This is a genomic window from Psychromonas algarum (assembly GCF_004376845.1).
In the GTDB taxonomy this organism is placed as follows: Bacteria; Pseudomonadota; Gammaproteobacteria; order Enterobacterales; family Psychromonadaceae; genus Psychromonas.
Map to the genome: position 1 here is coordinate 1 of NZ_SNUW01000015.1, position 43,307 is coordinate 43,307.

At 35.8% G+C, this 43,307-nt stretch carries 48 protein-coding genes, 4 tRNA genes and 1 rRNA gene; 14 read left to right on the top strand and 39 right to left on the bottom strand.

Translation table 11 applies throughout. The annotated features are described in order from the left end of the window. Positions 1-129: 129 nt before the first annotated feature. The 9 genes from nqrM to E2R68_RS12505 all read right to left on the bottom strand — a co-directional run bounded on the left by nqrM (position 130) and on the right by E2R68_RS12505 (position 7,848). Entirely contained in the window at positions 130-354 is a 225-nt protein-coding gene (gene nqrM, locus E2R68_RS12465; protein WP_166738855.1) for a (Na+)-NQR maturation NqrM, read from the bottom strand. Then, positions 354-1,385 carry an FAD:protein FMN transferase gene (locus tag E2R68_RS12470; protein ID WP_134278017.1) on the bottom strand — a complete coding sequence of 344 codons (1,032 nt, stop codon included), beginning with the start codon at positions 1,383-1,385 and terminating at the stop codon, positions 354-356. Before E2R68_RS12470 ends, nqrM begins: the two co-directional genes overlap by 1 nt. 5 nt (positions 1,386-1,390) lie before the next feature. After that, positions 1,391-2,626 carry an NADH:ubiquinone reductase (Na(+)-transporting) subunit F gene (gene nqrF / locus E2R68_RS12475; RefSeq protein ID WP_134278018.1) on the bottom strand — a complete coding sequence of 412 codons (1,236 nt, stop codon included), beginning with the start codon at positions 2,624-2,626 and terminating at the stop codon, positions 1,391-1,393. A 69-nt stretch (positions 2,627-2,695) separates the two neighbouring features. Further along, a complete protein-coding gene (gene nqrE, locus E2R68_RS12480) occupies positions 2,696-3,304 on the bottom strand; it encodes an NADH:ubiquinone reductase (Na(+)-transporting) subunit E (RefSeq protein ID WP_134278019.1) in 609 nt (202 codons plus the stop codon). A 5-nt stretch (positions 3,305-3,309) separates the two neighbouring features. Next, complete coding sequence (locus tag E2R68_RS12485; protein ID WP_134278020.1) at positions 3,310-3,942, bottom strand: NADH:ubiquinone reductase (Na(+)-transporting) subunit D; 633 nt, start codon at positions 3,940-3,942, stop codon at positions 3,310-3,312. Then, complete coding sequence (locus tag E2R68_RS12490; protein ID WP_134278021.1) at positions 3,935-4,714, bottom strand: Na(+)-translocating NADH-quinone reductase subunit C; 780 nt, start codon at positions 4,712-4,714, stop codon at positions 3,935-3,937. Before E2R68_RS12490 ends, E2R68_RS12485 begins: the two co-directional genes overlap by 8 nt. Then, positions 4,707-5,912, bottom strand: coding sequence for an NADH:ubiquinone reductase (Na(+)-transporting) subunit B (locus tag E2R68_RS12495; protein ID WP_134278022.1), 1,206 nt, complete (start codon positions 5,910-5,912; stop codon positions 4,707-4,709). The genes E2R68_RS12490 and E2R68_RS12495 overlap by 8 nt, the downstream gene beginning before the upstream one ends. A 2-nt stretch (positions 5,913-5,914) precedes the next feature. Further along, entirely contained in the window at positions 5,915-7,255 is a 1,341-nt protein-coding gene (locus E2R68_RS12500; RefSeq protein ID WP_134278023.1) for a Na(+)-translocating NADH-quinone reductase subunit A, read from the bottom strand. Positions 7,256-7,536: 281 nt separating this feature from the next. Next, the gene (locus E2R68_RS12505) at positions 7,537-7,848 is read right to left on the bottom strand and encodes a BolA family protein (protein ID WP_134278024.1); all 312 of its coding nucleotides are present in this window, start codon (positions 7,846-7,848) and stop codon (positions 7,537-7,539) included. Between the two features lie 131 nt (positions 7,849-7,979). Here E2R68_RS12505 and E2R68_RS12510 point away from each other — a divergent pair, with 131 nt between their 5' ends. Together E2R68_RS12510 and infA are read left to right on the top strand one after the other, a co-directional pair. Continuing rightward, positions 7,980-8,696, top strand: coding sequence for an arginyltransferase (locus tag E2R68_RS12510; protein ID WP_134278025.1), 717 nt, complete (start codon positions 7,980-7,982; stop codon positions 8,694-8,696). Positions 8,697-8,804: 108 nt separating this feature from the next. Beyond that, complete coding sequence (gene infA, locus E2R68_RS12515) at positions 8,805-9,023, top strand: translation initiation factor IF-1 (RefSeq protein WP_007419779.1); 219 nt, start codon at positions 8,805-8,807, stop codon at positions 9,021-9,023. 115 nt (positions 9,024-9,138) lie between these two features. Here infA and clpA read toward each other — a convergent pair whose 3' ends face one another. From clpA to nrdD, 5 genes are all read right to left on the bottom strand, one after another. Then, entirely contained in the window at positions 9,139-11,421 is a 2,283-nt protein-coding gene (gene clpA, locus E2R68_RS12520) for an ATP-dependent Clp protease ATP-binding subunit ClpA (protein ID WP_134278026.1), read from the bottom strand. A gap of 46 nt (positions 11,422-11,467) precedes the next feature. Beyond that, positions 11,468-11,794: an ATP-dependent Clp protease adapter ClpS gene (clpS, locus tag E2R68_RS12525; protein WP_134278027.1), complete on the bottom strand. Its 327-nt coding sequence runs from the start codon at positions 11,792-11,794 to the stop codon at positions 11,468-11,470. A gap of 285 nt (positions 11,795-12,079) precedes the next feature. Continuing rightward, the gene (locus E2R68_RS12530; RefSeq protein ID WP_134278028.1) at positions 12,080-12,667 is read right to left on the bottom strand and encodes a DUF6942 family protein; all 588 of its coding nucleotides are present in this window, start codon (positions 12,665-12,667) and stop codon (positions 12,080-12,082) included. Between the two features lie 114 nt (positions 12,668-12,781). Continuing rightward, on the bottom strand, positions 12,782-13,246 hold the full coding sequence (gene nrdG / locus E2R68_RS12535) for an anaerobic ribonucleoside-triphosphate reductase-activating protein (protein ID WP_134278029.1): 465 nt from the start codon (positions 13,244-13,246) through the stop codon (positions 12,782-12,784). 174 nt (positions 13,247-13,420) lie between these two features. After that, the gene (nrdD, locus tag E2R68_RS12540; protein ID WP_134278030.1) at positions 13,421-15,538 is read right to left on the bottom strand and encodes an anaerobic ribonucleoside-triphosphate reductase; all 2,118 of its coding nucleotides are present in this window, start codon (positions 15,536-15,538) and stop codon (positions 13,421-13,423) included. 387 nt (positions 15,539-15,925) lie between these two features. On the opposite strand from nrdD, the gene rsxA reads away from it, so the two are divergent. Genes rsxA through nth form a run of 7 tightly spaced genes read left to right on the top strand, consistent with a single transcriptional unit; the run spans position 15,926 to position 22,566 of the window. Continuing rightward, positions 15,926-16,504: an electron transport complex subunit RsxA gene (gene rsxA, locus E2R68_RS12545; RefSeq protein WP_134278031.1), complete on the top strand. Its 579-nt coding sequence runs from the start codon at positions 15,926-15,928 to the stop codon at positions 16,502-16,504. Beyond that, the gene (gene rsxB / locus E2R68_RS12550) at positions 16,501-17,055 is read left to right on the top strand and encodes an electron transport complex subunit RsxB (protein WP_134278032.1); all 555 of its coding nucleotides are present in this window, start codon (positions 16,501-16,503) and stop codon (positions 17,053-17,055) included. Before rsxA ends, rsxB begins: the two co-directional genes overlap by 4 nt. 4 nt (positions 17,056-17,059) lie before the next feature. After that, the gene (rsxC, locus tag E2R68_RS12555) at positions 17,060-19,519 is read left to right on the top strand and encodes an electron transport complex subunit RsxC (protein ID WP_134278033.1); all 2,460 of its coding nucleotides are present in this window, start codon (positions 17,060-17,062) and stop codon (positions 19,517-19,519) included. A gap of 2 nt (positions 19,520-19,521) precedes the next feature. Next, the gene (rsxD, locus tag E2R68_RS12560) at positions 19,522-20,577 is read left to right on the top strand and encodes an electron transport complex subunit RsxD (protein WP_134278034.1); all 1,056 of its coding nucleotides are present in this window, start codon (positions 19,522-19,524) and stop codon (positions 20,575-20,577) included. Next, positions 20,574-21,212: an electron transport complex subunit RsxG gene (gene rsxG, locus E2R68_RS12565; RefSeq protein ID WP_243834682.1), complete on the top strand. Its 639-nt coding sequence runs from the start codon at positions 20,574-20,576 to the stop codon at positions 21,210-21,212. The genes rsxD and rsxG overlap by 4 nt, the downstream gene beginning before the upstream one ends. Further along, a complete protein-coding gene (locus tag E2R68_RS12570) occupies positions 21,212-21,928 on the top strand; it encodes an electron transport complex subunit E (RefSeq protein ID WP_134278035.1) in 717 nt (238 codons plus the stop codon). Before rsxG ends, E2R68_RS12570 begins: the two co-directional genes overlap by 1 nt. Then, positions 21,925-22,566, top strand: coding sequence for an endonuclease III (gene nth / locus E2R68_RS12575; protein WP_134278036.1), 642 nt, complete (start codon positions 21,925-21,927; stop codon positions 22,564-22,566). The genes E2R68_RS12570 and nth overlap by 4 nt, the downstream gene beginning before the upstream one ends. Before the next feature lie 74 nt (positions 22,567-22,640). On the opposite strand, the gene E2R68_RS12580 is transcribed toward nth, so the two are convergent. From E2R68_RS12580 to E2R68_RS12675, 20 genes are all read right to left on the bottom strand, one after another. Then, positions 22,641-23,138, bottom strand: a complete 498-nt coding sequence (locus tag E2R68_RS12580) for a YehS family protein (protein ID WP_134278037.1) — start codon at positions 23,136-23,138, stop codon at positions 22,641-22,643. A gap of 62 nt (positions 23,139-23,200) precedes the next feature. Beyond that, positions 23,201-24,259: a quinolinate synthase NadA gene (gene nadA, locus E2R68_RS12585; RefSeq protein ID WP_134278038.1), complete on the bottom strand. Its 1,059-nt coding sequence runs from the start codon at positions 24,257-24,259 to the stop codon at positions 23,201-23,203. Between the two features lie 103 nt (positions 24,260-24,362). Beyond that, positions 24,363-24,438, bottom strand: a tRNA-Lys gene (locus tag E2R68_RS12590). Between the two features lie 52 nt (positions 24,439-24,490). Beyond that, positions 24,491-24,566, bottom strand: a tRNA-Lys gene (locus E2R68_RS12595). Between the two features lie 52 nt (positions 24,567-24,618). Further along, positions 24,619-24,694: transfer RNA gene (locus E2R68_RS12600), tRNA-Lys, on the bottom strand. Positions 24,695-24,932: 238 nt separating this feature from the next. Then, positions 24,933-25,643 (bottom strand): tol-pal system protein YbgF, encoded by a 711-nt coding sequence (gene ybgF, locus E2R68_RS12605; RefSeq protein WP_243834683.1) that lies wholly within the window; start codon positions 25,641-25,643, stop codon positions 24,933-24,935. A 40-nt stretch (positions 25,644-25,683) separates the two neighbouring features. Then, positions 25,684-26,235, bottom strand: coding sequence for a peptidoglycan-associated lipoprotein Pal (gene pal, locus E2R68_RS12610; RefSeq protein ID WP_134278040.1), 552 nt, complete (start codon positions 26,233-26,235; stop codon positions 25,684-25,686). Between the two features lie 36 nt (positions 26,236-26,271). After that, a complete protein-coding gene (tolB, locus tag E2R68_RS12615; protein WP_134278041.1) occupies positions 26,272-27,585 on the bottom strand; it encodes a Tol-Pal system beta propeller repeat protein TolB in 1,314 nt (437 codons plus the stop codon). 9 nt (positions 27,586-27,594) lie between these two features. Further along, positions 27,595-28,548, bottom strand: a complete 954-nt coding sequence (gene tolA / locus E2R68_RS12620; RefSeq protein ID WP_134278042.1) for a cell envelope integrity protein TolA — start codon at positions 28,546-28,548, stop codon at positions 27,595-27,597. After that, positions 28,549-28,980 (bottom strand): protein TolR, encoded by a 432-nt coding sequence (gene tolR, locus E2R68_RS12625; RefSeq protein ID WP_134278043.1) that lies wholly within the window; start codon positions 28,978-28,980, stop codon positions 28,549-28,551. It lies immediately after the preceding gene. A gap of 1 nt (position 28,981) precedes the next feature. Beyond that, a complete protein-coding gene (gene tolQ, locus E2R68_RS12630; protein ID WP_134278044.1) occupies positions 28,982-29,665 on the bottom strand; it encodes a protein TolQ in 684 nt (227 codons plus the stop codon). Further along, positions 29,655-30,059, bottom strand: a complete 405-nt coding sequence (gene ybgC, locus E2R68_RS12635) for a tol-pal system-associated acyl-CoA thioesterase (RefSeq protein WP_134278045.1) — start codon at positions 30,057-30,059, stop codon at positions 29,655-29,657. The genes tolQ and ybgC overlap by 11 nt, the downstream gene beginning before the upstream one ends. Before the next feature lie 258 nt (positions 30,060-30,317). Beyond that, positions 30,318-30,449 (bottom strand): cytochrome bd-I oxidase subunit CydX, encoded by a 132-nt coding sequence (gene cydX / locus E2R68_RS12640; RefSeq protein ID WP_134278046.1) that lies wholly within the window; start codon positions 30,447-30,449, stop codon positions 30,318-30,320. A 14-nt stretch (positions 30,450-30,463) separates the two neighbouring features. Then, on the bottom strand, positions 30,464-31,603 hold the full coding sequence (gene cydB / locus E2R68_RS12645) for a cytochrome d ubiquinol oxidase subunit II (protein WP_134278047.1): 1,140 nt from the start codon (positions 31,601-31,603) through the stop codon (positions 30,464-30,466). Positions 31,604-31,612: 9 nt separating this feature from the next. Beyond that, entirely contained in the window at positions 31,613-33,172 is a 1,560-nt protein-coding gene (locus E2R68_RS12650) for a cytochrome ubiquinol oxidase subunit I (protein ID WP_134278048.1), read from the bottom strand. Between the two features lie 509 nt (positions 33,173-33,681). Then, positions 33,682-34,689, bottom strand: coding sequence for a Holliday junction branch migration DNA helicase RuvB (ruvB, locus tag E2R68_RS12655; RefSeq protein WP_134278049.1), 1,008 nt, complete (start codon positions 34,687-34,689; stop codon positions 33,682-33,684). A gap of 44 nt (positions 34,690-34,733) precedes the next feature. Further along, complete coding sequence (gene ruvA, locus E2R68_RS12660; RefSeq protein ID WP_134278050.1) at positions 34,734-35,357, bottom strand: Holliday junction branch migration protein RuvA; 624 nt, start codon at positions 35,355-35,357, stop codon at positions 34,734-34,736. Between the two features lie 118 nt (positions 35,358-35,475). Further along, positions 35,476-36,378: an EamA family transporter RarD gene (gene rarD / locus E2R68_RS12665; protein WP_134278051.1), complete on the bottom strand. Its 903-nt coding sequence runs from the start codon at positions 36,376-36,378 to the stop codon at positions 35,476-35,478. A gap of 83 nt (positions 36,379-36,461) precedes the next feature. Continuing rightward, positions 36,462-36,983, bottom strand: coding sequence for a crossover junction endodeoxyribonuclease RuvC (gene ruvC, locus E2R68_RS12670; protein ID WP_134278052.1), 522 nt, complete (start codon positions 36,981-36,983; stop codon positions 36,462-36,464). A gap of 81 nt (positions 36,984-37,064) precedes the next feature. Continuing rightward, entirely contained in the window at positions 37,065-38,015 is a 951-nt protein-coding gene (locus E2R68_RS12675) for a LysR family transcriptional regulator (protein WP_134278053.1), read from the bottom strand. 106 nt (positions 38,016-38,121) lie between these two features. Between E2R68_RS12675 and E2R68_RS12680 the strand changes: the two genes are divergently transcribed. After that, positions 38,122-38,760: a carbonic anhydrase gene (locus E2R68_RS12680; RefSeq protein ID WP_134278054.1), complete on the top strand. Its 639-nt coding sequence runs from the start codon at positions 38,122-38,124 to the stop codon at positions 38,758-38,760. 81 nt (positions 38,761-38,841) lie between these two features. Here the strand turns inward: E2R68_RS12680 and E2R68_RS12685 are convergent, their stop codons facing one another. From E2R68_RS12685 to E2R68_RS12695, 3 genes are all read right to left on the bottom strand, one after another. Then, entirely contained in the window at positions 38,842-39,141 is a 300-nt protein-coding gene (locus E2R68_RS12685) for a hypothetical protein (RefSeq protein ID WP_134278055.1), read from the bottom strand. Positions 39,142-39,272: 131 nt separating this feature from the next. Continuing rightward, positions 39,273-39,689 (bottom strand): alternative ribosome rescue aminoacyl-tRNA hydrolase ArfB, encoded by a 417-nt coding sequence (arfB, locus tag E2R68_RS12690; RefSeq protein WP_134278056.1) that lies wholly within the window; start codon positions 39,687-39,689, stop codon positions 39,273-39,275. Further along, on the bottom strand, positions 39,689-40,309 hold the full coding sequence (locus tag E2R68_RS12695; RefSeq protein ID WP_243834684.1) for a tRNA-uridine aminocarboxypropyltransferase: 621 nt from the start codon (positions 40,307-40,309) through the stop codon (positions 39,689-39,691). Before E2R68_RS12695 ends, arfB begins: the two co-directional genes overlap by 1 nt. Positions 40,310-40,335: 26 nt before the next feature. On the opposite strand from E2R68_RS12695, the gene rrtA reads away from it, so the two are divergent. From rrtA to E2R68_RS12710, 3 genes are all read left to right on the top strand, one after another. Then, positions 40,336-40,914 carry a rhombosortase gene (gene rrtA, locus E2R68_RS12700; protein WP_134278057.1) on the top strand — a complete coding sequence of 193 codons (579 nt, stop codon included), beginning with the start codon at positions 40,336-40,338 and terminating at the stop codon, positions 40,912-40,914. 56 nt (positions 40,915-40,970) lie between these two features. Then, positions 40,971-41,663 (top strand): flagella basal body P-ring formation protein FlgA, encoded by a 693-nt coding sequence (locus tag E2R68_RS12705; RefSeq protein ID WP_134278058.1) that lies wholly within the window; start codon positions 40,971-40,973, stop codon positions 41,661-41,663. A 32-nt stretch (positions 41,664-41,695) separates the two neighbouring features. Next, positions 41,696-41,771, top strand: a tRNA-Arg gene (locus tag E2R68_RS12710). A 5-nt stretch (positions 41,772-41,776) separates the two neighbouring features. Here E2R68_RS12710 and E2R68_RS12715 read toward each other — a convergent pair. Continuing rightward, complete coding sequence (locus tag E2R68_RS12715; protein ID WP_134278059.1) at positions 41,777-41,974, bottom strand: DUF4250 domain-containing protein; 198 nt, start codon at positions 41,972-41,974, stop codon at positions 41,777-41,779. Between the two features lie 189 nt (positions 41,975-42,163). On the opposite strand from E2R68_RS12715, the gene E2R68_RS13925 reads away from it, so the two are divergent. Continuing rightward, complete coding sequence (locus E2R68_RS13925; protein WP_166738857.1) at positions 42,164-42,613, top strand: helix-turn-helix domain-containing protein; 450 nt, start codon at positions 42,164-42,166, stop codon at positions 42,611-42,613. A gap of 365 nt (positions 42,614-42,978) precedes the next feature. On the opposite strand, the gene rrf is transcribed toward E2R68_RS13925, so the two are convergent. Continuing rightward, positions 42,979-43,094 (bottom strand): 5S ribosomal RNA (rrf, locus tag E2R68_RS12725). Positions 43,095-43,307 lie beyond the last annotated feature (213 nt).

Genomic DNA, 43,307 nt, shown 5'->3' on the forward strand with positions numbered 1-43,307 from the left:
TCAAAGAAATGGACGATGCCAATAAGAAATTGGAAAACGGCCTTGAATCGTTTTATGATAACGTTCGAAGACCGTCTTAAAGACTACGTTTAAAAACCGCAGTTACACAGAATTATTTACAGGGTCAAACTATAAAATACGAGCTTCTGCTTGAAGCTTCTTAGTTCTTTCTTCTGCTGCTTCTCTTTTTTTACGATTATCACAAGGATCTGGGCAATCACATTCTTTATCAATACCTACAGAAGCTAATCCGCCACAGCTACCACCAATAGTTTTTTGGTTAATAATATAGCCAATCGACATTGCAACGATAACCAATAAAAACACAACAAACGTAGCAATAAAATAGATCATCATTTTTCCTCTACAAGAAATTCTTCAAACTCAGGAGTAAACGATTCTATAAATCCATCTCCCTGCTTAGTTAGCAAAAATACAGGCTGCTTTAGCATATTAGCAAATTTTAACCCTTTTTCAGGACCTAATACAGTAATTGCTGTCGCTAATGCGTCTGCAACCATACTACTTTTATCAATTACCGTGACTGAAACTAACTTGTGGTTAATAGGCCTACCTGTACTTGGGTCTATTGTATGAGAATAACGGATCCCATCAAACTCAAAATAATTACGATAATCTCCCGACGTTGCAATCGCATTATTCCCAATATGTAATAAACGTTGAACATTTAGTCCTGCTCCAGGCCGCTCTATTGCTAAAGTCCATGGAACATGCTGAAGTTTTGTCCCACTGGCGCGTAACTCACCACCAATATCAACTAAGTAATTTGAAATGCCTTTTGAAGCTAGCAGTTCAGCCGTTGCATCAACACCATAACCTTTAGCAATAGACGATAAATCTACATATAAATCAGGTTTCGCTTTAATTAACTTATTACCTTCAATAGATAAATACTGGCTACCTATTTTCTGTTTCATTTCTTCAATTAATTGAGCGTCAGGCACTTTATTAGGTCTTTTATCTGGTCCAAATCCCCATAAATTAACTAATGGTCCAACAGTCACATCAAAAGCACCACCACTTTGTTGATAAACTTTAAGGGCCGTTTTAACTACTTTAATAGTTGCATCAGATACTTCTGTAGAATGAGAGCTTTGATTAAATAACGATAATTCGGAATGTGGACGATAAGTCGACATTTGATCATTAACGAGTTCTAATTCCTGATCAATTAAAATTTGTAGTTGTTCTTTTGCAAGCTCTTTGTTTTGTGATAATTCACTTGGCAATACATAAGTAACATTATAATAAGTGCCCATAGTTTGCCCCTGAAGATGTATTAATTTCGATTCAGGTTTTGAGCACGAAGATATAAAAAAGGCTAGCCCTATTAAGGCTAGCCATTTGATTGATGAGTTAATCATCAGGATTAACCGCCAAAGTCATCTAGCAGGATATTTTCATCTTCTACACCTAAATCTTTAAGCATAGCGATGACCGCCGCATTCATAACTGGTGGACCACACATATAGAACTCGCAATCTTCTGGAGCATCATGATCTTTCAGGTAGTTTTCATATAATACGTTATGGATGAAACCAGTGTACCCATCCCAATTATCTTCAGGTTGTGGATCACTTAGTGCTACATGCCATTCAAAGTTTTCATTTTCAGCTGCAATGGCATCAAAATCTTCAACGTAAAACATTTCACGCTTCGAACGAGCACCATACCAGAAACTAGCTTTACGCTTGGTTTTTAGACGACGGAACTGATCAAAGATGTGTGAACGCATTGGGGCCATACCAGCACCACCACCGATAAATACCATTTCATTTTCAGTTTCTTTCGCGAAGAACTCACCAAATGGACCTGAAATAGTCACTTTATCGCCTTCTTTCAAGCTAAAGATAAATGATGACATTTTACCACATGGTAATGACAGATCACGTGGAGGAGGCGTAGCAATACGCACGTTCAACATGATAATACCTTCTTCACCTGGATAGTTCGCCATTGAATAAGCACGAATGGTTTCTTCATCAACTTTTGATTCTAAATCAAAGAATTTGAAATGTTCCCAGTCTCCACGATACTGCTCTTCAATATCAAAATCTTTATATTTAACATGATGAGCAGGTGCTTCAATTTGGATATATCCACCCGCTTTAAACGGTACAGTTTCCCCATCAGGGATCTGTAATTTAAGCTCTTTAATGAAAGTGGCTTCGTTACCGTTAGAGATAACGGTACATTCCCATTTTTTAACACCAAAGATCTCTTCAGGCAGTTCAATGTTCATGTCTTCTTTAACATTAACTTGACATGATAAACGTTCACCATCTTTTGCTTCACGTTTAGTAATATGATCAAGTTCTGTTGGTAGAATATCACCACCACCCGACTTAATTTTCACTTTACATTGTCCACATGTACCACCACCGCCACATGCAGAAGAAACAAATACGCCGGCATTGGCTAATGCACCTAATAACTTACCACCCGCTTGGGTTTTAATGCTTTTATCTGCATCATCGTTAATAGAAATTGTAATATCACCTGTGCTTACAAGTTTTGCTTTAGCCGATAAAATAATAACGACTAAGGCTAAAACGATAATTGTAAACATGGCAACGCCGAGAAAGATTTCAATATTATTGTCCATCTTCGACTTTTTCCTTGTTTTGAGGGGGAGTCAACTCCCCCGAATTCATCTAAGCTAAAACAGCAACGGTTACAGCTGGATACCAGAAAACGACATAAAACCTAATGCCATTAGGCCCGCTGTTACAAATGTAATACCTAATCCACGTAAACCATCTGGTACGTCTGAGTATTTCATTTTTTCACGGATACCCGCTAGTGCAACAATTGCTAACGTCCAACCAACACCACTACCGATACCGTAAACAGCTGACTCAAGTAAGTTATACTCACGTTGAACCATAAACGATACGCCACCAAAGATGGCACAGTTCACCGTGATAAGCGGTAAAAAGATACCAAGTGCTTGATACAGCGCGGGGAAGTATTTATCCAATACCATTTCCAAAATCTGTACTAATGCAGCAATAACACCGATGAATGTAATAAAGCCCAAAAAGCTTAAATCAGCATCAGGGAAACCTGCCCAACCAAGTGCACCAGGAGCTAATAGATTAAAGTAAATTATTTGGTTAACAGGTACAGAAATACCTAATACCACAATTACCGCAACCCCAAGACCCATTGATGTTTTAACTTTCTTAGATACAGCAAGGAAAGTACACATGCCTAAGAAGAAAGCGAGTGCCATATTTTCAATGAAAATAGAACGCACAAATAAACTAAGATAATGTTCCATTCAAATTACTCCTTTGGCTCAACTTGTTCTGGTTTAATCGTACGAATTGCCCAGATAATGCCACCAATAATAAAGAAAGCACTAGGAGGAAGTAACAACAAACCATTACTTTGATACCAACCGCCATTAGAGATCAACGGTAAAATTTCAAATCCAAATAACGCACCAGATCCAAACAGTTCACGGAAACCGCCAACTAAGACAAGGATAAGACCGTAACCTAATCCATTACCAATACCATCCATAAAACTAGCTAATGGTTTGTTTTTCATCGCAAATGCTTCTGCACGCCCCATTACAATACAGTTAGTAATAATAAGGCCAACATACACTGATAATTGCGTTGATAATCCATACGCATAAGCTCTCAATACTTGGTCAACAACAATTACTAATGATGCAATAATCGCCATTTGTACGATGATACGTACACTATTCGGGATATAGTTACGGATCATTGATATGAACAAGTTAGAAAACGCAGTTACAAATAATACTGCCAATGTCATTACCACAGCAGTTTGTAATGTTGCAGTTACCGCTAAAGCAGAACATACACCAAGAATTTGTAATGCAATTGGGTTATTACTAACAACTGGAGAAGTAAGTACTTCTTTTAATTCACTTGATTTAGCCATTGTTTAGCGCTCCTTCACGAACTTTGCTAAGAAATGGACCAAACCCTTGCTCACCTAACCAGAAAGTAAAGGTATGTTCAACACCAACACTTGTTAGTGTTGCGCCAGATAGACCATCAATTTCATGTTTAGAACCAGCAGCAGCTTGTCCTTTAACTATTTTAATAGCAGGGTTACCATTAGCATCAAATAACTCTTTGCCAACAAATAATCCTCTCCAATGAGGGTTTTGAACTTCACCACCTAACCCAGGTGTTTCACCTTGTTCATAGTAAGTAATCGCCTCAACAGTATTACCATCAGGTTTAACAGCTACAAATGCATACATGGTTGACCATAAACCAGCACCATGTACAGGTAAGATGATTCGTTGTAAAACACCGTTATCATTAGAAACCAAATAAACGGTTGCTAAGTTGGCACGACGACCAATTTTTGCAATGTTTTGTTCAGGCGTTAATCTAACGCTTGTTTTTGGATCTTTAGCTGCTTTACGCTGATCATAAGTGTTTGCATCAGGTGTTGAAACAAACTCACCTGTTGCTAAGTCAACTAACTTTGTTTCAATATTAGAAGCAAAAATTTCTGGTATTGTTTTATCAGTCGTTAAACCTGCAACATCAAGAATTTTATTTTGCTTATCAATTGCTTTATTAGCGATTTGCAGAGGACGTAGTCCAACTGCGGCACCTGCTACGATAATTGAACATACTAGACAAACTGCCAGTACAATAATCATCGTTTTGCCGAATGTTTCCTTTTGACTAGACATTGCGTGCTAACCTCCGTTTGATATTCCCTTGCACTACGAAGTAATCGAATAACGGTGCAAATAAATTAGCAAATAGAATTGCCAACATCATACCTTCAGGGAAGGCTGGATTTACAACACGAATCAATACCACCATCAAACCGATTAAAATACCGTAATACCACTTACCTTTATTAGTAAATGAAGCAGATACAGGATCAGTTGCCATAAATATCATACCAAAAGCAAAACCACCCATCACTAAATGCCAGTACCAAGGTAGTTGGAACATATGGTTTGTATCACTGCCAATCACATTAAATAATAATGATGTTGCAATCATACCGATCATGACACCTGCTATTATTCGCCATGAAGCAATACCAGTGATAACAATAAATGCACCACCAATCAAAATAGCTAACGTAGAAACTTCACCGATACTACCTTGCATATTTCCTAAGAAAGCATCCATCCAAGATAATTTAGCTTGTACCGCTTCTAAACCACCTTGTGACATTGTACTTAATGACGTTGCACCCGAGAAACCATCTACAGCAGTCCAAACAGAATCGCCAGAAATATCAGTAGGATAGGCAAAGAATAAGAAAGCACGACCAGCAAGAGCAGGGTTTAGGAAGTTACGTCCTGTGCCACCAAAAATTTCTTTAGCAACAACAACACCAAACGTAATACCTAAAGCCACTTGCCATAAAGGAATAGTCGCAGGAACAATCAATGCAAATAGTACAGATGAAACGAAGAAACCTTCATTTACTTCATGCTTACGTACACTTGCAAATAATACTTCCCAGAAACCACCCACAACAAATGTCACGGCATAGATAGGTAAGAAATATGCAGCACCAAATAGGAAGTTATCGAGTAAACCTGCACCGGCACCAGTGGTGACACCTAACACATCTAGCAAGACTATACGCCAATCATTTAACGTAGAATAACCAGCTACAATTGCATCATTAGCTTGTATACCAGTGTTATACATACCGTAAAACATAGCTGGAAATGTTGCTAACCAAACAAAGATCATCATGCGTTTAAGGTCAATACCATCACGAACGTGGGTAATACCTTTGGTTACATAACCAGGAGTATAAAAAAATGTCGCAGCAGCTTCATACAGAGCGTACCATTTTTCATAACGGCCCCCTGATTCAAAATGCGGTTCCATTTTTTCAATTATGTTCTTAAGACCCATTGTTAGCCTTCCTTCTCAATTTTACTTAGACAATTACGTAAGATTGAACCGTATTCATATTTGCCTGGGCAAGCATAAGTACATAATGCTAAATCTTCTTCATCCAACTCTAAGCAACCTAACGTCTGTGCACCATCAGTATCACCAACGATCAAGTCACGTAATAACATAGTTGGTAGAATATCTAATGGCATAACACGTTCATATTGACCAATTGGCACCATTGCACGCTTACTACCGCCTGTAGTGGTAGTGAATGCAAATTTTTTCGCTCGATTTAATGCCGATAAGAACACACGTGAAACAGAATGTTTATTTGAACCAGGAGCCCCCCAGCCAAACAACTCTTTTTCATAGCCTTCAATAAGAGCAGATACTTGATTATGGTAGCGACCTAAATAGGCATGAGGACCTACAGCAGTTACACCACATAATACAGAGCCAGAAATCGCACGAACTTGACCTGAAATCAATTCACCTGCAGTTAGTTCTTCAACAGAAGCACCTAACACAGTGCGTACTAAACGTGGTTTTGAAACTGCAGGACCAGCGAGAGAAATAACTTTTTCGCTATAAATTTCACCTGTAGTAAATAACTGACCAAATGCAATCACATCTTGGTAATTAATTGACCAAACTTGTTTAGTTGCTGAAACGGGATCAATGAAGTGGATATGTGTACCAGCTAAGCCTGCAGGATGAACGCCAGTGAATATTTTTTCTTCAACGTTTACAATACCTGAAGTAGGTAATGCCGCTTGTCCTTTACAAACATAAACTTTACCTGCTGTTAGTTTAGATAACACAGCTAAACCATCAGTAAATGCTTGTGGGTTATCATTAATAATAACCGTTGCATCAGCCGCTAATGGATTAGTATCCATCGCAGTGACAAAAATTGAAGCAGGTTGTGTATCAATTGCAGGCACTTTACTAAATGGGCGAGTACGTAACGCAGTCCATGCACCAGAGTTAACTAAGTTATCTACAACTTGGTTACGCTCGAGGTTAGCTAATTGTGCACTTTCATACTTAGCAAACTGAACTGAATCATTGCCTTGTACTGAAATAACAACGGATTGTAGTACACGTTTAGCACCACGATTAATTTCTTTAACTACACCAGACGCTGGAGCGGTAAAATGTACACCTTCATTTTTCTTATCAGAAAATAGAATTTGTCCTTTTTTTACATTGTCGCCGGCTTTAACAGCCATTGACGGACGCATACCAACGTATTCTTCACCCAGTATAGCAACTTCAGAAATAGCGGGGCCTTTCTGAATGACTTGCTCTGGCGCTCCTGAGATTGGGAGGTCCAGTCCTTTTTTTATAGTAATCATATTCTCTTGCACTATGTTACGGGAAGAAAGTTAGATGCCTTTCGGCAATAAACACTACATATAATCAGTCGCACTTAACAAACGATTAACATGCACACTAAAAAATTCCCGCAAATATTACCATTAGAGAGGGGTTGATTGCTATATTAAATAAGGTTTTGAGTTGTAGTGACTTCAAATTTCATAAAAATAATGCAACAAAAAGTAAGCCTATTATTAACAATTAAACCTTTCATGTTTTCATCACTAAAAAAAGATAAAAATCCGCTTTCAGATTGATATTATTTACCTCCACCTAAACAATTAGGCGAGTTTGGTGAAACTTGATTTTTTTCTGCCCATTGACTTGGTGTGAAAGTATGAATAGCTAATGCATGTACTGGCCCAGCTAGTTCCTCAGCCAATAATTCATTTATTAAACGATGACGCATAATTAAACGTATATCCGTAAACTCATCAGAAACAACCGTGACTTTAAAATGCGTTTCTGAATTAACCGGGACTGAATGGTTATGACTTTCATTTTCAACATTAATATAATCAGCTTGAAAGTGAGCCTTTAATTTATTTTCAATGGTTTGTTGTACGCTCATAATGTCCCTCATAATAATAAATTGATGAATAATAATTCGGCTTACAATAACAAAGCAATGCATAATACGATACACTCTTTTATTTCTAGTTATTGCAAACATAACTCCCTATTTAAAATCAAAGGTTATTAGTGTCTAAAACATCTAGCCTTCGCGCAACCTTATCAACTCCTTTCCCTTGTTCTTATTTAACGGATAAAGAAGAGCAACTAATTATGTTGTTCGAACCTGAACATAATGCACAACAATATTATCCCGCATTAATTACGATGGGTTTTAGACGGAGTGGAGATCAAGTTTACCGCCCTCAATGCCCCGACTGTGAACAATGTCAGTCATTACGAATACAAACTAATGAATTTATTTTATCTAAAAGCCAAAAGCGGCTATTAAATAAAAATAAGCATTTCACCGTGATTGAATGTACAAAACCTAAAGCAGATTATTTTTCACTTTACCAACACTACATCAATACTATTCATAAAAATGGGGTTATGTATCCTGCGAGCATAGAACAATTTGAGTCTTTTATTGCCTGCAGTTGGGGAGCTCCAATCTTCATTGAAATTTATGATGGAGAAAAATTAATCTCGGTTAGTGTTACCGATCAATTAACAACTAATAATTCAACTTCTTGGAGTGCTTTCTATTGTTTTTATGATCCAAACTATACAGCGCACTCCTTAGGCAAATTTGCAGTTTTACAACAGCTTCAATTAGCTAAAACACAAAATATTGATTTTTTATACCTAGGTTACTACATCCATAATTGCCAAAAAATGAATTATAAAAATCAATTTAACCCACATCAACGCTTCATAAACCAGAAATGGGAGGCATTTGATTAGCTTTTTAGTTTGATTAATGAGCAACAATCCTTTACCACTTACAATAATTCTGGCATTATGCGCCGATTGAAATTAGCACTACTTACCTATACAAAGGATCCATCGCCAATGGCAAAAGAAGACAGTATTGAAATGCAAGGCACTATCTTAGATACACTGCCTAATACAATGTTCCGTGTGGAATTAGAAAACGGTCACGTTGTTACTGCACATATCTCAGGAAAAATGCGTAAAAACTACATCCGTATTCTAACTGGCGATAAAGTAACAGTTCAGCTTACACCTTACGATCTATCAAAAGGTCGTATTGTTTTCCGTGCTCGTTAATTAGCCGGTAACAATAAATTAGACTTGTTAAAAGTCATAAAAAAACCAGCTTATAGCTGGTTTTTTTATGACTAGTGAAAAATATTTTTTTAATTAAACGTATTAAAAACACCAGTTAACTACTTACCGCTAACTTCTTCTCTGCTTTTTTATTGTTATCATCTGAACCATAATCAAATTGAATGCCCTCTCCTTGTGCATTCAACTTCACTCGGACACTACCACCATTTTGTAAACGGCCAAATAATATTTCTGTTGCTAACGGTTTTTTCAACTCTTCTTGAATGAGTCTTCCCATTGGTCGAGCACCCATTGCTTTATCATAGCCATGTTCAGCTAACCAAACACGAGCTTTAGACTCAACTTCCAAGGACACTTGTTTTTTATCTAATTGCACTTGTAACTGTACAATGAACTTATCAACAACTTGGCTAATCACTTTAAGATCTAAATGATTAAACCATATAATATTATCAAGACGATTTCTAAATTCAGGAGAAAATATTTTATTAATTTCATCCATCGCTTTAACGCCTTGTTTCTGTTCTTTAAAACCAATACTTTGTTTAACCGTTTCTTGAACACCGGCATTTGTTGTCATCACTAAGATAACGTTTCTAAAGTCAACTTTACGGCCATTACTATCAGTTAATGTTGCATGATCCATCACTTGTAACAGAATATTATAAACGTCTGCATGCGCTTTCTCTATTTCATCTAACAACACAACAGAATATGGGTGTTTGACTACTGCATCAGTTAATAAACCGGCTTGCTCATACCCAACATAACCAGGAGGAGCGCCTATTAAACGCGATACAGTATGCTTTTCCATATACTCAGACATATCAAAGCGTAAAAGCTCAATACCTAATGCTTTGGCTAATTGTTGAGTCACTTCCGTTTTACCAACACCTGTAGGCCCAGCAAATAGAAAAGAGCCAACAGGTTTAAGTTCATCTGATAAACCAGAACGATTTAAATGAATCGCATCAGTTAATGCATCAATGGCATTATCTTGCCCAAATACAGTCATTTTTAAACGTTGATGTAACTTTCCTAACGCATCTTTATCTGAGCTTGAAACTGATTTTTCTGGGATACGTGCAATTTTAGCAATAATGCTCTCAATTTCGGCAACACCAATTGTTTTTTTGCGCTTGCTAACCGGTAATAAACGCATTTTCGAGCCTGCTTCATCGATAACATCAATGGCTTTATCAGGTAATTGACGATCATTAATGTACTTCGCACTCAGCTCAGCTGCAGCAATTAATGCTTTATTTGTATAACGAATATTATGATGCTCTTCATAGCGAGAGCGTAAGCCCAAAAGGATCTGACCAGTTTCTTGTATTGAAGGTTCAAGTACATCAATTTTTTGAAAACGACGAGCCAAAGCATGTTCTTTTTCAAAAATTTGCCCAAACTCTTTATATGTAGTTGAGCCGATACAGCGTAATTGACCACCTGTTAATAATGGCTTTAATAGATTTGCAGCATCTAACTGCCCACCCGTTGCAGCACCTGCACCAATAATGGTATGAATTTCATCAATAAAAAGGATGGCATTATCTTGTTCTTGCAGTTTATTTAATACCGTTTTAAAACGTTGCTCAAATTCACCTCGATATTTTGTCCCTGCTAATAAAGCTCCCATATCTAATGAATAAATAATATGATCTTCAATAACATCTGGAACACTGTTATTAACAATACGATAAGCTAACCCTTCTGCTATCGCTGTTTTACCAACACCAGACTCTCCAACTAACAATGGGTTATTTTTACGGCGACGGCATAGTATTTGTACACAACGTTCTAGTTCTTTTTCTCGACCAATTAACGGATCAATAAAACCTTCTACAACACGCTCATTAAGATTAATAGTAAAAGGCATTTCATCGCTTTCTTCCGTTACTTTATTTACCTCTTCAGTTTCATGAAAAACAACACTATCAGGGTGTTTTTCCACACCATGAGAAAGATAATTGACAACATCTAAGCGTGATAGGCTTGATTTTTTTAAAAAGTAAACGGCTTGAGACTCTTCTTCACTAAATATAGCCACCAGCACACTAGAAGCTGTAACTTCGGTATTACCTGAAGATTGAACATGGAAAATAGCGCGTTGCAATACTCGTTCAAAAGCGATGGTTGGTTGAATATCTAATTTTTGGGTTTGAATTTCTGGCAAGCTAGGATTTGTTTCTAAAAACTCACTTAAATCAATATGTAAAGAAACAACATCAACAGAACAAGCTGAGAATATTTTTTTTATTTCATCGTTTTCTAACAGAGCCAATAGTAAATGCTCTAATGTCATAAATTCATGTGACTTTTCATAGGCGATACGGAAAGCTAAATCGAGACTATGTTCTAAAGGTTTATCTAGCATAGAAGCTCCTTAGGAGAATAAAAATAAAAATTCAGTGATGCTATTGTTAACTTTCTTTTTCCATTGTACATTTTAATGGATGTTCATTTTCTTTAGCATAATCATTAACTTGCATAACTTTAGTTTCAGCTATTTCAGCAGTAAAAACACCGCAAACACCAACCCCTTTATAATGCACATTTAACATGACTTCCGTCGCGGCTTCATGATCTAATCTAAAAAAACGCTGTAATACATCGATAACAAAGTCCATAGGTGAATAGTCATCATTATGTAAAAGCACGTTATATAATGATGGAGGTACTAATTTTGTCTCTTGGGATTCAATTGTTGCTGATTCATTTCCCGTTAGTGGAGTATTTTGCTGACTCATTTTTTAATCTAATCTTCATTATGTAAGTTATTAAAGTATCTGTTTAGGTAACCGTCAAACATTAAGAAATACTCATGCTTGCCAGAAAGCCTTTGCTTAGAGTAAAGCTTAACTTTGTAATGTGCAAACAGCAGTGAATAAAAAACAATAAGGTGTGAAGCGATCACTGAATCGTTTATAAGTTCAGCAGAGGTAATAAACGATTATGATCGATAAAGCCACTTATGACTTTGTGGCATGGTGTTCAATAAGAAAATGGCAAGAAGAAAACGCCCAAAAAGAAGGTTATGAGTTAATTGAACGCATTAAATCATTTAACATTAATGATAAATATTCAATCTTTTGATTTGATAGTTGCCTATAGTCAAAATAAGGAGAAACAATAACTCTCTGTTTTCTGTCAATTGCAAACTCTTCATTTAACCAAATTAATTGTAATGATAACTCTCCATTAGCAAGCATCTTTTTTGCATAAGTTCGGCCACAGATAATATGTAATCGTTCTCTAGCATTACAATTGTTATATGAAGAGTCGTTAAGGCAAGGAGTAAGTTGAGGCATATTAAAAATTAACGCAGTGCCACTGTTAGCTTTTAATAAGTATTGATCTCGGTATAACTGCCAAGTCGGTACTTGATTGGAAAATTTAAATAGCTTTTTATCTAATGCGTATAATAATTTTGCATAAACATTAAATACTTTACGCCAACCATTGCCGCAACTTTTACCAATCTCACTGATATCATTCGCTTGCAGTGGAACAAGCTTATCTAAAAACTGATATTCAGGCATATCAGGTTGATTACCAATATACACAGCGAGGCTAAACTGAACATCTCCAAAACCTATCAAGGGTTCATTATTCAAACTCATTCAACTCCTCACTTAAAAATAATATTCTATATTACCTTAATTGAGTATCAATAGAGTGTTATTAGATAGATGGTTCGACTAGTTAAGAATTTATTTATTTTTAAAAAATTCAATTTATTTCAAACGATGCACAATCTGATTCGAACTTCCCCGCCATTGTAATGATGGATCGGCTAAATCACTTTCAAACTTCCCATCAATTAATACATCAATTAGATCAACAACCTTTTGTTGCTCTGAATTCAATTCTGTCAGTAAATATCCAGTCCAAATCCAAATATCTTTATTATCACATTCCGCTTTAACACGCTGTACCAGCTTTAAAACCTCTTGTACATTCGAAGGATGTAATGGGTCACCACCAGATAAGGTTAACCCCTGCTTTTTAATACGTTGATCATTAAGATCTTTAATAATTTGATCCGCTAAATGCTCTGTAAATAGCTCACCAGCATCAGGCGACCATGTAGATTGGTTGTAGCATCCTTTACAGTTATGAATACAACCAGACACAAAGAGGGTACAACGTGTTCCTTCACCATTAAGTACATCAATTGGGTAGTATTTTGAATAGTTCATATGCAATATTTACCTTATTAACCATACGCCTCATCAAAGTCACTTTAGCCATTATTACTTAGTCTGGTTCCCGCCTAAATACCAAGTAATAATGTAACATTCGATGAAAATAACCCCCACTAAAACGGGTCAAGGATCTATCGTGAAATAATATAAAAAGCTAAAAAAATAAGGTTATAAATGCTTCACTCGTCTTTTAACTTCTTCTTGTTTACCTTCGTTAAATGGACGTGAATCAGGACTACCTAGATAACCACATACTCTTCGTGTTACGGCAACTTTATCAGAATCTGAATTACCACAACTTGGGCAGACAAAACCTTTACTCGTACAATCAAATTCACCACTAAACCCACATTCATAACATTCATCAATAGGTGTATTTGTGCCGTAATAAGGTACTCGGGTGTAGCTGTAATCCCAAACATCTTCTAATGCTTTTAGATTATGCTGCATGTTAGGGTATTCGCCATAACAGATAAATCCACCACTTGCGAAAGTAGGGTACGGCATTTCAAAATCTAATTTATCATATGGGTTAACAGACTTTTCAACATCCAAATGGAAAGAGTTAGTATAATAGCCTTTATCGGTTACTCCTTCTAATACTCCGAATTGTTTGGCATCTAAACGACAAAAACGATCGCATAAATTTTCTGAGGGCGTTGAGTATAAGCTAAATGCATATCCAGATTGCTCAGTCCACTCTTCCGTTGCCTGTTTTAATCGCGCAAGAATTTTTATCGCTTTTTCTTGTTTCAGCTGATTATCAAAAATATGCTCATCTGCACCAAATAAAGCATTAACAGTTTCATGTAATCCAATGTAACCAAGTGAAATAGAAGCTCGACCATTTTTAAAAATATCAGCAACACAATCATCAGCTTTCAAACGAACACCACAAGCACCTTCCATATATAAGATAGGAGCCACACTGGCTTTAACTTCACTTAATCGTTCAATACGTGTATCTAATGCTTTTTTGGCAAGTGATAATCGCTCTGTTAATAAGCTATCAAAACGAGCTAAATCACCACCAGCTTCAAGTGCTATTCGAGGTAAATTAAGACTGACTACGCCAAGATTATTTCTGCCATCATGAATTAACTCCCCTTCTTCCTCATAAGTCCCTAAGAAGCTGCGACAGCCCATTGGGGTTTTAAAAGAACCAGTCACTTCCACTACTTTGTCGTAGTTTAAAATGTCAGGGTACATACGTTTAGATGCACACTTTAAAGCGAGTTGTTTAATGTCATAGTTTTGATCTTCAGATTTATGGTTTAAACCATCTTTAATCGCAAACACTAATTTGGGGAAAATAGCTGTTTTACGATTTTTACCTAATCCAGCAATACGATTTTCAAGAATAGATTTTTGAATCATACGTGACTGCCAATCACTACCTAAGCCAAAACCAAAAGTAACAAAAGGAGTTTGGCCATTAGCTGTATGTAGAGTATTAACTTCATATTCTAATGATTGAAATGCGTTATAACATTCTTTTTCCGTTTGCTGTTCAGCATAAGTTTTTGCATCTTCTATGCCCCATTCTTGTGCTGTTTTTAAATGTTTTTCATAACTTTTAGTAACGTAAGGAGCAAGTATGGTATCGATACCATTAATCGTAGTACCGCCATAAATATGACTTGCCACTTGGGCAATTATTTGTGCTGTTACGGCAGTCGCAGTAGAAATAGATCTTGGTTGTTCTATTTCCGCATTGCCCATTTTAAAGCCCTGTGTAAACATGCCTTTAATATCGATTAGCATGCAATTAAACATTGGGAAAAATGGTGCATAGTCTAAATCATGATAATGGATTTCACCTTTATCGTGGGCACGTACAATATCTCTAGGTAATATATGCGATTTAGCATAATGTTTTGCCACTATTCCGGCTAACAAATCACGTTGTGTTGGGATCACTTTACCGTCTTTATTTGCATTCTCATTTAATAAAGAAGCATTACTTTGTTCAATTAGCCCATCAATTTCATTATTTAAATGGCTTTTTCGTTCACGAGCAATATCTCGGTCATGACGATATTCAATGTAAACACGAGCTAATTCAATATGACCACTTTTCATTAAACAAGCTTCTACTGCATCTTGAATATGATGGATATCTACTTCTTCTTGGCTTTGTAGCTGTTCTTCAACCTCTGCTGCAATTGCAAACGCATCCACTCCTTTACAACGAGCGGCTCCTGATGCTTTCAAAATAGCTTCTGCAATACGTAATGCATTAAAAGGGACTTGGCTTCCATCTCGTTTGATTACAACAGGTTTCATACATTACTCCATGAATAGTTATTAGACACAATATCTAGTGGGGTTGGACTATACCCACCACAACATATGGAATTTTGATGTTAATCAACTTTAAACGAGCAGTGCTTAATTTGTGACTGAAAAATTGAAGCTCATCATAAAGTCAATATAAAAAGAAAAAGCAATTGCTTTAACCCCCCACTTTTAAGGCTATCTAAAAAGAGGATTCCCCAACAAAAGAAGAAAACATAAGACAATTTATTTATGACGATTGTTTATTCCCTAAGAAAATAGATAAATCTTTGGATTTGATGCTATTTTTACACTGAACTTATCTTCTTTTATTGATATAATCATCGCCATTTTATAGCTAGAAATCACCTACTTTTTGTAGCGGAATTATTATTTATGAGCGATTATTTTTTACTCTTTTTTGGCACAGTATTAGTGAATAACTTTGTGCTAGTAAAGTTTTTAGGCTTGTGCCCTTTTATGGGAGTTTCAAATAAAATTGAGACTGCTCTTGGCATGTCGCTTGCCACAACTTTTGTATTAACCTTAACAGCTGCATTAACTTATATTGTTAATCATTATTTGTTGGTGCCATTAGGCTTGCAATATCTGCAAACGATGGGGTTCATTTTGGTTATTGCGGTTGTTGTACAATTTACTGAAATGGTGATGCATAAAACAAGTCCTACCTTGTATCGTTTATTAGGCATATTTTTACCTTTAATCACCACTAACTGTGCCATTCTTGGATTAGCATTATTAAATTTAACTGAGCAGCATAACTTTGGACAATCTGTTATTTATGGATTTGGTGCAGGAGCAGGGTTTTCCTTAGTATTAGTTTTATTTTCTTCTATTCGTGAGCGTTTAAGTGCATCAGATGTTCCTTTTCCTTTTAAAGGTTCTTCTATTGCAATGATTACTGCAGGTTTAATGTCACTCGCATTCATGGGTTTCACAGGGTTAATTAAATGATCTCTAGTATTATTATTGCCATTTTAACACTTGGAATATTAGGGCTTATTTTTGGCTCCCTTTTAGGTTATTCATCTATAAAATTCAAAGTAAAAGAAGATCCAATTGTAGAAGAGTTAGATGCGATGTTACCGCAAACCCAATGTGGACAATGTGGTTATCCAGGCTGTAAACCTTACGCCAAAGCGATTGCTGAAGGTGATGACATCAATAAATGTCCTCCTGGTGGTGAAGCCGTTATGTTACAACTTGCTGAGCGAATGGGGATTGAGCCTAAAAAATTAGAAGGTGAAGAAAAACCTAAAGCCGTTGCTTTTATTCGCGAAGATGAATGTATCGGTTGTACTAAATGTATTCAGGCTTGCCCGGTGGATGCAATTTTAGGGGCAACTCGACAAATGCACACTGTGATCACAGATGAATGTACTGGTTGTGAATTATGTGTAGCACCTTGCCCAACTGATTGTATTGATATGTTACCTATTCAAATCACCACCCAAAATTGGCAGTGGAACTTACAAACCATCCCAACTAAAACCATCAATGAGTAGTAACATGAGTAAGCCAATCCATTTATTAAGTGACGAAAAATTAGCACAAATTGCTGCCGGTAAAATGTGGGACTTTCATGGTGGTGTTCACCCGGTACAAAATAAACAGCAAAGTAATCAGACTGCTATTTCCGATGCAGGTATTCCAGATGAATTAATCATTGTTATTGAACAAAAAGGCCATATCCCAGAATTACTAGTGAAAGAGGGAGATAATGTTTTAAAAGGACAGCCTTTAACCAAAGTTTATGGCGCATTAGTGGTTCAACATGCAAGTAGTTCTGGTACAGTGAAAGCCATTGAACCAAGAACCGATTGCCATCCTTCAGGATTACCGGCTTTATCAATTATTATTGAAACTGATGGATTAGATAGACCCTATCCTTCTCAAGGATTTGTCGATTATCGAAAAGAAATACCCGCAACATTAGTAGAGGCAGTTCAACAAGCTGGTATTGTTGGGCTTGGTGGAGCAGGTTTTGCTACCCATCTAAAATTAGCTCATCATGAAAACCGTTTATTGATTATCAATGCTATTGAGTGTGAACCTTATATCACGTCTGATGATCGTTTAATTCAAGAACACGCGGATGAAATTATTGAAGGGATCCAAATCCTGCAATATATCCTACAGCCTAAGCTAACTATTTTTGCAATTGAAGATAATAAACCAGAAGCAATTCAAGCTTTTAGCCAATCATTACAAAAACTATCGGAAGCAGAGCAGAAAAATATATTACTCAGGATCATTCCTACACGTTATCCATCAGGAAGCGCTAAACAGCTTATTGAAATATTAACAGGAGAACAAACTCCAATAGATAAGCACTCTTCTGATCTTGGTATCGTAATGAATAATGTTGGTACCGTCTTTGCTGTAAAAGAAGCTATTTTAGATGGAAAGCCACTTGTCTCTCGTATTGTGACAATCACGGGTGATGCTTTTGTGAAAAAAGGCAATGCCAAAGTACGAATTGGCACACCAATTCAACACTTATTAGATACATATTGGCTTAATGCATTAGATCAGCAAAAGTTAATTATAGGCGGTCCTATGATGGGCTTTACTGTCAGTGATCCTAATATGCCAGTGACTAAAATATGTAATTGTATATTAGCCCCTACCGCTAAAGAATTGCAGCCCCCAGAAGAAGAAATGAACTGCATCCGTTGTAGTGAATGTGCAGAAGCTTGCCCTGTAGAGTTATTACCACAGCAACTATTATGGTATTCACAAAGTGAAGATCATAAAAAACTCGAAGAATACGATTTATCCGCCTGTATTGAATGTGGAGCTTGCGCTTATGTTTGTCCGAGCCATATTCCCTTAGTAGAATATTACCGCGTAGCCAAGGCACAAATAAAAACAGCCAAAGACGAAGCAGAAAAATCAGAGATTGCACGTAAACGTCACGAAGATAGAGCATTGCGTCTAGAAAAAGAAAAGCAACAACGCCAATTAAAACACAAGTTAGCGGCTGAAAAACGTAAACAGCAAATAAAAGAAAATAACGATGGTGAAGATCTAGTCGCAGCCGCTTTAGCACGAGCAAAAGCAAAAAAACAAGCCACTGCAAACAATATTAATGAGACTTCAAACGAAAATACAACATCCGAAAACTCTCAGAGCAAGCCAACAACTGCAAATAGCCAAGTTGCAGCGGCCATTGCTCGTGCAAAAGCGAAAAAACTAGCTGCTGCGACTGAAGAAAAAGAAACAGAAAATAAAGACCAGCATGATACAAAAAATAATCAATCCGATCCGAAAAAAGCAGCTGTTGCAGCGGCCATTGCCCGTGCAAAAGCTAAAAAACTAGCTGCCACAACTGAAATAAAAGAAACGGAAAATAAAGATCTGGATGATACAAGTAATCATCAACCTGATCCGAAAAAAGCAGCCGTTGCAGCGGCCATTGCCCGTGCAAAAGCTAAAAAACTAGCTGCCACAACTGAAGCAAAAGAAACGGAAAATAAAAATCTGGATGATACAAACAATCATCAACCTGATCCGAAAAAAGCAGCTATCGCAGCGGCCATTGCCCGTGCAAAAGCTAAAAAACTAGCTGCCACAACTGAAGCAAAAGAAACAGAAAATAAAAACCAGAATGATACAAGTAATCATCAACCTGATCCGAAAAAAGCAGCTATCGCAGCGGCCATTGCCCGTGCAAAAGCTAAAAAGTTAGCTGCCGCCACTGAAATAAAAGAAACTGAAAATAGTTCGTTAACTGAACCAGATAATTCTGAAGTAATTAAGCAACGAGCTTTGCGTAAAGAACAGGCTCGTTTGCATAAACAAAAAACAGCTGACGTTACAATAAACAAAGATAATATGACAACACAAGATAAAGCAGATAATACCGAGTCTATCGACAATGAAAATAAGATGGATGCGAGACAAGCAAAAATAGCTGCAGTCATTGCCAAAGCAAAAGCCAAAAAACTGGCTGAGAAGGATCAATAACAATGGCATTTTTTAATATTACATCACCTCACCAACAAACAAAACGACGCACACCTGAAATAATGCAGCTTGTTATTTTGGCTTTAGTACCAGGTATTTTAGTCCATAGCTATTTATTTGGTTCAGCTATATTTGTACAAATCGTACTTGCTATTTTTACAGCACTTATTGCTGAATCTGTTTTTTTAAAATTACGTAAGCGCCCTATTTTAAATAGCTTAAAAGATTACAGTGCAGTTGTTACGGCTATTTTATTAGCAATATCAATTCCATCGCTAGCTCCATGGTGGATCATTGTTATAGGGACTTTATTTGCGATTCTTATCGTTAAAAATCTTTATGGCGGATTAGGGCAAAATATATTTAATCCTGCAATGGCTGGCTACGTTGTATTATTGATTTCTTTTCCAGTACAGATGACAGCTTGGTTGCCCATTCAATCAATGCAAGCTTTTCCAGTTTCATTCCATGATATTTTAAGTTTAATTTTTACTGGTTTTAGTATTGATGGTTATACAGTCACTCAAATAAAAACTTCAATTGATGGTTATTCCATTGCAACACCTTTAGAAACAATCCGTAATGCAATTCATAGCGGCTCAACTATATCGGAAACACTTAAAACTACGTTATTTAGTAGTGATTCCTTACAAGGTAGTCAATGGGTCAACCTTGCCTTTTTAGCCGGCGGACTCTTTTTATTAAAAAAACGCATTATTTTATGGTATATCCCAGTTAGCTTTATTGCTGCAATCACTATTTTCTCGTTTATTGCATTTGCTAGCGATCCTGATCTTTATTCATCACCTCTATACCATCTATTTTCTGGGGCAACTATGCTAGGGGCTTTCTTTATATTAACTGACCCAGTAACAGCTAGTACAACCGTCAAAGGACGGATCATTTATGGTAGCTTATGTGCATTATTAGTTATCATCATCCGTAATGTAGGTGGATACCCTGATGCTGTGGCATTTGCAGTTTTATTAGCGAATATGTGTGTTCCATTAATAGATTACTACACTAAACCTAAGGCTTATGGGAGAAAACGTACATGATGTTACCTGCTATCAGCCGTAATGCTTTTTTATTAGGAGCTTTTGCAATTGTTTGTACAGGCGCCATTGCATTTATTAATGTATTAACACAGCCACTGATTTTGGAACAAGAGCAACTAGCTCTTCAGAAAAATATCAATCAAGTCATTCAACCAGATCAATACGATAATGAGATTATTAATACCTGCTTCAATGTTATAGATAAAGATCAACTATTAGGTGATGACCAACCTAAAGAGGTTTTTATTGCCACAAAGAATAAACAACCTGTTGCGGCATTAATTCAAGCGAGTACATTTAAAGGTTACTCCGGTGAAATAAAGTTACTCGTTGGTATATATAGTAATGGTGTTATCGCGGGTGTTCGAGTCAATAGTCACACTGAAACACCTGGCCTTGGTGATAAGATTCAAACCAATAAATCCAATTGGATTTTATCTTTTGCAGGTAAAAAATATGAGCAAGCCAAGAAAAGTAAGTGGGAAGTGAAAAAAGATGGTGGTAGTTTTGATGCATTTACCGGTGCAACGATCACACCTAGAGCAGTCACTCACGCAGTAAGAGATACACTTATCTATTTCCAAAAACATAAAACGGAATTATTTAATACTCAGCCAAATTGTGGAGAGAAATAATGAAACAACAAACTGAGTCTCATTCTGAAATAGCAACTGAAAATACAGATCAAGCATTAACAGAAAAGAATACAGCAAGCATATATAAAGAATTAAGCTTTCAAGGTTTATGGAAAAATAACCCAGGGATCGTACAGTTACTAGGTTTGTGTCCATTATTAGCTGTTACAAACACACTAACTAATGCTTTAGGTTTAGGTTTAGCAACATTATTTGTGGTGATAGCCTCAAATGTTTTGATTTCATTAATTAGACATCACGTACCTAAAGCAATTCGTATTCCTGTTTTTGTTATGATCATTGCCTCCTTAGTTAGCTGTATTCAGTTATTAATGAATGCATATACATATCATCTATATCTTTCTCTTGGTATTTTTATCCCACTTATTGTTACCAACTGCATGATTATCGGTCGGGCAGAAGCATTTGCATCTAAAAATAATGTTAAACATTCTGCATTTGATGGATTAATGATGGGACTTGGTTTCACTGCTGTATTAATTTTATTAGGTGCAACACGAGAAGTGTTAGCACAAGGTACTCTATTCGATGGCATTGAAACTTTATTAGGTGATTGGGCTAGTTTTATGACTATGACCGTTTATAACACTGACACTAGCTTTTTACTTGCAGCATTACCTCCAGGTGCATTTATAATCATGGGACTAATTATTGCGATTAAAAATGTCATTGATAAAAAGATTTCAGATAAATGAATACAATAAAACGTAAACAAATTTTAAGTCGTTTAAGAGATAATAATCCTCATCCAGAAACGGAACTAAACTTTAGCTCCCCCTTTGAATTGCTCGTTGCAGTCACTTTATCTGCACAGGCTACTGATGTGAGTGTGAATAAAGCAACAGATAAATTATTCCCTATCGCGAATACGCCAGAAGCAATTTACGCGTTAGGAGTTGAAGGTTTAAAAAACTATATCAAAACAATTGGTTTATATAACAGCAAAGCCAACAATGTCATTAAAGCTTGTAAAATGCTCATTGATTTACATAACAGTGAAGTGCCAGAAAATAGAGAAGCTTTGGTTGCATTACCAGGAGTTGGCCGAAAAACAGCTAATGTTGTTTTAAATACCGCATTTGGTTGGCCTACGATTGCTGTTGATACACATATTTTTCGCGTTTCAAATCGAACAAAGCTAGCAATGGGAAAGAATGTCGATGAAGTGGAGCAAAAACTGTTAAAAGTAGTGCCTGCTGAATTTAAAGTCGATGTGCATCATTGGCTAATCTTGCATGGACGTTATACTTGTGTCGCAAGAAAACCACGTTGTGGATCATGCTTAATAGAAGACTTATGTGAGTTCAAAGAAAAAACAGAGTACGAAAATTAATATCAGTTCACTGTCATAAAAAAACCGAGCATTGCTCGGTTTTCAATATAGAATAATGAACTTAATAAAGCTTATTAAGCCTCAACTGCATCAGTACTTGGTTTAGTTCCACGGAATTGAACAGTGATCCCATCAATAAAACGGCGTAATAATTGGTCACCACAAGGTTTGAAGTTACGGTGATCCGACTTTCTAAATAAAGCTGATAATTCAGCTTTAGATACAGGAAAGTTAGCTAATGCTAATGCATTCAGCATATCTTCGTCTTTGAAGTTCAAAGCAATACGTAATTTACGTAAAATATCATTATTCGATAAAATAGCTTTAGGTGCTAAAACAACAGGAACAGCACCTTCTTTACGGCCACGTTTTTCATAAATTAAACCATCTAAAAATAGTGATAACAAACTATCTCGACAGAAGACAAAACCTTCCTCACCTTCTTTTTCCATAATACTATGTAAAAAATCAGTATTAATTTCATTATCAACAGAAGCAAAAATAGCTAACATTTTTGTATCATTTAATTGCAACGCATAACGAACGCGACGTAAAACATCATTAGTGATCATATATTCTCAATAAATAGAGTGAAATAAGCACCGTTTACATACAGTACTTAATATAAAAACGCTTACGCGTTACCTTTTACTTTTAACTGTTGTTCTGCTGCAAAGTTTAGCATTCTATCTAAAGAGATAAGCGCTCCTTTTGCAACATCTGCATCAACATCTATTTCATGCCCTGAAGCATCTGTTAATGCGTTATAAATAGCTTTAAGGCCATTCATTGCCATCCAAGGACAATGTGCACAACTACGACATGTTGCACCATTACCTGCAGTAGGAGCGGGCATCATTTCTTTATCTGGACAAGCTTGCTGCATTTTATAGAAAATACCAGTATCAGTCGCCACGATTAATTTTTTATTAGGGAGTGTTTGAGCCGCTTTAATCAACTGGCTTGTTGAACCAACTGCATCAGCTAGTTTTACAACGCTTTCAGGAGATTCTGGGTGCACCAAAATAGCTGCATCGGGATGAATCGCTTTCATATCACGTAATGCACTAGCTTTAAATTCATCATGCACAATACAATCACCTTGCCACATGATCATATCAGCCTTAGTTTCTCTCTCTATGTAACTTCCTAAATGGCGATCAGGTCCCCAAATTATTTTTTTTCCTTCACTATCAAGATGCTCTACGATTTCTAAGGCAATACTTGAAGTAACAACCCAATCAGCACGCGCTTTAACTGCAGCAGAAGTGTTTGCATAAACAACGACAGCTCTATCTGGGTGTTGATCACAAAAGGCAGAGAACTCATCAACAGGGCAACCTACGTCTAATGAACAAGTTGCTTCTAGCTCTGGCATCAAAACAGTTTTAAAAGGTGTTAATATCTTCGCAGTTTCACCCATAAAACGTACACCAGCAATAATCAATGTTTTAGCCGGATGATCTCGTCCAAAACGAGCCATATCCAGTGAATCAGAAACATATCCACCCGTTTCTTCTGCTAAAGCTTGAATTTCTGGATCCGTATAATAATGAGCAACGAGTACTGCATCTTTTTCAACAAGTAGTTTTTTGATTTTAGCTTTGTAATCAATTTTTTCCTGTTCAGATAATTCAACAGGTTTACCTGGGAAAGGATAATCAGAACCTATAATTGGTGATAGTGTGCTCATTCTTAACTCTTAGATATAGAAAAATGGGTGCAGATTATAACAATTCAAAACATAAATTGTAATGAAATATTTTAAGGTATTAAAAAGGGAGTTTAATAAGAAGTGGTGGGCCGTGAAGGATTTGAACCTTCGACAAATGGATTAAAAGTCCACTGCTCTACCAACTGAGCTAACGGCCCATATATATCTATATGGATATGGTTTTACTCTACCAACTGAGTATATAGAAAGTGGTGGGCCGTGAAGGATTTGAACCTTCGACAAATGGATTAAAAGTCCACTGCTCTACCAACTGAGCTAACGGCCCATATATATCTATATGGATATGGTTTTACTCTACCAACTGAGTATATAGAAAGTGGTGGGCCGTGAAGGATTTGAACCTTCGACAAATGGATTAAAAGTCCACTGCTCTACCAACTGAGCTAACGGCCCATATATAACTATATGGATGGTTTTAATTTTAATTTACTTTCAAAGTAAATTAAAGCTCTACCAACTGAGCTTGTTTAGTCGAGTTAACAAACTAACTGTGACGCATGTCGTTCTCAACTGCGGCGTATAATATAGAAATATTTTAATAGCGCAACAAAAAACTACTACTTTTAAATTCATCTGCTGAGAAATTAAACAAAATAGAATTTAAGCGCTATTATTTTTAACTTTATCACTCTTAAAGTACTTTCAAACGCTTAGCGGCTAAATCTGCAGCAGAAGTGCTTGGGTACTCTGTAATTGTTTTTTGATAAAAAGATTTTGCTGAATCTATTGCACCTGAATACTCATCAATAATACCAATTTTAAGTAATGAGTCAGCTCGTTTGTTTGAGTCAGGGAATTTTTCAATGACAACTAAGAATGCAGCTCTCGCTTCATTTCTTTTTTTCTCTTTATATAAAAGCTGCCCTAACCAATATTGCGCATTAGGAACATAACTTGAACTTGGATGATCGACAACAAAGGCTTCAAAAGCAGTAATTGCCTGTTGGTATTGTTTATCATTAAGTACTAAATTAACAGCTTGTTGATATGCAGATTTGTCATCGCCTTCTCCACCTGCCAAGCCTTCATTTGTAGCGACACTAGTAGGTGCAGCCGCAGGAGCTTGCTGACGTTCATCTAACATTTGATATAAGTTACGTTGACGATCTTCTATTTGATCCAATCGATTATTAAATACTTCAATTGAACCATTAATTTCATTAATCTCTTGGCCAAGTTGATCAACTTGCGATTGGAAACGAATTTGCATTTTATTGCGGATCGTCATTACGCGAGTTAATTCATCTATACGAGATAATAACTCAGCATTACTTGCAGTATTAATAGTTGCATCCGATACCGGTGCAGCAGCATAGAGAGGAGCAGAAATTAAAGCGGCCATAAGAATGGCCGCTGTAGTTGTATATTTACCCATAGATAAATTAGTAAACTAATTCAGCACGACGGTTTTCAGACCAAGCTGATTCATCGTGACCATGGTTGACAGGTTTTTCTTCACCGTAACTTACTACTGTAAGCTGGCTTGCAGCAACACCCATATTTTCTAGATATGTTGAAACAGCTAAACCACGACGTTCACCTAGAGCGATATTGTACTCAGGTGTACCTTTTTCATCTGTATGACCTTCGATAGTAATCGATTTGTCAGGGTTATCCACTAAGTACTTAGCATGCGCATCTAGAATTTTTGCATATTCAGGCTTAATTAAAGATTGATCAAATTCAAAGTTGATCGTTGTTTCTAAGATTGCATTAGAGTATTTCTCTGCTAACTGCTCTTCCGGAGTTAGTTCAACAGCCTCAACAGCATTTGTTTCTACACCGTCATTAGATGCTTGAGTTGTTTCAGCAGCAGGTGCTGAACCATTGTTCTCTGCAGATGCAGCATCTGCATCCGTATTTGAACTACAAGCACTTAGCGCTAACATTGGTAGTGCAATCAATAGGCTTTTTGAAATCATTGAAAGGTTCATTTTATTTCCTTATTTCTTAGTACGTTTAAATTAAAATTATTGTAAAAATGGAGACCATGCTGGTGACTTAACTTCACCGTTACTCGCAGGGATATTCGCCTTAAAACGCCCATCCATTGAGACTAATGCTAAACCTTGCTTACCTTGATAAACAGTGCTGTAAATTATCATACTGCCATTAGGAGCAATACTTGGTGATTCATCTAATTGCGTTTTTGTTAATGTTCTTAACTCTCCAGAATCAAGATCTTGAACTGCAATCATATAATTCCCATTTTGACGACTTACCATAACAAGACTATCACCATCAGGGGTAATTGTTCCACCTAAATTCATTTCACCTTCCCAAGTAAGGCGTTTTGTTTTACCAGTTGTGAGCGATATTTGATAAATTTGAGGTCTTCCACCACGTGCTGAAGAAAAGATAATAGACTTTCCATCAGGTGTCCAACTTGGTTCTGTATCAATCACCCTATTTCGAGTTAGTCTTTTCAATGCTTTGCTTGCAACATTAATGGTATAAATCTCTGGTTGCCCATCTTTTGATAAAACTAATGCTAGTTGCTTTCCATCAGGAGACCAAGCTGGAGAACCATTAATTTTAGGAAAAGAAGTAATTAAATCACGTTTTTGAGTATAAATATCTTGAACAAAAATTTGAGAGCGGCCTTTTTCAAAACTAACATAAGCTAACTTACGCCCGTCAGGAGACCAAGATGGTGACATTAAAGGTTGTTTAGAACGTAAGACGAGCTTTTCCCCTTCTCCATCATAATCTGATATTCGTAATTGATAAGGATGAGTACTTTTCATATCCACTGTGACATAAGCGATACGAGTTAGAAATGCGCCTTTTTCACCGGTTAATTTTTCGTAAACGATATCGCTAATACGATGAGCATACTGACGTAATTGTCTTGTTGAAACAGTACTACGACGTTTATCCATCACCGGACTAAAATCCGCCATATTCACATTACCAGTGAGTACATCTAATAACTCAAAAGTAACCACATACTTCCCTGCCGTTGTATCTGGCTTAACTTCTCCCATCACAATGGCTTCGATACCTAATTTTGCCCAAGCAGCATAATCAATATTTTTACTGTTTGAAGGAGTGATTGGCATTTTATCAATTGATAAAGGGCTAAATTTTCCACTACGCTGTAAATCAGCAGCAACAATATCTGCGAAATTTTTAGGCTTTTTCCCCTTACCAAGCCACTTAAAAGGAACAACGGCTATTGGACGAGCACTATTAACACCTTCTGTTATTAATATTTCTAAACGGGCTGATGCAGTGCTTGAAACTGTGATCAGCATTAATATCATGATAAAACGAGCAAGCATGGAATATCCTTATAGTTCTGGCTCTAATGTAATGTCGAAATCTCGAAATTTAGGCGCAATTTCAGGATCCCTAGGAATAGGTAACGTTTTAGCTTGTAATGCAGCACGACGAGCAGAGCTACATAGTTGTTTATCTCCACGACTCATCTTCGCACTTAATACCAAGCCATCAGGTGCTAAGCGGATACCTAGAGTACAGCTTTTACCTCTCATACTCGGGTCAACTTTCCAATTACGGCTAATTTTTCCACGAATTAGGGCTTCATACTTAGCAATTTCAGATAGCTGTTGAGCACTTCTAGCATTTGAAAACACATCAGAAAATTCAGCATCCATTTGCGCATCTAATTCAGCTTGTCTTAAACGCTCTTTTTCAGCTGCAGCGGCTTTTGCTGCTTTAATTTTAGCTTCTTTTGCCGCTTTTTCTTTAGCTAGTTTTTCTGCTTTTATTTTTGCAGCTTTAATTTTTTCAGCTTCTTTTTGTTTAGCTAAGGCTTTTTTCTCAGCTTCCTGCTTTTGTTTTAATTCCTTTGCTTTTTTAGCTTTAGCTGCCTCATTTGCCTTTTTCTTCTCTTGTAATGCTTTAGCTGCTTTAATTTTTTCAGCCTCAATACGTTTTGCTTCTTTTTGCTGACGTATTTTTTCTGCACGTTCAGCTTTAATCCGATCTTCTTTTTGCTTTTGAATTAGAGCCTCTTTACGCTTTTGTTCTGCTTTTTTTCTTTCTATTGCTTTACGAGCATTATCTTTTTTACGTTGTTCTTCTCGCTTTGCATCTAATTGACGCTGAGCTAAGTCATCGTACATTTGTTGGCTTACGACAGAAGCATGAATAATAGAGACTGCTTCTTTAGGATTTTCTTTAGGCAAAGAAAATTCAACACTCATCAGTAAAACTACACCGATAAGAAGGTGTAAAGATAAGGCAATAATAAATGCAATTAGATTTGGACTTTTTTTCATTTATTCATCAGGCTCAGTCATTAAACCAAGTGAAGGGACACCTGCTTGTTGTAATAAAACCATCAATTTTACAACTGTTTTATAATTAACATCTCCATCACCTTTAACAATAAATTGAGCACTTGGATCAAGCGTCAATTGAGCTTCAACCAAAGAGGCCATTTCATCTGCATTAAGCGGTGTATCGCCACTCTCTCCTACATTAAGATAATAATGCCCATCGATATCGATTGAGGCAATAATAGGTGGTTTAGTATCCTCCGGTAGAGACTCTGCAACAGCCTGAGGCAAATCAACTTTAACACCTTGTGTCACTAAAGGGGCAGTTACCATAAAGATAATAAGCAGTACTAACATTACGTCAATGTAAGGTACAACATTTATCTCAGCAACCACACGTTTACGTCTTGGAGATCGATAAGAATGCTGCATATTACTTACTCTCAGTCATAGCTTGGCGCTGTAATATAGAAGTGAATTCTTCCATTAAATTAATGTACGAAGTTTCTAATTGACCAACTTGAGTAGAAAATTTGTTATAAGCCATTACCGCTGGAATTGCGGCGAATAAACCCATCGCAGTTGCAATTAGCGCTTCTGCTATACCTGGTGCAACCATGCTTAATGTTGCTTGTTGTACTTCACCTAATGCTATAAATGAATTCATAATCCCCCATACGGTTCCAAACAAACCAATATAAGGACTAATAGAACCAATGGTTGCTAATGTAGATAAACCATTTTCTAACTCATCCATTTCTCTTGATAAAGACACTCGCATCGAACGATGTGCGCCATCAATAACACTTTCTACGTTTCGCCCTGGCATACGATACAAACGAGAATACTCTTTAAAACCAGTATAAAATATTTTTTCTCCACCATTTACTCTTTCACTACGAGCTGCCGTTTCTTTATATAAACGACTTAAATCATTGCCAGACCAAAAACGTTCTTCAAAATGACTCAATGATTTTTTAGCTGCATTAAGCATTTTTGAACGTGAAAAAATTAATGTCCATGAATATATAGACATGCCTAAGAGCAATAACATAACAGATTTTACAAGCAAGCTAGCTTGTAAGAATAACCCTAAAAATGACATATCAGCGTGCACGAGTAATTACCTCAATTATTTCAGTTGGAATAGCGGTTGGTTTCATTTTGTCTAAATTTACACAGGCGATTAGAGTATCAGCCTGGCAAAGAAGTTCCCCAGCTTCATTAAAAATTTTCTGACTAAACATCAGGCTAGCTTTACGGTGAGAAATGACTTCTGTATTAACGCTTAATAGCTGATTAAACAGAGCTGATTTGATGCAGTCCATATCAACTTTTTTAACCATAAAAGCAATTTTTTTAGCTAGAAGAGTATCTTGTTGAATATTAAATTCACGTAAAAACTCAGTTCGTCCTCGCTCAAAAAATTTTAAATAATTGGCATAGTAAACTACACCACCAGCATCAGTATCTTCATAATATATTCGAATAGGTAAAGTTGACGTTAACACTCTGCTTTCCATCTATTAATTGTTAGCTAGACGCTACTACAACTACTTATCATTGTCGATAAAGTGCTTGTAATTGCTGCTTTGTAATCACAAAAAAAAGGAGCATTGCCCCTTTTTATTTACTGATTCAATCATTGCTTTTTTATATAAAAATAAAAATAACAAAAGAGAGTAATATTCGCCATAAAAAATAAGATAAAAAAGTAAAATTAAATAATGAAAATTACGTTATTACCTTATTTTTACTAGCACATTTAATTATTCTTTTAAGTTGTTTTTATTTTCTTCATCAGCGAGTTCATTTGCTTCTACTTGTTCTAACCACAAGCCATTGATGATGCCTAATGAGCAAGCTAATAAAATACCTAAAATCCATGCAAAATACCACATAACTAACTCCTTTATTAATATGCTGAATGTTTATATTTAGTCATAAATGCTTTACCGATTCGACCAAACATTTTGAAATAAGCCCAACTTGTATATAGCAGAATGAGAGGTAAAAATATAACAGCTGCAATCGTCATTATATTTAAAGTAAATTCACTAGAAACAGCATCCCATAAAGTTAAACTTGCGCTTGGATCAAGGCTCGATGGCATAATGAAAGGAAACATACTAAAAGCACAAGTAAGTAACACACCTAGAATAGCAATACTACTGCTAACAAACGCAGCTGCATTACAATCCTTTTTACTTGCAAACCAAGCCAATAAAGGAAATGTTAAGCCTAATGCAGGAGCAACCATTGTTATCGGGTACGTATCATAATTGGTAAGCCAAGCGCCAGATTGTAATACAGCCGTTTTTAATAGTGGGTTTGAAGGTCCATTTGTATCAATAACAGAAGTTAATACATAACCATCAATCCCTTTCGCTAGCCATATACCTGCAATTGCAAACAAAGCACACACAACAGGTGCAGCAATTAAACTTACTTTGCGAGCTCTTTCTTTTAGCGCCCCTTCTGTTTTCATTTGTAGCCAAGTCGAGCCTTGTAATACAAATAACATCAAGCTAAACACACCAACTAACAAAGCAAATGGATTCAATAAATCAATGATCCCACCTTGGTAAGATGAACGTAAAAATTCATCTAGTGTAAACGGTACACCTTGTAATAAATTTGCAAATGCCACGCCAAAAATAATAGGAGGAATAGCACTACCAATAAATATCCCCCAATCCCAGCTTGTTCTCCAACGGGTATCGGCCATTTTACTACGATAATCAAAGCCAACAGGTCTAAAGAATAATGCAAATAAGGTCAACATCATTGCCACATAGAAACCAGAGAATGCAGTAGCATAAACAGTCGGCCAAGCAGCAAAAATAGCACCCGCAGCAAGTACTAACCAGACTTGGTTACCTTCCCAGTGTGGCGCAATGGTATTGATCATTATACGACGTTCTTCATCTGTTTTTCCGATAACGGGAAGTAAAGCACCCACTCCCATATCAAATCCATCAGTGATAACAAATCCAATTAGCAATACGCAAATTAGTACCCACCAAATTAATTTTAACGTTTCATAATCAAACATAATTAATCCTTATCCTTGTTTGTTTTCAAGTTGTTCAAAATGATATTTACCCGTTTTTAAACTACTTGGACCTAAACGTGCAAAACGGAACATCAAGAACATTTCAATTGCTAATATCACTGTATAGAAAGCTGCAATAGAAATAATACTGAACATCAACTGATCTATTGATAATGTTGACACCCCCATATGAGTAGGCAATATTTCAGCAATCGCCCATGGCTGACGACCATACTCAGCTACAAACCATCCAGCTTCAATTGCAATCCAAGGGAGCGGTAAGCTATAAAGGCATATTCGGCTAAATAATTTATTTTCTCCGATACGATTTCTAGCTGATTGATAGAATGCAAACAAGAAAACAAATAACATGAAGATACCTGAACCAACCATTATCCTGAATGACCAGAACATAGGAGCTACGCTAGGAATGCTGTCATCTACAGCCATTTTAATTTGCTCATCTGTAGCATCAGTTACATTGTCTGTGTATTTTTTCAATAACAGGCCATAACCTAAATCTATTTTGGAAGCATCAAAAGCGGCAATATTTTCAGGTGTTTTATCACCATTCCTTAATTTATTAAGCAACCCATAAGCGACCATACCATTACGGATACGAACCTCATGCTCTGCAAGTAAATCTTTTAATCCTGTCACTTCTTCATCTAATGATCGTGTTGCAATAATCCCTAAAGCATAAGGAATTTTAACGGCATAATCAGTTCGTTGCTCTTCTTGATTAGGGAAGCCTATTAGCGTGAATGATGCAGGAGCTTCTTGAGTATCCCACTCTGATTCAATGGCTGCTAATTTAGCTTTTTGAACATCACCAACTTCATAACCACTTTCATCACCTAGTACGATAGTACAAAGAATACCTGCAATACCGAAAGCTGCAGCAATAGCAAATGAGCGTTTTGCAAAAGCGATATCACGTCCTTTAAGTAAATAATATGAACTGATAGCCAAGACAAACATTGCACCTGCTACATAACCAGAGGCAACCGTATGCACAAATTTAACCTGAGCAACTGGATTAAAAACAACATCTGCAAAACTTGTCATTTCCATACGCATGGTTTCGTAATTAAATTCAGCACCGACAGGATTTTGCATCCAAGCATTCGCAACTAGGATCCATAAAGCAGACATACTTGAGCCGAAGGCAACTAAACATGTGGCACCTAAATGCTGTACTTTAGAAAGCCTATCCCACCCAAAGAAAAATAAACCAACAAAAGTGGACTCTAAAAAGAATGCCATCATGCCTTCAATCGCTAAAGGTGCACCAAATACATCCCCTACATAATGAGAGTAATATGCCCAGTTAGTACCAAACTGAAACTCCATTGTTAAGCCAGTTGTTACTCCTAACGCAAAATTAATACCAAATAATTTGCCCCAAAATTTGGTCATATCTTTATAGATCTCTTTATTTGTCATCACATAAAGAGATTCCATAATGACTAAGATCCAAGCTAAACCAAGGGTTAAAGGTACAAATAAAAAGTGATACATCGCAGTCATGGCAAATTGGAATCGCGATAAATCAACAATATTGTCCATTGTGTTCTCCTAAACTTATAAAAAATCATGCATTAAATTGCAGTAAGTGAAATCGTTCTTCAGTACATTTTTATTCTTCTGTTTTATAATCAAATACAGAATATTTAACGGTAAATAATAGCTTTGATAATTTGTACAAAAAACCTCCTCTATCCGAGGAAGTAGAAAGTTGATCCACGAAAGAAAGTTTTTAATTATTATTATTATTACTTTTTATTTAAGGCATCTACCAAAGGTTAATAAATAAACGATTTTGTTAATTTATTATTACAAAGGCAGACAAATAAGGTGTTCCGTTAACACCTGTTTTACATTAGAAGCTGATTTGCTAAAGGGATTTATTTATACTGTTTCTGTTGATCCAGATCAAGCTTAAATAAGAGCAGAAACAGATATAACTGCATTTTTTATAAGGTTTAATAATGGTGGAAAGCATATCTCATAAAGTCATCAATTAATAACAATGAAAAGTAATATGCTTATTCTTTGAACCCAAAAATTTTAAAAAGTTAAATTGAAGGTTTATCAAACCCGAAATGAAGATATGTACGATTGGTTGCGATACGTCCACGAGGAGTACGTTGTAAAAAACCTTGTTGTATTAAGTAAGGCTCTAATACATCTTCTATGGTTTCTTTTTCTTCACCAATGGCCGCAGCCAAATTATCTAAACCAACAGGTCCACCTTGAAAAGTATCTAAAATAGCCATTAGTAGCTTGCGATCCATATAATCAAAACCTTCATTATCAACTTCTAACATGTCTAATGCTTGTTGAGCAATTCCATTATTGATAACAGCAGCCTTTTTAACTTGTGCATAATCACGTACTCGACGTAATAATCTGTTTGCAATACGCGGTGTACCACGAGAACGGCGAGCAACTTCAATTGCACCAGACTCATCCATGGTCAACTCTAAATGTAATGCACTGCGCATAACAATTTTGGTTAAGGATTTTAAATCGTAATATTCTAACCGCTGCACAATACCAAAACGATCTCGTAAAGGAGAAGTTAACGAACCAGCTCGAGTAGTGGCGCCAATTAAAGTGAAAGGAGGTAAGTCAAGTTTAATAGAGCGAGCCGCTGGCCCTTCCCCAATCATAATATCAAGTTGGTAATCCTCCATAGCAGGGTAAAGTATCTCTTCAACAATAGGACTTAAACGATGTATTTCATCAATAAATAACACATCATTTTCTTCCAAATTAGTTAACAAGGCAGCTAAATCACCCGCTTTTTCTAAGATAGGACCAGAAGTAGTTTTAATATTTACTTCTAATTCATTTGCCACAATATGGGATAAGGTAGTTTTACCTAATCCAGGAGGTCCAAATATGAGTAAATGATCAAGAGCTTCATCGCGTTGACGAGCAGCTTCAATAAAGATTTCCATCTGAGCATTAACTTGAGGCTGCCCTTCATAATCTGCCAATAGTTTAGGACGAATTGCTCTATCAATTACATTGTCATCAATTTTCTGTGTACCTGAAATAAGGCGATCTTCTTCAATCATGAATTTCTCTATTAATTACTAAGATAACAAACGAACATTTTACTCTACATCATATTCTTCAGAGAACTACGAATAAGGGCCTCACAATCCATCCCATCTTGATAAACTTGTTGAATTGTTTTTTCAGCAATAGCTGGCTTATAACCTAATGCAATCAAAGCGCTGATTGCTTCATCTTTAGCATTGCCACTAACAAATGTATTTTCAAAGTCATTGGTTAAAGATAATCTATCTGATTCAGGAGTTAATAAATCAGATCCCCCCCAATTTTTCAAACGATCTTTCATTTCAACCACTAAACGCTCAGCTGTTTTTTTACCAACTCCTGGCAACTTAACCAAAGTGCTAACCGCATCATTATTAATGCATTGTACAAATTGATTAGCGGACATACCTGATAAAATAGCTAAAGCTAATTTAGGACCAACCCCATTTACTTTAATTAATTCACGGAACATTGCTCTCTCATGTTTATCCGCAAAACCATATAACAATTGAGCATCTTCACGAACCACAAAATGAGTGTAAACAATTGCCTCTTCGCCCACTGCAGGCAAAGGATAAAAAGAGCTCATTGGCAATTGAATCTCGTAACCCACACCGGACACGTCTAATAAAATTTCAGGGGGTTGTTTTTCCAATAAAATTCCACGTAATAATCCAATCATATTATTCCCTGCTTAATCGATAAATTAACAATTATTTAATAATGATAAGCATAAAAAACAACTGACTAAATATCCAGTATTATTTAACGGGATTGAATAATAAAAAAATTTATACGTTTTATTTAAAGGTGGGTGATTTAAACCATTTTATAATTTTACTTTCAAAAACAAATACTAATATTCCCAGCCAAATACATGCAAATGTAAATATCTTAATTAATGAAATAGGTTCACCATAAACAAGGACTGCAAATATAAATAATAGCGAAGGAGCTAGATACTGAAAGAAACCCAAAGTAGAAAGAGGCAAACGAAGTGCTGCTTGACCAAAAAAGATTAACGGTAATGCAGTAACTACACCTGCAAGCATTAACCATAGATTGAGTGATAACATATTATTAAATAAATTAGATGTTTCACTATGTGTCATAAAGGCTAAATAAAAAATAGCTACGGGCAGCACGATCATGGTTTCAATAAACAAGCCAGTGATCGCTTTAACTTTAACTTTTTTACGTAATAATCCATAAAAAGCAAAACTGACAGGTAAAACTAAAGAGACCCAAGGTAACTCACCAAGCTGCCAAGCTTGAACGACCACACCAATAAACGCTAAGAATATTGCTAGCCATTTTAATCGAGATAAACGTTCACTTAAAAAAACTAACCCTAATATAACGCTCACTATTGGATTGATAAAATAGCCTAAACTAGCTTCTAACATTTTTTCATTGTTAATAGCCCAAATAAAAACCATCCAGTTACAACTAATTAATAATGATGTAACGGTCAATAACAGCAAGCTTTTAGCCGTTCTACAAACTTGCAACACATCCTGCCAATGCTGCAAATAAGTAATTAATAATGCCGTCACGACAACAGACCAAATAACTCGATGCGCTAAAATTTCATAAACCGGGATAAATTCTAAATGCTTAAAGTAAATAGGCGCAAATCCCCATATTAAATAAGCGCCTAAAGCATAGATAATTCCTATCTGTGAATCTGATAATTTATTCATTTTGTCTCAATAAGATAACGATTAAGACTCATCCATGAGGGATAAAAGTTTGAAGTTAATAAAAATATTAAAACAGTAAAAAATTACCGGAAACGTCCTCGTACCGTTTTTTTTACTTGCCCTGCCATTGCAACAAGTGATTGAGCAGTATGTGCATGACAAATTGCGACGGCTAATCCATCAGCAGCATCAGCTTGAGGTCGCCCTGATAAATTAAGAATTTGCATCACCATTGATTGTACTTGTTCTTTTGTTGCCGCTCCAGTACCGACAACTGCTTGCTTTATTTGTCGTGCAGAATATTCACAAACATATAAATCAGATTGAGTTGCAGCAACTATTGCAGCTCCCCGCGCTTGACCTAGCTTTAGTGCTGAATCAGGGTTTTTAGCCATGAAAACTTGCTCAATAGCAAATTCAGAAGGTTTATATTGTTGGATTATTTCAGCTATACCATTAAAGATCATATTTAACTTTGGTGCTAACGTATCACCTTTGGTACGGATACAACCACTAGCCAAATAAATACATTGGTTACCTTTTTGTTGAATAACGCCATACCCAGTGATTCGAGAGCCTGGGTCAATACCTAATATAATACTCAAATAAAGCCTGATCTTATTTTTGAAAGGATAAATATAAAGTCATCATGGTGACTTAACACAGCAAAAATATCTATTAAAATCTCAAGAAGATATATTTTTTGCAACGAAGTGATGCTCTAAAAAGCGATTACACAATGCAGGTACATTTTCTTCTGCCGATAAAACAAAATCAATAAAAGCACTCGCAATGGGTGAAAGGTGCTTACTTTCATGATGGACAAGATACCAACTTCTCACTAATGGAAAGTTTTCAACTTGTAATTCAACTAATGTATTTGTTGCTAACTCTAGTGAAACACTATGGCGAGAAACGGCAGAAATGCCTAAATCAGCCATCACAGCTTGTTTAATTGTTTCACTATTACCTAAGGTCATATTTACTTTTAAATGTATATTGTTTGCAGCTAATATTTCCTCAAAGGCTTTACGAGTACCAGACCCTTTTTCTCGATGTATAAAGGCATGATCAGCTAACTCTGCTAATGGAATATTCTTGCGTTTTGCTAATACATGTTGTGGACTGGCAATAAGGATAATTGGATTATCTACAAATGGATACTTAGCTAAATTCATACTCTCTGGAATTAATCCCATAATCACTAGGTCATCTTTGTTTTCTTGCAGGCGTTGGATTATTTGTTCCCGGTTAACAATATCAAGATGAAAATTAACTTTTGGATGAAGCTTATGAAAAGCCCCTAGTAAATGTGGTGTAAAATACTTAGCACTTGTTACAGCAGACAAACAAAAATCTCCTACCAACTCTCCTTTTAAACCACTTAACGTCATATCAATATTGTCAAAGCGAATAAAAAGATCATCGCAAAATAATTTTAACTCCTTTCCTGCAGGTGTTAGATAAAGTGTTTTCCCTATTTTTTCAAATAAAAAAATATCTAAATTGTTTTCTAACTGCTTTAATTGAATACTAACAGCAGGTTGTGACAAACCTAATTTATCAGCCGCTTTAGTATAATTCATAGCAATGGCGACTTGTCGGAAAACTTTTAATTGATGTAATGTGGCACGCATCTATATACCATTAACCTTTATTTATAGTAAAAATAAATTATATTAATTTTTATTAATACAATTTATCCTCTATTATCTAGTCAATGTCAATAATAAGGAAAACTCCATGGCCGCTACTGATAAATTAATTGCTGGTTACCAACGATTTCGAGAAGGTTATTATCAAGATAATAAAACGAAATTATCTAAATTAGCCAAAGAAGGTCAATTCCCTAAAATTGCCATAGTCAGCTGTTCTGACTCAAGAGTAGAGCCAACACTTATATTAGATTGTGAACCGGGTGACTTATTTGTCATACGAAATGTTGCAAACCTAGTACCGCCTTGTGAAGACACAGATAACTTTCATGGTACCAGTGCAGCATTAGAATTTGCAGTTACAGGACTAGAAGTAGAAAGCATTATTGTTTTAGGTCATACACAATGTGGTGGAATCAAAGCATTAATGGATACTGATGGTAAAAAAATCGACAAAAGCTTTATTTCAAAATGGATGTTACAGCTAGAAGGTGTACGTGACGAAATAATTGCAGATACAACATTAAAAGATGAACTTAGTCGTAATAACTGCTGCGAACAGAAAGGAATTCAACACTCATTAAATAATTTAATGACCTTCCCTTGGGTAAAAGAAAGAGTTGATTCTGGTAAATTAAGACTACATGGTTGGCGCTATGACCTTAATAGCTCTGAGTTATGTGCAATGGATGCTAAAACTGGAAAATTTGTTCGTATAAGCAAATAAATTTCTACTTTATTATTTTTATCTTAATAAAGAGCAATCAATTTGCTCTTTATTAAGGTATATCTAGAGAGTCAAAAGTATTTAATCATCATATCCTTGATCATAACCATACTCGCTATCAGAATCATATTCATCACCAGAAACATTAATATATAAACCATCTTCTAGTTCTTCAAAATCGGTAGGAAGTTGTATATTAAACTCCTCTGAGTCCACATCAAATGTTGCAATAACTTCAGGTAAGTCATCAGTCCCTACATGAATAAATCGATATTGCTCCCCAGATTGGTTCGCATCTTCCCAAATAAAATCATCTGCATCTAACGTATATTCTTCTTCTGTTTCTTCATTACGGACGGCATAGAATCCCATTAACGACATCGTACATCCCCTTCAATTAATAATTTAAAAATAAACTAACAGCACTTTGTGGCAGATTTGTGACATTAGATAAACTTGCTAAATATAAGTTAATTTTTGCTATTTATCTTGTCTAAAATAATTGCTTTGAATTAATCAAATACCTTCCCACGAAGTAATTTATTATTACCTCTGCGTTTTTTTTCATCTACTCGCCGTTTTTTAGCATTACGAGAAGGTTGTGTTGCTTTTCTTGATTTTTGAATTTTTACAGCTTTCAAAATTAATTCTTTCAATCGTTCTAAAGCTTCATCTCTATTTTTTTCTTGTGTTCGATGAACCTGCGCTTTTAAAACAATTACCCCATCTTCTGTTATACGGCTATCTGACAATGCTAATAATCGTTGTTTGTAAAAATCAGGTAACGTAGAGCTCTTTATATCAAAACGAAGGTGAATCGCAGAATTAACCTTATTCACATTTTGACCGCCTGCTCCTTGAGAGCGAATGGCGGTTAACTGTAATTGCCAATCAGCAATTTCTACACCAGCGGATATTTGCAATGACATTATTTACTCTCCGTATTAATCGTTTTTAAATAGTGTTTGTTATAAATACCCTCAGGCATATTCGCTATTTGAAAATCAATCATCTTATTGAATACATCTAATAAAGGAGTAAATTTATCAAAATCTTTTTCTAATTCTGATAACAGGTAATACCCAGCTTCCACTGTTGATAGACCATCTTCTCTAGGCGATTTTCGAATTCTATATTTACTTTTATTTATTGAATTAATCGAAACTTTAGGTAAATCCTGTAAAAACGGATTCGTCATTAATAGCTTATAAGCTTTTTTCCAACTACCATCCAGTAATATGAATTGTGTTTGCTCATTGATTTGCTTGTTTGACTGTAAATAGTCAATAGAATAGGCTTGTTCACCAGGAAAGACTAAAAAACTATTATCTAAATTAAATTCAGATGGATCAAAAGTATCTCCAATCGATAATTTAACCTTTGATAAGGATAAATTTAAAATTCGAGCGGTGCCAATTGCTTTATTTTGCTCACTAGGGTCTTGTAAAATATGTAAAAAATGTTGATTATTAAGCTCACAAATTGAACTGCATATACATGCGGCCAATGCTTTATTACACTTACGACAAACAGCTCTTTTACTCATCATCTCTCAACTTCATTAAGGTTCTGTAAATGCGTGCTGTAATTATTGATACCACGTCTCTTTTAACGCTAAGTGTATTACTTTATTTTTTACAACCACAAACCAATCAATGGTTGGCATATTATCACAGCGGCATTGAAAATGGACAGTTATGGCGTTTGATCACAGGGCACATTTGCCATACTAACCTATCTCATTTAATACTTAATAGTGTTGGCTTGTTAGTTACTATCAGTTTGTTTATTGATTCTTTTAAAAATAAATCTTTATTAATGTCATCATTATTTAGCAGCCTGTTTATCAGTATATGCTTATTTATATTTAACCCATCCATTGAATGGTATATGGGTCTATCTGGGATCCTACATGCCTTGTTTTCCATTGGAGTATGTGATGAATTACAGAAAAATAATAAATGGGGGTATATTCTAGGTATCGGCTTATTATTAAAATTGTTAATTGAACAATTAATTGGACCGATGCACAGTACTGAATTATTAATATTAGCGAACGTCTCAATCGATGCTCATTTATATGGTGCAATAGCAGGCATAATTTACTTTTTATTTTTATTGGCTAAAAATAAATATTATCGCTTTCAGAAATAAACAAGAAAGCAGCGTTTTTAAAACAAATTTAGATCAATGAACCATAGGACTCAGGAATGAGACCTATTAATATAATACTTGGAGTAATTAGGTTGTTTGTATTTTTTTTAATAATATTATCTGTCAGCTCTTCATATAGTTTTGCTGATTCAAATTACTCAAAACAAGTTGAACAGTTTTCGGAGCAAGTCGTTTTTAATAAGTATCAAGAACTTTTTGAATTAATCGGGGAGCAAAAGTTAAACATCAAAGCAATGCCTATAGCCAAGAATATAATGCTTGAGAAGTGCCCAAAACCCTTACGAGGAAGTATTATAAGTAATAAAATAAAACAACATACCTCAGTTAAAGTTTCTTGCCCAGATACAAAACGATGGGATATTTATATTCGTGTAGCAGTCAATCCAACAATACCGTTAGGAATTGGCCCAAGTCTCAGCAAAAAAGAGCCAATCAATATTGGAGATCCTGAATTTATTTATAAAGATGCTTCAAAATTAAATAATAATGACAAGTCTCATAATCCCAAACTCTTTAACAAAACCACCGCTGCCAAACATAATTATTATGTATGTCAGAATGATAACGTAACAATCACTGCAAATAAAAATGGCATTGCAATTAAAATACCCGGTGTCGCATTAAATAATGGGAAAATAGGAAGCAAAATAGAAGTTTTGAATGTTAAAACTCAAGAAATTCTAATAGGTACTGTATATATATTAAAAGAAGTACAAATTTATTTTTAAGGCAGCCATTAATAAGCATATAATAATGACGCCTCTCTATAGCTCAACAGGATAGAGCACCCGCCTCCTAAGCGGATGATCGGGGTTCGAGTCCCTGTGGAGAGACCAACATTTTACCTAGAAAAAATTTTAAACTGTCTTTGCTGTTCATCGTAAATGAAATTATTTTTATTGCAGCGTTCTACTAAAATTTCTTTTTCTATTTCGTAACGAATGCAAAAATCGTCAAGAGTTTGTCCTTCATTTCTTAGTTTCATATTAGTAATGCTCACAAGGATACTTATATCAATATTTTTGTAATTAGATAACATTTTCTTCCTTAATAAGAAATTCAAAAAATTAGTTCATAATATACATATTTTACATAAACACTAAATTTTATGGTTTAAAATAATACCAATTCCATTAATTAAGTTTTCAATTTGCCCCAGTATCTAATACCAATCTAACTAAATATGTGAGCTAATAGCAGTTATTATTAATCACAAAGATGCTGAAGAATGGACGATCTAAATAGCACTGATTTTAAATTACTTTCTCGAGCTCAAACTTCGCCACAAATGAAAATGCGTTTACTTGCGTTATCGCACTTCCAAAAGGGTAAGTCACGAACAGAAATTTCAAAATTCCTTAAAGTGAGCAGAACAAGTGTTAATAAATGGGTAAATATTTTATTAAATGAAGGCGTTGAGAGACTAAAAGAAAAGCCTCGAACAGGTCACGCTGCATTTATCTCTGTTTCACAACAGGAACAACTTTCTCAATTTATTAATGATAAAATATATAGTGATAAAGGCGGACGACTCATTGGTGCAGATATCCATGCGTATATTGAAGCAGAGTTTAATAAAACATATCACACCGATTCCATTTATTATCTCCTCAAAAAAATGGTATTTTCATGGATAACGTCTCGCTCTAAACACCCAAAACAAACAAGCACAAAATAATTTTTAAAAAAATTAAAAATAAAAACGATCCTTAAGAGCCCTGCTCATATAGCACTAGATCGAGTCGATATATGGGTTCAAGACGAAGCGAGATTCGGTCAACAAAACACAACCACTCATTTATGGGCGCCAACAGGTAATCGTCGGCGAGCAGTGAAGCAACAGCAATTTAAATACGCATACTTATTTAACGGAATGGCTATTAGGCGCTTGTCGATGGAAAGCTGTCGCGACACCACAGCTTAGGCCGCTCATGAGCCGATGCTAACGCATCATTCGCCCCTACTTCCAGCGTAGGTCATCATAAATCAACAGATATAAAAAAACCCTGTCGATATTAATCAACAGGGTTCATTTAATGAGGCGCTTGGCGATGACCTACTTTCACATGGGGAGACCCCACACTATCATCGGCGCAGCTGCGTTTCACTTCTGAGTTCGGCATGGGATCAGGTGGTACCACAGCGCTATTGTCGCCAAGCATAAAAATATATTAGAAAAGCTGGTCGTTCATGTAATCAATTATGTAAATATGCTTTCGCAAGCATTCTATTTCTTGGGAAACAATATCTTACTTTAAAATAAAAAATTATTATCTTTTACTTTAAACTAAACCAACACTACTTAGGTGTTGTATGGTTAAGCCTCACGGGTAATTAGTACAAGTTAGCTCAATACATTACTGCACTTACAC

Excerpts from the sequence above, each read along its gene's own strand:
- nqrM (WP_166738855.1), bottom strand. The coding sequence starts at position 354 with ATGATCTATTTTATTGCTACGTTTGTTGTGTTTTTATTGGTTATCGTT.
- E2R68_RS12470 (WP_134278017.1), bottom strand. The coding sequence starts at position 1,385 with ATGATTAACTCATCAATCAAATGGCTAGCCTTAATAGGGCTAGCCTTT.
- nqrF (WP_134278018.1), bottom strand. The coding sequence starts at position 2,626 with ATGGACAATAATATTGAAATCTTTCTCGGCGTTGCCATGTTTACAATT.
- nqrE (WP_134278019.1), bottom strand. The coding sequence starts at position 3,304 with ATGGAACATTATCTTAGTTTATTTGTGCGTTCTATTTTCATTGAAAAT.
- E2R68_RS12485 (WP_134278020.1), bottom strand. The coding sequence starts at position 3,942 with ATGGCTAAATCAAGTGAATTAAAAGAAGTACTTACTTCTCCAGTTGTT.
- E2R68_RS12490 (WP_134278021.1), bottom strand. The coding sequence starts at position 4,714 with ATGTCTAGTCAAAAGGAAACATTCGGCAAAACGATGATTATTGTACTG.
- E2R68_RS12495 (WP_134278022.1), bottom strand. The coding sequence starts at position 5,912 with ATGGGTCTTAAGAACATAATTGAAAAAATGGAACCGCATTTTGAATCA.
- E2R68_RS12500 (WP_134278023.1), bottom strand. The coding sequence starts at position 7,255 with ATGATTACTATAAAAAAAGGACTGGACCTCCCAATCTCAGGAGCGCCA.
- E2R68_RS12505 (WP_134278024.1), bottom strand. The coding sequence starts at position 7,848 with ATGAGCGTACAACAAACCATTGAAAATAAATTAAAGGCTCACTTTCAA.
- infA (WP_007419779.1), top strand. The coding sequence starts at position 8,805 with ATGGCAAAAGAAGACAGTATTGAAATGCAAGGCACTATCTTAGATACA.
- clpA (WP_134278026.1), bottom strand. The coding sequence starts at position 11,421 with ATGCTAGATAAACCTTTAGAACATAGTCTCGATTTAGCTTTCCGTATC.
- clpS (WP_134278027.1), bottom strand. The coding sequence starts at position 11,794 with ATGAGTCAGCAAAATACTCCACTAACGGGAAATGAATCAGCAACAATT.
- E2R68_RS12530 (WP_134278028.1), bottom strand. The coding sequence starts at position 12,667 with ATGAGTTTGAATAATGAACCCTTGATAGGTTTTGGAGATGTTCAGTTT.
- nrdG (WP_134278029.1), bottom strand. The coding sequence starts at position 13,246 with ATGAACTATTCAAAATACTACCCAATTGATGTACTTAATGGTGAAGGA.
- nrdD (WP_134278030.1), bottom strand. The coding sequence starts at position 15,538 with ATGAAACCTGTTGTAATCAAACGAGATGGAAGCCAAGTCCCTTTTAAT.
- rsxA (WP_134278031.1), top strand. The coding sequence starts at position 15,926 with ATGAGCGATTATTTTTTACTCTTTTTTGGCACAGTATTAGTGAATAAC.
- rsxB (WP_134278032.1), top strand. The coding sequence starts at position 16,501 with ATGATCTCTAGTATTATTATTGCCATTTTAACACTTGGAATATTAGGG.
- rsxC (WP_134278033.1), top strand. The coding sequence starts at position 17,060 with ATGAGTAAGCCAATCCATTTATTAAGTGACGAAAAATTAGCACAAATT.
- rsxD (WP_134278034.1), top strand. The coding sequence starts at position 19,522 with ATGGCATTTTTTAATATTACATCACCTCACCAACAAACAAAACGACGC.
- rsxG (WP_243834682.1), top strand. The coding sequence starts at position 20,574 with ATGATGTTACCTGCTATCAGCCGTAATGCTTTTTTATTAGGAGCTTTT.
- E2R68_RS12570 (WP_134278035.1), top strand. The coding sequence starts at position 21,212 with ATGAAACAACAAACTGAGTCTCATTCTGAAATAGCAACTGAAAATACA.
- nth (WP_134278036.1), top strand. The coding sequence starts at position 21,925 with ATGAATACAATAAAACGTAAACAAATTTTAAGTCGTTTAAGAGATAAT.
- E2R68_RS12580 (WP_134278037.1), bottom strand. The coding sequence starts at position 23,138 with ATGATCACTAATGATGTTTTACGTCGCGTTCGTTATGCGTTGCAATTA.
- nadA (WP_134278038.1), bottom strand. The coding sequence starts at position 24,259 with ATGAGCACACTATCACCAATTATAGGTTCTGATTATCCTTTCCCAGGT.
- ybgF (WP_243834683.1), bottom strand. The coding sequence starts at position 25,643 with ATGGCCGCTTTAATTTCTGCTCCTCTCTATGCTGCTGCACCGGTATCG.
- pal (WP_134278040.1), bottom strand. The coding sequence starts at position 26,235 with ATGAACCTTTCAATGATTTCAAAAAGCCTATTGATTGCACTACCAATG.
- tolB (WP_134278041.1), bottom strand. The coding sequence starts at position 27,585 with ATGCTTGCTCGTTTTATCATGATATTAATGCTGATCACAGTTTCAAGC.
- tolA (WP_134278042.1), bottom strand. The coding sequence starts at position 28,548 with ATGAAAAAAAGTCCAAATCTAATTGCATTTATTATTGCCTTATCTTTA.
- tolR (WP_134278043.1), bottom strand. The coding sequence starts at position 28,980 with ATGCAGCATTCTTATCGATCTCCAAGACGTAAACGTGTGGTTGCTGAG.
- cydX (WP_134278046.1), bottom strand. The coding sequence starts at position 30,449 with ATGTGGTATTTTGCATGGATTTTAGGTATTTTATTAGCTTGCTCATTA.
- cydB (WP_134278047.1), bottom strand. The coding sequence starts at position 31,603 with ATGTTTGATTATGAAACGTTAAAATTAATTTGGTGGGTACTAATTTGC.
- E2R68_RS12650 (WP_134278048.1), bottom strand. The coding sequence starts at position 33,172 with ATGGACAATATTGTTGATTTATCGCGATTCCAATTTGCCATGACTGCG.
- ruvB (WP_134278049.1), bottom strand. The coding sequence starts at position 34,689 with ATGATTGAAGAAGATCGCCTTATTTCAGGTACACAGAAAATTGATGAC.
- ruvA (WP_134278050.1), bottom strand. The coding sequence starts at position 35,357 with ATGATTGGATTATTACGTGGAATTTTATTGGAAAAACAACCCCCTGAA.
- rarD (WP_134278051.1), bottom strand. The coding sequence starts at position 36,378 with ATGAATAAATTATCAGATTCACAGATAGGAATTATCTATGCTTTAGGC.
- E2R68_RS12675 (WP_134278053.1), bottom strand. The coding sequence starts at position 38,015 with ATGCGTGCCACATTACATCAATTAAAAGTTTTCCGACAAGTCGCCATT.
- E2R68_RS12680 (WP_134278054.1), top strand. The coding sequence starts at position 38,122 with ATGGCCGCTACTGATAAATTAATTGCTGGTTACCAACGATTTCGAGAA.
- E2R68_RS12685 (WP_134278055.1), bottom strand. The coding sequence starts at position 39,141 with ATGTCGTTAATGGGATTCTATGCCGTCCGTAATGAAGAAACAGAAGAA.
- arfB (WP_134278056.1), bottom strand. The coding sequence starts at position 39,689 with ATGTCATTGCAAATATCCGCTGGTGTAGAAATTGCTGATTGGCAATTA.
- E2R68_RS12695 (WP_243834684.1), bottom strand. The coding sequence starts at position 40,309 with ATGATGAGTAAAAGAGCTGTTTGTCGTAAGTGTAATAAAGCATTGGCC.
- rrtA (WP_134278057.1), top strand. The coding sequence starts at position 40,336 with ATGCGTGCTGTAATTATTGATACCACGTCTCTTTTAACGCTAAGTGTA.
- E2R68_RS12705 (WP_134278058.1), top strand. The coding sequence starts at position 40,971 with ATGAGACCTATTAATATAATACTTGGAGTAATTAGGTTGTTTGTATTT.
- E2R68_RS12715 (WP_134278059.1), bottom strand. The coding sequence starts at position 41,974 with ATGTTATCTAATTACAAAAATATTGATATAAGTATCCTTGTGAGCATT.
- E2R68_RS13925 (WP_166738857.1), top strand. The coding sequence starts at position 42,164 with ATGGACGATCTAAATAGCACTGATTTTAAATTACTTTCTCGAGCTCAA.